This window comes from Paraburkholderia fungorum (assembly GCF_902833645.1).
GTDB classification, from domain to species: Bacteria; Pseudomonadota; Gammaproteobacteria; order Burkholderiales; family Burkholderiaceae; genus Paraburkholderia; species Paraburkholderia fungorum.
Genome location: NZ_CADFGE010000002.1, coordinates 838609 through 896279, shown reverse-complemented (window position 1 = coordinate 896279; position 57671 = coordinate 838609). Strand labels below are relative to the sequence as shown.

The following is a 57671-nucleotide window of genomic DNA, read 5'->3' as shown; positions in this document are numbered from 1 at the left end:
CGACCGTGTTGTCCGTCTCGCATCGCACGACCTATCACTATTCCACCTATGTGGAGACCGCGCAGCATCTCGCGACGATCCGGCCGATTGCCTGTGCGTGGCAGCGTGTGGTCTCGCACAGCGAAAAGATCGACCCCGAACCGTCGTATCGGACCAGCCGTATCGATGCATTCGGCAACGACGTGCTGTACTTCGCGCTGGACGCCCCCCACGAACGCTTGCAGCTCGTGAGCGAAACCACCGTGGCGCTCATGCCGCGCTGGACCGACCTCGACCCCGAAGAGACGCCGGAATGGGAAGAAGTGGCGGATGCGCTGCGTTTTTGTGTCGGCGGCGAATTCCGGCCTGAGGTGGAGTTCTGCTTTGCGTCGCCGAATATCGTGCCGCGGCCGTCGTTGCGTGCTTATGCGTTGCCGAGCTTTCCGCCCGGCATGCCGATCGTGGCGGGTGCGATCGATCTGATGCACCGGATTCACGAAGATTTCGACTATAAGCCTTCGGCGACCATGTTCGATACGCCGGCCGAGCGCGCTTTCGAATTGAAGAGCGGGGTGTGCCAGGACTTCGCGCAGGTGATGATCGGCTGCCTGCGCTCGCTGGGTTTGCCGGCGCGCTACGTGAGCGGTTATCTGCGCAACGATCCGCCGCCTGGGCAACCCCGCCTGATTGGCGCGGATGCCTCGCATGCGTGGGTGTCGGTATATTGCCCGGGAAGCGGCTGGGTCGATCTCGATCCCACCAATGACGTGCTCGCCGATATGGACCATGTGACGCTCGCGATCGGGCGCGATTACAGCGACGTGTCCTTGCTGCGCGGGATGATTCTGGGCGGCGGGGCGCATCGGGTGGAAGTGGGGGTGACGGTGTTGGCGCTTTGAGCAGCTTTTAACCCTTCAGCAAGCCCCTTTCCCGTCAGACAGATTCGCTTCACGTGCCCCGCGCGCGCTTCGGCACGCCTCTTTTATCCCGCTTTCGGGGAAAACCCTCGCCTGTCTTTCCCATTCAGTGGGAATCCGTTTTTTGAAATCCGAGAATGTTCTGGCATTCTGAATCCGTTATTCATTGTGGATAGTTTTCATCGTGAACGCGGAACAGGGTGTGACGGGAGCCGAACGCGTGCTGCTGGTGCTGGCGGCACTCGCCAGTCACGGCAAGGCCATGTCGGTCAGGGATTTGCTCGCGGTCACCGGTCTCGCGCAAAGCACGCTGTACCGGCAGATCGCGTTGCTCAAGCGCTGGGGTTTTGTCGCTGAAAACGCAGGCCATTACGCGCCTGGGCCGATCAGCTTGCAACTTGCGCTTGGCTTCGATGTGAATTCGCTGCTCGTCGAAGCGAGCCGTAGCGAAATGCAGCAACTGGCGCGCGCCTCGCAAGAGAGCATTGGGTTGGTGGTGGCGGTCAAGCATCAGGTGATGTGCCTGGAAATGGTCGATAGCCAGCACTCGTTGCGCTGTTCGTTCGAAAAGGGCCGCGCCGTGCCGCTGAAAGCCGGTGCTTCCGCGAAATCGCTGCTGGCGTTCATGGCCGACAAGGCGCGCACCGAAGTGCTCGATAGCGTATTCGACAACGACCCCGCCGGCCGCGCCGCGATCGAAACCGAACTCGAACAGATTCGCGCTCAAGGCTACGCCGTCAGCGACAGCGAGGTCGATCCGGGCGTGTGGGGCGTGAGCGCCCCGATCTTTCATCGCAGCGGACGCGGCGCGGGCAGCAGCGCGTCGATCACGCTGATGGCGCCGTCCACGCGTGCCATCGGCCGCGAAAACCAATTCATCGACGGGACGCTACGTACGGCCCGCGCTATTTCCGAGCATATGCAAACCGATTGATCGGGTAAGGCCGCCCGCGGCCGGCATTCGATCTGGATAACGAACGAACTTAACGAACTGAACGAACCACCAGGAGCCCTCCCATGAAACTGAATCGACTGTTGTCCCTCGCATGCGTCACCTTTGCGGTGACGTTCGCCGGCTTTTCCGGCGCGGCATCCGCACAAACGGCGGATGTGCTGAGCGTCGCCACCGACGCGACCTTCCCGCCGATGGAATTCACCGAAAACGGCGCGCGCACCGGCTTCGACGTCGACATGATGAACGCGCTCGCGAAAGTCATGGGCAAGCGCGTGCAATGGACTGATATCGACTTCAAGGGCCTGGTTCCGGGCTTGATCGCGCATCGTTTCGACGCGGCGATTTCCGGCATCTATATCACCGACGAGCGCGCGAAAGTGATCGACTTCACCGATTCGTACTACGCAGGTGGTCTCGTGGCGCTGGTGAAAGCCGATTCGCCGATCAAGTCCATCGCCGACCTGAACGGCAAGAAAGTGTCGGTCCAGGTGGGCACGAAGTCGGTCGGCTTCCTGCGTGACAACTACCCGCAGATCAACCGCGTCGAGGTCGAGAAGAATCAGGAAATGTTCGACCTGGTGGGTATCGGCCGCGCCGATGCCGCCGTGACCGGCAAGCCCGCCGCCTATCAATTCGTGAAGACGCGCAGCGGTTTTCGCGTGCTCGACAAACAGCTGACTACCGAAGCCTACGGCATTGCCGTGCGCAAGGACGAGCCGCAACTGAAGGCGGAATTCAACACGGCGCTGGCGAAGATCAAGGCAGACGGCACTTACGCGGCAATCGTCAAGAAGTGGTTCGGCGCCACCGCGCAATAACCGGCTGAGCAGACATAATGGAACTCGATTTTTCGCCGGTGATCGCCGGCTGGCCGGACATCATGCATGGCGCGCTGGTGACGGTCGAAGTGACCGCCGCCGCGCTCGGCCTGAGCTGCGTGCTGGGCCTGTTGATCGGTATCGGCCGGCTCACGCCGCAGCGGCGCATCGTGTACGGCTTCTGTACCGCGTACCTCACGTTTTTCCGCGGCACGCCGCTGCTCGTGCAACTCTTCCTGCTGTTCTTCGGCTTGCCGCAATTCGGCATTCTGTTGCCGGCTTTCGTGTGCGGAATGCTGGGGCTCGGCCTGTACTCGGCGGCCTACGTATCGGAGATCGTACGCGGTGCGATTCAGTCGGTGGATCGCGGCCAGATGGAAGCGGCGCGTTCGATCGGCATGTCGTCCGGGCAGGCCATGCGCGCGATCATTCTGCCGCAGGCGATCGTGCGGATGATCCCGCCGCTCGGCAACGAGTTCATCGCACTGATCAAGAATTCAGCGCTGGTGTCGCTGCTGACTATCGACGATCTGATGCATGAAGGCCAGAAGATCATTAGCGTGTCGTACCGTTCGCTCGAGGTGTATCTGGCCATCGCACTGGTGTATCTGGTGTTGACGCAGGCGACCAATTACGCGCTGCATCGTGTGGAGCGCCGCTTGCGTGCAGGAGGAATGGTGCAATGAATACCGTGGCCAAAGTGGATCAACCTATCGTCAGCATTCGTGGGCTCACCAAATCGTTCGGCTCGCACACCGTGCTCAACGGTATCGATTTCGACATTCAGCCGCAGCAGGTGGTGGTCGTGATCGGTCCGAGCGGCTCGGGCAAGAGTACTTTTCTGCGCTGCTGCAATGGGCTCGAACAGGCGGAAGGCGGCACGATCGATATCTGCGGGCATCGTCTCGTGGACCATGGGACGATGCTCAAGGAGCGCTCGCTGAATGCGCTGCGCACCGAAGTGGGCATGGTGTTTCAGTCGTTCAATCTGTTTCCGCATCTGTCGGTGCTGCACAACATCACGGTGGGCCCGCGGATGCTGCGTGGCGCCAGTAAGGCCGAAGCTGAAGCGACTGCAACCGCTTTGCTGGAAAAGGTCGGCCTTGCCCACAAGGCGCATGTGATGCCGGCGAGTCTGTCGGGCGGTCAGAAACAACGCGTTGCCATTGCTCGCGCGCTGGCGATGCAGCCGCGCGTGATGTTGTTCGACGAGCCGACTTCCGCACTCGATCCCGAACTGGTCGGCGAAGTGCTGCAGGTCATGAAGCTGCTCGCGAGCGAAGGCATGACGATGGTGGTCGTCACGCACGAAATGGGTTTCGCGAAAGAAGTCGCCGACGTGGTGGTGGTGATGGACGGCGGCGTAATCGTCGAAGCTGGACCGCCTGCCGAGATTTTCTCGGCGCCGTCGCAGCCGCGCACGCGGGCTTTCTTGCAGGCGGTGTTGTCGCGCGCATGAGAGTTCCATTCGACGACAAGGTGTGGATCGGCCGTTCCGACGACGGTGAGCCTGGCGACACCCGGCGTATTTTCAATCAGGTGGTGGCGTTTGGCGGCGCGCCGGCGCATGAAGTTAAGCTTCACGGCGCACTGCAAGTTGAAAACGATGCGCCGGTGATTATCGGTTTTGGCTCCGACGAAGGCGTGCGGCGCAATCAGGGACGTACCGGCGCGGCACATGCGCCGAAGGAATTGCGCCGGGTGCTGGCCGGCCTGCCGGCGAAGACCTCGATGGCGACGCTTGCCGATGCGGGCGATGTGATCTGCGACGACGGCGACCTCGAAGGCGCGCAGGCGGAACTCGCGAGCGCGATAAGCGACGTGCTCGCGGCCGGCGCCCGGCCTTTGGTGTTCGGCGGCGGTCATGAGGTTGCGTGGGGGACGTATAGCGGTTTGCGCCTGCATCAGGCTCGCGTGGCCGCTGCGTCGGTCACTTCGGCGGCAACCCGCAAGCTGCTTATCATCAACTTCGATGCGCACTTCGATCTGCGCCAGAAGCGGCCCGCCAATTCGGGCACGCCGTTCGATCAGATCGCGAACGATTGCGCCGAGCGCGGCGTGCCGTTCAACTACGCGTGCTTCGGTATCAGCGATCTGGGCAATACCGCTTCGCTGTTTGCCCATGCAGAAGAACTTGGCGTGCACTACGTGCTCGACAGCGACATGCAGGAACCGCAATTGCCGCAGCGTCTGCATGAGCTCCAGCAGTTGCTGGATGCAGCGGACGATGTCTATCTGACAATCGACCTCGACGTGCTCCCGGCTGCTACCGCCCCTGGCGTCTCGGCACCTGCGGCGTTAGGCGTGCCGCTGTCGGTAGTCGAAGCGATGGTGCTGCGCGTGCGTACGTCGGGCAAGCTGCGCGCGGCGGATATCGCGGAATACAACCCGTCGCTCGATCAGGACAAGCGCACGGCGAGGGCGGCGGCACGATTGGCGTATCGGTTGCTTTAACACACAGCACCGCGCAGCAATGCGCGGGGGCGAAGCAGGTCGCTAAAACAGAACGGCTCACGGATTACTCCGGTGAGCCGTTTTCCGTTTCAGCAGCGCGTACCTACTGCACAAACGCCCCAATCGAAAGAAACGGATTCACCTTGCCGGCATAGTTTGCCGGATCGTAGGTCAAGCTGGGCTGATTGACCCCGTTCATCAGCAGACCGTACACCGGGCCCACCCTCACCATCACGCCGGTGTCCCCCGCCTTGTAGATAGCCGTGCCGCCGGACATCAGGTCCTTGTTCGCGGTCACCTTGACGAGACCCGGCTGGGTCTGGGTGAAGTCGAGCGAGAAGTTGCTCGACAACGCCGAGGTGAACGGATTCAGCAACGCGGCCGACGGACTCTGGAACAACGTGGCGCCGTAGTTCACCCCGGCATTGAACGAGGCGCTGCCGTCGCCGCACGTGCCCACGGCCACATAGACCAACTGCCCGTTGAAGTAGATCGCGGTGGAACCCTGGCCGATGCTGGTCACCACGCCGCATGCCGAAGCGCTGTTGGCGCCGATGTATCCGCCGCTCAGCGCCGTTTGGTCGATCTTCGTGGCGGGCGCCAGCAGCGAGATGCCGAGCTGATCGTCGAGCGCGTTGTTCGTGATATTGAGCGGATTCGCATCGGTATGGGCATAGCCGACGCGAATCACGACCGGCACGAGCTGGTTGTTCACCTTGCCGACGATCATGATGCCGTGCGCCTGGCTTTGCGAGAAGAGCAGTTGCAGCACGCCCACGCCGACGGCGGGATAACTCAGGGACAGCGGCGAACTCGCGCTGACGAACACGTTGTCCGGCGTGCCATCGGCATTGGTGCGCAGCGTCCACGGCGTGCCGGTCATCGCGCACGAGTACAGCGACGAATCGGCTGTACAGGAGCCGTCCGCGTTGAGGGTCTCGCTGGCCTGAATCGCGGTCGGCGACCAGCCGGTCATCGATTGGCCGTCGGCGCTCTGCGCGAAGCTGCCTTCCGGGTTGACGCGGAATCCCAGTTCGTTATATGCGCCGGCCACCTGCTTGAAGTCGGTGACGGTTTCGCTGAAGCCGAGGAACGGATACGAGTCGAACGTGCGCGAGGGCACGGCACCAATCAGAAATCCGGGGAAGGGTTCGAGTCCGTCGAACTGAATCGTCGCTCCTGGAATCCCGCCGCCGATGATCCCCTGGCCGACGAACAGCATCGGCGGGTCCTGCGGATTGATCGTGACGCTGTAGCTGCCGTCGGCGGTCTTGCCGTTCTTCAGCATGATCGCGCAGCGGTTCTGTTCGGCGGTCGGCAGCGCAAATGCACCGCCCGGGTTGTCGTAGTCGCCGGTGATCGTCATGCCGGCCCGCGTGCTGTTGACCTGGCCCGCCGAAGTCGGCACGGCCGATTCGATGAAGGTCATCTGGTATTGCTTCTTCGTCGAATCGAATTTCATCTTGATGTATTCGCCGCTGCCCGAGCCGCCGGTATAGGTCGTCGAATAGTCGAGCGTGTCGGGGCACAGCTTGGCGCCGACAACCGGGGTGCCGGCCGGCTGACCTTGCGGCGGGCAGGAACTGCCCGAGCATTGCGGTACCGCTACGGCTGCCGGGTCGTCGGATTTGCCGCCGCCACAGGCGGCGAGCACCACAGGCAGTACGAGCGTGGCGACGCGTGTCGCGACGGATGAACCGCCGCGCTGTTTGAATGCCATTTTGTTTGTCTCCTCATGAATCGCCGTTCGTTATTAATTCGTCTGCTGCAATGACCCCGATCAGGCGGCTCGATTAGCCGGGATTCTGCTTGCCGTCTGAATGGCTGAAGCCACGTATCGGCTTGCTTTTTACCTCGCCAGACGAGTAATGCGACTCGGTGCGGTCATGCCCGTCCAATATCGGACGCCCTTAGCCGGATCGCCGCCATGGGCCGATTTAAATACGCGTAAACAGGCTCGCAAGCCATCTCCGACGCATGCCTGCACCAGCGGCCGAGGCGTAGGCCGTTTTATCAGGTCAGGCAAGCTGGATAAGCCGTAGCGGCAATGGAATTAATGCAGATAATCGATACGGCGTATGCAATCCGGATTGCGAATCTCGCCGGAGTTGTTATGGATGACATTAATGTCTCCTTGGCCTGTTATTAGATTTAATGTTTGCGGGTGAACATTAAGCCGCTGCTGCGAACTTGTATATAGTGGCAGTAATCCAAACTCGAGCCATGGATTTTATCGCCGTGCCATGGGCCTTACATCGGGATTTCAAACGGACGTATGTATGAACCTTCGCTACGGACCTGCGCGCTGAGCAGATTTCGCAACACAGTGTTCAACGCGAGCAAACTTGACTCTGTGCGTATGCACATATAGACTGCCTACCATGAACCGTCCTCTCTCTTACGACGAATGCAATTGTTTCGCGCTGCGCCAGGCGGCCCGGCACGTCACGCAGATTTACGAGCGCCATCTTGGCCAGGTCGGGCTGACGGCGGCGCAGTTCACGATTCTCGCGAGGCTCGCGCGAACGCCGAACCTGACGATGCTGGATCTCGCCGATGCCATGGTCATGGAGCGCACCACGCTGGTCCGTGCCATGAAGCCATTGCAACGCGACGGGCTGGTGGTCGCGGAAGCCGCGGAGCATGACGGCCGCACGTTTCTGTTCAGTCTCACGAAGCAGGGCGAAGCCACCTTCGATCAGGCGGCCATTGCATGGCGTGCTGCGCAGGACGAGTTCGAGGAAAAGTTCGGCCACGCGCGTGCAAAAGCGCTGCGCGCCGAGTTGTTCAGCATCACCGGATAGACAGAATGGATCGGCTCGTTTCAACGAGCGTTGGTCTGCCTGATTGTGTGCATACGCACTCACGAATGGGACGTGCAACGATGGATGGGCTCTTCGACGACGACTGTTTTGCGATTCGCCAGGCCGCACGCTATGTGTCGCAGATATACGACCGGCATCTGGCGAATGTCGGATTGACCATCACACAGTTTTCACTGCTGGGGCGGCTCAAGCGCACCGGACCGATGACGATGAAACAGATGGCCGAAGCCATGCGCATGGAGCGCACCACGCTGGTCCGCACGATCCAGCCGCTACGCCGCAATGGTCTGGTGTCGAGCGAGGCACTCGGTGCCGACGCGCGGGCGCTGACGATCGCGCTGACTGCAGCAGGCGAGCAGCGTCTCCAGGCAGGACGTGAACATTGGCATGCCGCCCAGGCCGAATTCGAGCACCGGTTCGGCGAAAGGCGCGCGGCGGCGCTGCGAGGCGAATTGTTCGCCATCACACGGGATTCAATCTAGCCGTCGCAAGTACGGCGACTCACGGGCGGCGCGCTGTCACGCGCTGTTTTTTCAACGCAACGAGTGCATACACACAGACGACAATCATGTCCACTACACCTTCGACAATTGCGCCGCCCAGCGCGGCCAACGCCGCCAAACCGGCGCGGCGCATTCCATGGATGCTGCTCGCGATCATCGCGGTGCTTGCCGTGCTCGCGCTGGCTGCGTCGTACTGGTTCTTCGTCGGCCGTTTTGTCGAAACGACGGACGATGCCTACGTCGGTGGCGATGTGACCGTGATGTCGCCGAAAGTGAACGGCTTCGTGACGGATGTACTGGTGCGCGACAACCAGTTTGTCCACGCGAATCAGGTGTTGATCCGCCTCGATGCGCGCGATTACGACGCTCGGCTCGCGCAGGCCAGCGCGGAAGTGGAGAGCGCACAGGCGGCCGTCACCGAATTGCAGGCGAAGAAATCCTTGCAGCTTGCCACCATCAACGAGCAGGCCGCCGAGGTTCGCGCGTCCGGCGCCGAGTTGACGCGCAGCGCCGCCGATCAGTTGCGCTACCGCGAACTGGTGAAGGACGACGCCGTATCGAACCAGGTCGTGGAGCGTGCGGACGCCGATCTGTCCAAGGCGCATGCCGCGGTCGACCGCAGCAGCGCGGCGCTGATTGCAGCGCAGCGGCAGATCGCCGTACTCGACGCGCAGATCGGCGACGCCGAGGCGCGCATCGCCACCGCACAGGCGGCGCAACGGGTTGCGGCATTGAATGTGGAGTACACGACGATCCGCTCGCCGATCGACGGTTACGTCGGCAATCGCACCGCGCGCGTCGGCCTGCTGGCGAACACGGGCGTATCGCTGCTGACCGTGGTGCCGTCGAGCGGACTGTGGGTCGACGCCAACTTCAAGGAAGACCAGCTGAAGAAGATGCATGTGGGGGACCGTGTGGATGTCGATCTGGATGCATCGAGCCAACGGTTTCACGGCGTGGTTGAGAGCCTTGCACCCGCGACCGGCGCGACTTTTAGCGTGCTGCCGGCCGAGAACGCCACCGGCAACTTTACGAAGATCGTGCAGCGCGTGCCGGTGCGCGTGCGTCTCGATGTGCCGAAGGACATGCAAGGCGTGCTGCGGCCTGGACTCTCGGCGACGGTGAAGGTGCATGTCGATGCCGGCAACACGCCGGCGCGTGGATGAACCTGTCATGACTCAAGTTCTCGCCAATCCCGCCGACCTGCCGACGCGAACCAAAGTCCTTGCGTTCACGCTGATGTGCATCGGGTTTTTCATGGCGACGCTCGATATTCAGATCGTTGCGTCGTCGCTCAAGGATATCGGCGGCGGTTTGTCCGCGAGCCAGGACGAGCTCTCGTGGGTACAGACCTCGTATCTGATCGCTGAGATTCTGGTGATTCCGATGTCCGGCTGGCTCACCCGCGTATTCTCGACGCGTTGGGTGTTCGCGTTCTCCGCGCTCGGCTTCACGGTGACCAGCATGCTATGCGGTCTCGCGTGGGACATCAACTCGATGATTCTGTTCCGCGGTTTGCAGGGCGCGCTCGGCGCCGCGATGATCCCGACGGTGTTCACCACGGCGTTCGTGCTGTTCCCCGGCAAGCAGCGCCTGATTGCGTCCACTACCATCAGCGCGCTTGCCACGCTCGCACCGACCGTCGGCCCGGTGATCGGCGGCTGGATCACGTCGCAATGGTCATGGCACTGGTTGTTCTATCTGAACCTGGTGCCGGGCCTGGCCGTGACGCTGATGGTGCCGAAGTACGTGCACTTCGACAACGTCGATCTGTCTCTGCTGAAGAAGGGCGACTACCTCGGCATCCTTCTGATGTCCGGTTTTCTCGGCTGCCTTGAATATGTGCTGGAAGAGGGACCACGCAAGAACTGGTTCGGCGACGACGTGATCGTGACGTGCACATGGATCGCCGCGATCAGCGGGTTCCTGTTCATCGTGCATGCGTTTACCGCGAAGGAGCCGATCGTCGATTTGCGTGCATTGGCGATCCGCAACTTCGGCATTGGCAGCCTGCTGTCGTTCATCACCGGCATCGGGATCTTCTGCGCGGTGTTTCTTACGCCCTTGTTCCTGTCGCGTGTGCGCGGGTTCGATTCGTTGCAGATCGGCGTGGCGTTGCTGTCGGTCGGCTGTTTTCAGCTGGTCGCGATGGTTGCCTATTCGGTGGTCGCGCGCTTCGTCGACATGCGGATCCTGCTGGTGTTCGGCCTCGTGCTGTTCGGCGTCGGCTGTTATCTGTATGTGCCGCTGACCAATCAATGGGGCTGGCAGGAGTTGCTGATCCCGCAGGCGTTGCGTGGCATCGGCCAGCAGTTCTGCATTCCACCCATCGTCACGATGGCGCTCGGTTCGTTGCCGATGTCGAGACTGCGGTCCGCCAGCGGGCTGTTCAATCTGATGCGCAATCTGGGCGGTGCAATCGGCATTGCAGTGAGCAGCACCATGCTCAACGACCGCTTGAATCTCCACTACGAGCGGCTCGACGAACATCTGAGCGCGGGCCGTCCGGTCGTCGAATCGATCTTGCAGCGGCAAAGCGCGCATTTTGCGCAAGTCGGCGGGGATGCGCTGAATGCGGCCAATGCGGGCCTCGGGCAGTTGCATGCACTGCTAATGCGCGAAGCGCTCGTACTTACGTTCTCCGATACGTTTTTTGCGCTGTCGCTCTGTTTTGTCGTCGGCTTGCTAAGCGTGCTGCTCTCTCGCCCATTCGGCAACACCGCGCCGCCGCCCGACGCTCATTGAGGAATCCAGCATGAAACCATTTGTTCTCAAAGTACTCGCGAGCGCGGCGTTGCTGACACTCGCGGCATGCGCGGTGCAACCGGAAACGCATGCGGACCTGAAACAGTCGGTTCAGACCATCGCGCCGGCCGCGTGGAATGTCGATGCGCCTCAAGACAGCGTCAATGCGGACGCGTGGTGGACGCAATTCGGCGATCCTGTCATGCATCAACTGGTGGACTCCGTGCTGACGGGCAATCTCGATGTGCAAGCCGCAGTGGAACGCGTCAAGCAGGCGCAGGATATCGCGACGCAAAATCGCGCGGCGTTGCTGCCCGAACTGGATGCGAGCGCGAATGCAGCGGACTCCCGGCAGAATACGCCGCCACCGCTCGGCTATGTGCGTCAGGCCGGCATCGGCGTGACGGCGAGCTGGACACCGGACGTGTTTGGCGGCGAACGTCTTGCCGTTCTCGCGGCACAGGCGCAAGTGTCGGGGCGGCAAGCGGCCTTGAATCAACTGCGTCTGGCACTCGCGGCGAATACAGCGGCGGCATATATCGATCTGCGCTGGGCGCAGGCGCAATTGCAGATTCTCAGCGACAACGAACAGATTCGCGCCCGCGCGTTGAAACTTACGCAGCAGCGTTTGCGTTATGGACTTTCGACGCAACTCGACGTCGCGCGTGCGCAGAATCAGTTACAGGATCTGCAGGCGCAGATTCCGCGCGTGCAGTCGACCGTGCAGCATCAACTGAGTCTGATCGCGGTCTATTCGGGACGCACGCCGGAGAGCGTCGACGGTTTGATGCTGGCCGATCCGCATCAGGCGCGCGACATCCCGGTGCCGGCGCAAAGCGTACCGCAGACGCTGCCGTCCGAGGCGCTGTTGCAGCGGCCCGACGTACGCAATGCCTACGCCACGGTTGAACAGCGCGCGGCGGAAGTGGGTGTGTCGAAAGCGCAGCGCTATCCGCAGTTCAAGCTCAATCTCGCCGACGGCTTGTTGGCCTCGTCCTATCTCGGCTTGCCGACGCTGACCGACAACCTCTTCAGCGCCGCGTTGAACGCGACGAGTCCGATCTTCAATGCCGGCCGTATCACCGCGAATATCGACGCGAGCGAGAGCCGGATGCGCGAGTCGCAACTCGGTTTGCAGCAAACCATGTTGCAGGCGCTCAAGGAGATCGAGGACAACCGCAGCGAGCTGGTGAGCGGCGCGGTGCAGGTGCAACGGCTGGGTGGCGCGCTCGATGCATCGAACCAGGCGCTGCATTTGTCGAGCGAACTCTACAAGGGCGGCGCGACGGATTTTCTCGACGTGCTTGCCGCGCAGGAGGCGCATCTGCGCGACGCGGAGTCCCTGAATCAGGCCAAACGCGAACATGCGCTCGCGGCGGTCGCGCTGTACCGCTCGCTCGGCGGGGGCTGGGATGTTCCCGAAACGGTCACGGCGGCATCGTCGAATTGATGCGCGCGGACGTGGCGGTGGAATGGATGAAATGGGCGGAGTGGGTGGCGTAGGTGAATCAGGCAGGCCAACTGGAGATGAATCATGAGTACACGGGAAGTGGTGATCTGCAATCCGGTGAGAACGCCGATTGGCGCGTTCGGCGGATCGCTGAAAGAAGTGCCCGCAACCGAACTGGGCGCGGTGGCGGTGCGTGAGACGCTGCGGCGCAGCGGTCTTGATCCGGCCGCGTTGGCCTCGGTGGTGATGGGCAACGTGATTCAGGCCGGCAACAGGATGAATCCGGCGCGCCAGGCGTCGATCGGCGGCGGCGTGCCGGTCGCTGTGCCTGCATTGACGGTCAATCGTGTGTGCGGTTCGGGCGCGCAGGCAATTGCGTCCGCGGCCCAGGAAGTCTGGCTTGGCCTGGGCGACGCAAGCGTGGCCGGCGGTATGGAAAACATGGACCGCGCGCCCTATCTGCTCGACGGCGGCCGCTGGGGGTATCGGATGGGTAACGCGCAAGTCCATGACAGCCTGCTGCGCGACGGCCTGAACGACGCCTTCTCCGGCGAGCATTCGGGCTGGCATACCGAAGACCTCGTCGCGCAGTTCGACCTCACGCGCGAAACGCAGGACCGTTGGGCCGCGCGTTCTCAGCAGCGCTTTGCCGAGGCGCAGGCGCGCGGCGATTTCAATGCTGAACTGGTGGCGGTGGAAATTCCGGGGCGTAAAGGTCCGCAGCATTTTGCGAGCGACGAGCAGCCGCGCCCGGACACCACGGTCGAAACGCTCGCCAGATTGCGTCCGGCATTTCGTCCGGACGGCACGATTACCGCGGGCAACGCGCCGGGATTAAACAGCGGAGCGGCCGCCATGCTGGTCGCTGAGCGCGGGTTCGCCGAGGCGCGCGGCATCGAGCCATTCGCGCGGCTGGTGGCGTATGGCGTCGCGGCCGTCGAGCCGGGCATGTTCGGCCTCGGTCCGGTGCCCGCCGTGCAAATGGCGCTGGCGCGCGCAGGTTGGGAGCTCGGCGACGTCGAACGCTTCGAGATCAATGAAGCCTTCGCTGCCGTGCCGATCGCGGTAGCGCGCAAACTCGGCATCGCGGATGAGCTGATCAACGTGCAAGGCGGTGCGATCGCGCACGGCCATCCGATCGGCGCGACCGGTGCGGTATTGACGACACGCCTGCTGCATTCGATGCGCCGCGACGGCTTGAAGCGAGGCATCGTTACGTTGTGTATTGGTGGCGGCCAGGGGATTGCGCTGGCGCTGGAAGCGCTGTGAGACCGGCTAATGAAAGATCGGTAGCGCCAGAAATCCCTTGATGACGATTGCGTTGGCAATGTCGATAAAGAAGGCGCCCACCATCGGCACCACCAGAAAGGCGAGATGCGAATGGCCGAAACGGGCCGTGACCGCTTGCATATTCGCAATGGCGGTGGGTGTGGCGCCGAGTCCGAAACCGCAGTGACCCGAGGCGAGCACGACGGCATCGTAGTTGCGGCCCATCACGCGGAACGTGACGAAGATCGCGTAGAGCGCCATCAAGACGGTCTGCGCGACGAGAATCGTAACGACTGGCAACGCCAGTGAGGCGAGATCCCAGAGCTTGAGCGTCATCAGCGCCATGGCGAGGAACAGCGCAAGGCTCACGTTGCCGAGCAGGGCGACGGCATGATCGAGAACGGGTTTGCCTACCAGCCCAAGCACATTGCTGAGCACCACGCCGACGAATAGCACGCAGACAAAAGTCGGCAGTTCGATCGCAGTGCCGGCGAGGAGTTGTGAGAGCGCCTCGCCGGCGGTGAGACTGATCGCGATCAGCGCCAGCGTCTCGATGAAGGCGCCAGGGGTGGTGGCCTGTTCCGCCTTCGGCTCTTCGAAGGCGAGCGGCGCTTCGGCGCGGTTCGCAGCGAGCTTGTCCGCGTGCGCATTGGCGCGATCCTCGGGATGGCCTGCGCTGCGCGCCTGGTTCTTGCCGGCGACCTGCCGCAGCAGCACGCGCGCCACCGGGCCGCCGAGAATGCCGCCCATCACGAGGCCGAAAGTTGCGCAGGCGATCGCGGCCTCCGTGGCGGACTGGAGCCCGTGGTGTTCGGCGAATACCTTGCTCCATGCCGCACCGGTGCCATGGCCGCCGGACAGCGTGATCGAGCCGACCAGCAAGCCGTACAGCGGATCAATGCCTAATAGATAAGTGAGGGCGATGCCCACTGAATTTTGCAGAACCAGCAGGCCGATCACGAGGCCGAGAAAACGCATCAGCAGCGGACCGCCGGATTTGAGGCTGGCGAGGTTGGCATTGAGGCCGATGGTCGCGAAGAAGGCAAGCATCAGCGGTGCTTGCATGGCGGTATCGAAGCGCACTTCAATGTGGCTCGCGGTGCGCAGGATCAGTAGGACGATTGCCACCAGAAGGCCGCCGGCAACGGGTTCGGGAATCGTATAGCTGCGCAGCAGGGGGATCCATCCGACCAGCCTGTTGCCCAGCAACAAGACCAGTGAAGCCGTGACGAGCGTTCCGTAGATGCCGACGTTCATAGGCGACCTCGTTGAGTAAGAAAGATAGCCACAGTGCAACGAGGCGTCCGACCGTGCGCGGAGCACCCAGGCTGCGGGAAGGCCGGGAGCGGAGCGGGAAACACCTTTGGCGTGAGCGTACCTGAACGGCGTTGATCCAACAATGACCGCCTCGATGAATGACTTTGAGGAGCATGAACCGGTCAGATGCGGGCAGCGCAACGTTTAGAGTTTTTTCCGGCACCGGTTTCGTTTAGCATCACTGCCACTTTCACGAGAACATCAAGAGATATGGCACTGATCGCACGAAACGTCCTTGGGATTGCCGTACTGTTGCTCATCGCTTTCATCTTTTCGACCAACCGGCGCGCCATCCGCTTGCGGACTGTCATCCCGGCGCTGCTCGCACAGATCGGTATCGGCGCTTTCATACTCTTCGTGCCGCTCGGCAAGACGGTTCTCTCGGCCGCTGCGTCGGGCGTCAATCACGTGCTCGACTATGGCAACGCGGGCATCGAGTTCCTGTTTGGCGGCCTCGTGCAGTCGAAGATGTTCCAGATCTTCGGCGACGGCGGCTTTGTGTTCGCGGTGCGGGTGCTGCCGGCCATCATCTTCGTTACCGCGCTCATTTCGGTGCTTTACTACATCGGCGTGATGCGCTGGATCGTGCTCGTGCTCGGTACGATATTCCAGAAACTGCTCGGCGTATCGAAGCTCGAATCGTTCTCGGCTGTGACCACGATCTTCCTGGGGCAGAGCGAAATGCCTGCCGTGGTCAAGCCGTTCACGCGCGACATGACCGGCGCCGAACTGTTCGCGGTGATGTCGAGCGGCATGGCGGCGATTGCCGGATCGGTGCTGGCGGGCTATGCGGGTCTCGGTGTGCGGGTGGATTATCTGTTGGCCGCGTCGTTCATGGCGGTACCCGGCGGCTTGCTGTTTGCCAAGATCATTCACCCGAGCACCGAACCGAGCCGCGTGCATCTCGAGCACCTCAGCTTTGACGAAAAGCGTCCCGCGAATGTGATTGAAGCCGCGAGTTCCGGCGCGACCGTGGGCCTCAAAATCGCGGTGATGGTCGGCGCAATGCTGATTGCGTTCGTCGGCCTGATCGCGTTGCTCAACGGTATTGTCGGCGGCATAGGCGGCTGGTTCGGTCATCCGCAACTGTCGATGCAGTCGGTGCTCGGAACGGTATTCGCGCCGCTTGCGTACCTGATCGGCGTGCCGTGGAGCGAAGCCAGCATCGCCGGCAATTTCCTTGGCCAGAAGATCATTCTGAACGAGTTCGTGGCTTATGCATCGCTGTCGCCGTATCTGAAAGATGCCGCGAGCGTGAGCGCCGCCGGCCTGCACGCGCTCGATCCGCGTACCCTTGCTATTCTGTCGTTTGCGTTGTGCGGCTTCGCGAACTTTGCGTCGATCGCGGTGCTGACGGGCGGTTTTAGCGCCGTCGCGCCGGAACGCCGCGCCGAAGTCGCGCGCTATGGCTTGCGTGTGGTGCTCGCCGCGACGCTCTCGAACCTGATGAGCGCCACGATTGCGGGCATGTTCCTGACGCTGAATTGAATCGAGGATATCGCATGAACATGGAACAACTGCTGGAACGCGCGGCTGCGGCGCGAGAAAAGGCCTATGCGCCCTATTCGAAGTTCAAGGTCGGCGCGGCGTTGCTGACCAGAGACGGCTCGGTGTTCGACGGCTGCAACGTCGAGAACGCTTCGTACGGGTTGTGTAATTGCGCCGAACGTACGGCGTTTTTCAGTGCGATTGCCGCGGGCTATCAACGCGACCAGTTCGCCGCGCTCGCCGTAATCGGCGATACGGATGGCCCGATCGCACCGTGCGGCGCGTGCCGCCAGGTGATCATCGAACTGGGCGGCCCCGAATTGCCGATCCGGCTCGGCAATCTGCATGGCGCGACGCGCGACACCACCGCTCGTGAACAATTGCCGGATGCGTTCTATCTATGAGCAGGCACAAGGTTATCTACGACACCGATCCCGGCGTGGACGATGCGATGGCGCTGGTTTTTCAGGCGCTGCATCCGGACATCGATTTGCTGGGGCTCACGAGCGTATTCGGCAACGCCACGATCGAGACCACCACGCGTAACGCGCGTTTTCTCGCCGGGCGGTTCGCGCCGGGCGTGCCCGTAGCGCAGGGCGCCGCCGCACCGCTCAGGCGCGCCGCGCCCGAACCGCTCGCGTGGATTCATGGCGATAACGGCCTCGGCAACATCACGATCGAAGCCGGCGTTGAAGCCCCGCTCGACGCGCGCCCCGCGCACCGCTTCATCATCGACACCGTGCGCGCGCATCCCGGCGAAGTCACCTTGATTGCCGTCGGACCGCTGACGAACCTGGCATTGGCGCTGACCGACGATCCGCGGATCGCTTCGCTCGTCAAACAGGTGGTCGTGATGGGTGGCGCGTTCGGCACGGATGGCGTGCTCGGCAACGTAACGCCCGCCGCCGAGGCGAACCTCCTCGGCGATCCCGATGCGGCCGATATCGTGTTCGGCGCGCCGTGGCCGGTGGTGATCGTGGGCCTCGACGTCACGCAGCGCACCATCATGAGCGAGGGCTATCTGGCGTCGCTGCGCGATCGCGGCGGTGCGGCCGGGCAATTCGTGTGGGACGTGTCGCGGCACTACCAGGCCTTTCATGAGCAAAGCGCGCAACTCAAGGGTATTTACGTACACGATTCTTCGGCGGTCGCCTATGTGCTGGCGCCGGATCTCTATACGGTTCGCAGTGGGCCGGTACGGGTGCTGACGGACGGTATCGCGGTGGGCCAAAGCATCCAGAAACCTTCCACGATGCCGGTGCCCGCGCCGGACTGGGACAGCCGGCCCGAGGCCGTGGTTTGTCTCGACGTGGATGTGCCCGGCATGCTCGCGCTTTACGAGGGCACCGTCCGCGGCACGCTGTAGAACCAGCCGGGAGCGATCTGGCGGCGCGCCGATTGATCTGACGTAACGCACAGTGGGTTGCAGCAAACCGGTCCGCCACGCTGGCCGATGCGCATCGTCAATCTTTGCTACATTTCTGCAGACGTGCTGCGTACGCGGTTCTCAAAGCGCTGGCTGATCGACCCGGTGCGCGTGACCCAAATCTATCGAGAGGCAAAAGATGCGAATTCTAGTAGTGGGGGCGGGTGCCGTAGGCGGCTATTTCGGCGGACGTCTTGCGGCGGCGGGTCAGGACGTGACCTTTCTCGTGCGCGCTGGCCGGGCGGAAAAACTCGCCCGTGACGGGCTTGTCATCAACAGCCCGCGTGGCAATCTCACCCTGCTGGACGTCAAGACGATACTCGCCGGTGTTGTCGCGGAGCCGTTCGATCTGGTGCTGCTCAGCTGCAAAGCCTACAGTCTTGACGACGCGATCGATTCCTTCGCACCGCTGGTCGGCGAATCGACGCTGATTCTGCCCATGCTCAACGGCATGCGCCATATCGACGTGCTCAAGGAAAAGTTCGGTGCGTCACGTGTGCTGGGCGGTCAATGCGTGATCGCGGCGACGCTCAACGCGGATCAGCACATCGTGCATCTGAACGAAACGCACGCGATCACATTTGGCGAACTGGAGGGCGGCGCGTCCGAGCGTGTCCAGGCGATCGCGGAGGCAATGGCCGGCGCGAACTTCGACGCGGTGGTCAGCGACAACATCCTGCTGCGCATGTGGGAAAAGTGGGTGTTCCTCGCCACACTGGCGGCCAGTACGTGCTTGATGCGCGGTTCGGTCGGCGATATTCTGGCGGCGCCGGATGGCAAGCGCATCATCGAAAACCTGCTCGGCGAGTGCCGCGGAGTCGCGGAACACAACGGCTTCACGATGGGCCCCGATTTCGACGCGAGAGCCACCCAAACGCTGTTTACGCCGTCGCCGCTGACCGCTTCGATGTTGCGCGACGTCGAGAACCACTCGCACACCGAGGCCGATCACATTCTCGGCGATCTGATTTCGCGCGGCGGCGACGCGCAGAAGGGCGAGCACGGCTTGTCGCTGCTGCGTATCGCCTATAGTCATCTGAAGACGTATGAAGCGAGGCAGACCCGTACCTCCTGAATGACCGGTGCGCGGGCGATCAGGGTGGCCACTGCAGCCTAAACGTTCGGAGGTAAAGCCATGCCGAGTCCAACTGGATCCGTACCCGCGCTCAGTGCCGCTTCGGCGACGATCTTCTCGATCGGCATTGTTTTTCTCGGCTACTGGGGCCTGTACGATCAGACGAAATGGCAAACGTCCGACGTCTTCGTGTTCCTGTTCGCGATGATCGGCTTCGGCTGTCTCGGCCTTGTGCCGTGGGTCGCGACCAGCCCGGTCGAACCGGAAACCAGCGACGCCCGCATCCGTATTGCACGGCACATGTTTCTTGCGGGCGTTCTGTCGATCTGGCTGGGCGTGGCGATTTCGGTGATCTTCTGATTAACGCTCGATCTGCCTGTTCCAGCGCGTATCCCACTGCGCGCGGTGCGCATTGATCGTGTCCCAATCCACCACGGTCACTTTCTTCACCAGGTCGTCGACGCTGCCGAGGCTTTGCTGCATCGGCGGCGTCATCTTCGCGAGGCGGTTGGTCGGAATCTGCTTGCCGGCCTCGGCGGCTTTTGTCTGAGCCGGCGCGGATAGCAGGAACTGCGCGAGTTTCTGCGCCAGTTGCGGATCGGGGTTGTTGTTGACCACGCACAGGTCGACCAGCAGCAACACCGGTCCTTCCTTGGGATTCACATAGCCGACCGGAATGCCCTTGTCCTGCAGATCGCTGACGGCAGTCGGCGTCAACGGGAACAGGCCCGCTTCGCCGGTCTGGACCATTTCGGAAATTTTCGCCGAGTTCGGCACGTACTCCACGACGTTCGGGCCGACGGTGCTCGCCCATTTCGTGAAGCCCGGTTCGACGTTCTGCTCGCTGCCGCCCATCAAACGGTTGATCGCGAGGAAGCCGTGCAAGCCGAAGGTGCTGCTCGAAGCGGACTGGAATACCACTTTGCCCTTGTACTTCGGATCGGCAAAGTCCATCCACGAAGTCGGCGGCGCCCAGCCTTTTTCAGCGAACAGCTTCTTGTTGTACGCGATGCCGGTCATACCGAGTTGCACGCCCGCGCCCATGTCGTCCTTCATACGCGCGAACGGGTAGAGCTCCTTGAGCACCGGCGAGTCGTCGAGCTTCTTGCACACGCCCATGCTGACGGCGCGTGCCATCACGCCGTCGTCGAGAAACACCACATGGATCTGCGGATTGGCCTTGTTGGCAAGCAGCTTGGCGAGAATGTCCGACGAAGTGCCGGGCACCACCACCACTTTGACATTGTTGGCTTTCTCGAAGTCGGGCAGGACCTGGCTCGTATAAGCCTTCTCCATCGGACCGCCGTTCATGCCGATGTAGATCGTTTTGGTCTCCGACCATGCCGGCGCAGCGGCACTGAATGCGCACAGTGCGGCGAGCGCCGCGATCGTCTTCAACAGTTTCATTGTGAGGCTCCTGAGTTTCACTAAACGATAACGGGGCGATGACCGGGCAACAAACCACGCAGTAACTAGGCGACGGACGACGCAGCAACAGCCGTGAAGCGATCGATCGAAAAAGCGTCGAGCGGAGTGGCCGTGGCGCCGTCGATCACGAGATCCGCGAGGATTTCGCCGACCCCTGGCGCCAGCAAAAATCCACCGCCCGAAAAACCGAACGCATGCAACAGACGCGGTACTGTGCGGCTTGCTCCGATGATCGGATTGCCGTCGGGCGTTTCGCCTTCCACGCCGCTCCATGTGCGGATCAGCAGCGCCTCGCGCAGTCCGGGCAGCAGGGCGCACGCGTCGCGCATCACGGCGCGGGTCGTTTCCGTCGACGGTTGACCGTATTCGCCGTCGCCGTGTCCGCGGCCGCCGCCGATCACGCAATTGCCGCGCGCCACCTGCCGTGCGTAGATGCCGCCGCCGTACACGCCGAGGTTGTGCGTGATGAAAAGCGGCAGCGGTTCGGTGACCCACATGTTCGGGTAGATCGGTTTCATCGGCGCGGTTTCGCCGAAATAGCCGGCCACCGTATTCGCCCATGCGCCGGCGGAATTGATGAGCCAGTCGGCGCTAATACGCATATCGCCTGCGCGTAACTGGAAGCGCGTGCCGTCATGACTGATTTCGGTCAGTTCGGTTTGCTCGCGCACGTCCGCGCCAGCGGCTCGTGCCGCGCGTGCGAATGCCGGCGACACCAGGCGCGGATTGGCATGACCGTCGGTCGCACACAGCGAGCCGCCGATCGCCACAGCGCCCAGCCATGGATAGCGTTGCCGGAAGGCGGTGCCGCTGATCAACTGCGCCTGCAGTCCGTGGCCGCGCGCCATCTCCGCCCAGGCTTCGAGCGCGGCAAGATCGGCTTCGCTGCGCGCCAGCCGCAAATGTCCCGACACGGTGAATTCGCCGTCGATGCCGATCAGTTCCGGCAAACGATTCCAGATGCGCCGCGCCCGCATGGCGAGCGGCATCTGTTCGGCCGACCGTCCCTGGACGCGCACGCCACCGTAGTTCACGCCGCTTGCCTGCGCGCCGCAATAACGCCGCTCGAACAGGCCCACGCGCAGACCGCGCCGCGCCAGCGCCAGCGCCGCCGATGAGCCGACCAGGCCACCGCCCGCGATCGCGACGTCGTAGTGCAAGGACTCACTCATCGCGCGCCTCCTCCGGAATGTCGACGACGCCCTCGGCATACAGGGCAGGCGAGAGCGGAATCGGTTTGACCGGGGGCTGGCTGCGCAAGCGGCCCACGGCGTCAAGCGGTTTGCCGGTTTCCTGCGCCAGCAGCGTCAAGGCCGCCTCGCCGCACATGCGCCCCTGGCAGCGGCCCATGCCGACTCGCGTGAGCGCTTTCAGGCGATTGATCTCGTTCGCTTCGTCACCGCGGATGCAGCGCCGCAACGTGCCCGCATCGATTTCTTCGCAGCGGCATACGGCCATGTCGTCGGGCCATTGCGCCGCGCATTGCGTGGGTAGGGCAAACGCGGCTTCGATGCCCTGGCGAAACACCGCGATACGTTGCAGGCTGCGCTCGAGGGCGGCCGCGCTATGCATGCCCTGGCCACGTGGATGGGCGATGCCGAGATCGTCGAGCAGCGCCAGCGCCGTGCGGCGGCCGGCGAGTTCAGCCGCATCGGCACCGGCAATGCCCGCACCGTCGCCCGCCAGATAGATGCCGCGCACGGTGCTGCGGCCGGCAGGGTCGAGTTCGGGCAGCCAGCAACGATTGTGCGTATCGAAACGGAAGCGGCATCCGGCGAGATCGGCGAGTTGGGTTTCAGGCTTCAGGCCGAAACTGATGCCGACGGCATCGCACGGCATGATTTCGGCCGTCGGGTGGCCGCTTGAGGCACGCCATTCAATGGCGCTCACACCGTGTTCACCGCGAATCCCGATGAGGCTGACGTCGCGTTCGATCCGCACGCCGCGCAGTTTCAGCCAGGCGACGTAATAAAGTCCTTTGGCGAACGTAGCGGGCTGCCGTGCGAGCTTCGGCGTCGCGGCAACCTGCTGCGACAGCGGGCTCGTGTCGAGCACGGCGACCACTTGTGCGCCGGCTTTCACGTACTGATAGGCGACCAGATAGAGCAGCGGTCCGGTGCCGGCAAGCACCACGCGCTGTCCGATCGCGCAGCCCTGCGCCTTCAGGGCGACTTGCGCCGCGCCCAGCGTGTAGACCCCGGGAAGGGTCCAGCCCGGTACCGGCAATACGCGATCGGTGGCGCCGCTGGCGATGATCAGATGCGAAAACGGCACGCTGATTTCCCGTCCCGCATGCAGCGTATCGAGCCGGCCCGCTTCACAAGCCCAGGCCAGCGTGTCGGGGCGATAGTCGAGGTGCGGAAGAAGCGCTGCCATCGTCGTATGCAGCGCGTCGGCTTTGCGCGCTTCAAAGCCGTACAGCGTTTTTTTCGAGCGCTGGAACGCGCCGTTCGCCGGAGGCTGACGATAGATCTGGCCGCCCCAACGGGCATTTTCATCGAGCACGATCGGCTTGATGCCGGCGGCAACCAGGGTTTCGGCGGCGCGCACGCCTGCCGGTCCAGCGCCGACGATAACCACGCGGGGATCGTCGCTCATTGCGGGTCTCCGTTCGCGGCCGCTGCCGATGTAGCTGGTGCAGCCGATGCCGTCGCGCAAGCCGTTGCGGCGAGCCGCGTGATAACCCGCAGGCCTTGCGTCACCGGCGTCGAGCACGCGCGCAAACGCATCCCTTGTTCAGTGCGCATCCAGCAGTCCTGGCAAGCGCCGATCAGGCAGAAGCCGGCGCGCGGTGCGCCGCTGAATTCGCTTTCGCGCACACGGCGCTGGTGCATCAGCACGGCGGTCAGCAATGTGTCGCCTTGCAAGGCGGTGACTTCGTGACCGTCGATAAAAAAGCTGAGCGCTTCGCGCTGCGTCTCCGCGACGCGAACGAATTGCGCATCGCGCTTTGGCACGGCAGGTTCGGAAGACGGCAAATTCGACGGCATGGGTGAGAGAGCGGTAGAAGACATCAGTGCTGGCCGATCAGAATCCGGTTGAGCCCATAGACGCGATCGAGCAGCAGCATCGCACCGGCGGTGATGAAGATCACCAGCGCGGAGACGGAGGCCATCATCGGATCGATCGATTCGGTCGCGTACATGTACATGCGCACCGGCAGCGTGACGGTTTGCGGCGAGGTGACGAAGATCGACATGGTCAGTTCATCGAAACTGTTGATGAACGCGAGCAGCCAGCCACCGGTAATGCCTGGCAGAATCATCGGGAAGGTGACGCGGCGGAAGGTGGTCCACGCGTCGGCGCCGAGCGAATGCGCGGCATGTTCGACGCTGCGGTCCAGACCGCTGACCGAGGCCAGTACGAGCCGCATCACGAACGGCGTGATGATGATCATGTGCGCGAGCACGAGCCACGCGAACGAGCCGGTCGCGCCGATCAACGCGAAGAAGCGCAGCAGCGCGATGCCGAGCACGAGGCCGGGTATCACCAGCGGCGACAACAGCAGGCCGTTCAGGAAAGCACGGCCCGGAAAGCGGGCGCGGCCGATCGCGAGCGCCGCGGGCAACGCGACGATCAGCGAAAGCGTCGCCGAGGCGAATGCCAGCTTCAGACTGTTGAAGAACGCCGAGATGAAATCCGGGTAGTCGAGGATGGCGCGGAACCAGCGCAGCGAGAAACCGTGCGTGGGCAGCGTGAGCGTTTCGTCGGGGGTGAAGGCGACCAGCACCACGATCACGAGCGGTGCGAGCACGAACGCAATCACCAGCGTGTGGAAAATCAGCGCAATGGGGCCGTTTTTTCTCATGATGATCTCGCGCGTTTCAGCCCAGGCTTCTGGCGTACTTGCGTTCCAGAACCCGGTAGTAAGTGAGCATCACGATCAGATTCGCGCCCAGCAGCAGGAGCGCGATAGTGGCGCCGAGCGGCCAGTTCAGCGAGCCGAGGAATTCGTCATAGACCGCGGTGGCGGCAACCTTCAGACGCCGTCCGCCGAGCAGGCCGGGAATCGCGAACGCGCTTGCCGAGAGGCCAAACACCATCAGGCTGCCCGACAGAATGCCCGGCGTGAGTTGCGGCAACACGATGCGGCGCAAGGTCGTGGCGGGCGATGCCATCAGCGACAGCGCGGCATTTTCCGTTTGCGGATCGAGCTTCTGCAACGCGGTCCACACAGGAATCACCATGAACGGCAGCATCACGTGCACCAGCGCAATGACAATCGCGAAGGTGGTGTATTCGAGCTTGTACGGACCCAGCCCGACCAGTGCGAATGCCTGATTCACGAGGCCGCCGCTGTTGAGCAGCATGCTCCAGCCAAACGCGCGCACCACGACCGAGACCAGCAACGGCGCGAGAATGATCAGCAGGAACATCGAGCGATACGGATCGCGCATGCGTGACAGCACATAGGCTTCGGGTGTGCCGATCACGATGCACAGCAGGGTGGTCAGAAAGGCGATGCCGAACGTGCGCAGGAAGATCGTGTGGAAATACGAGGATTTCAGTACTTCCGCGTAGTTGCCGAACTGGAATGCGGCGATCGGACCGCTCGACGGATCGAAGCGGTAGAAGGTCAGTACCAGGGTCATCAACAGCGGCACCAGCACGAGCGCCACAAACAGCAGGAACGCCGGCGCGCACATCAGCCACAACGGCAGGAAGGCGTGCCACGGCGCGCGGCGTGCATCCCCGGTCTTCATGCTGTTGTTCTTCGAGGCGGGCAGCGTGCTAGCCATGATGCGCATCCCGTTGAATGAAGCGGATCGCCTCGCTGTTCCAGTCGACCCCGACCGTCGCGCCTTCCGGCAGCGGCTCGGTACCTTCGTTCTGGCAGCACACCAGCACTTCGCCAAGCCGGCTATCCACCCGATACAGCCATTGGCTGCCGAGGAAGAAGCGGCTCGTCACGGTGGCGCTCAAGCGTCCGGTGTTCGGCGCGCACAGGCGCAATTTCTCCGGACGAATGCACAGCGTGATTGCGTCGCCGACGCCGATTGCACGCTCGCGCAGAGGCAGTTGCGCGGTGCGGCCGGTTTCGGCGAGATCGTGGCCGAGGTCGATGCGGATCGAGTCGCCGTCGCACGCCACGACTTTGCCGGCCAGCATGTTCGCCTTGCCGATGAACTGCGAGACGAATCTGTTCTCCGGGCGTTCGTAGGCTTCGTACGGCGTGTCGATCTGCGTAATGCGGCCGGCTTCCATCACCACCACGCGGTCGCTGATCGACAGCGCTTCCGACTGGTCGTGCGTGACCATGATGGTGGTCGTGCCGATCTTGCGCTGGATGGCGCGCAGTTCGAACTGCATGTCTTCGCGCAGCTTGGCGTCGAGATTCGACATCGGTTCGTCGAGCAGCAGAACGGGCGGCGCGATCACGATCGCACGGGCAATCGCCACGCGCTGCCGCTGACCGCCGGACAGTTCGCGCGGAAAGCGGTGCGCGAGCGTATCGAGCCGCACGAGCGCCAGTGCTTCGCGCACGCGTTCCTTGCGCTCGGCCTTGTCGACATTGCGCATTTCGAGTCCGAAGCCGACGTTGTCCGCGACGCTCATATGCGGAAACAGCGCATAGCTCTGGAACACGATGCCGAGGCCGCGCCGGTTCGGTTTCATGTGCGTGATGTCGCGGCCGTCGAGCGTGATGCGCCCGCGCGTCGTTTCCACAAAGCCCGCGATCATCTGCAAGGTGGTGGTCTTGCCGCAGCCGGACGGCCCGAGCAACGAAACGAACTCGCCTTTTTCAACCGACAGGTTCACGTCGGCGACTGCCTGTAGTTCGCCGAACGATTTCGCGACGTCCGTGAGTGTGAGGAACGACATGATCTGGCCTTTGGATGGATCGACACCGGTTCAATTGGCTACTGCCTCGATGGAGCCGACTCTATCCAGCCAAATTACATGACGTCAATTTCAAATTCCGTTTGCCGATATAAGATTGAAAAAAATTCCGTTGTATGGAATGTATTTAATGGAACCGCCTTCAACTGTTCCACTGCGTGATGTCCGGAAAATCCCTATGAATAAAGACGAGGATCGAATGGAGCGGGCGCGCCGGGGAGATTCCATTCAGGAATAAAACCCTCTATAGTGTTCCGGTCAATGAAATAATTCGGAGCGCTGGAGATGAATGCTGCCGCCAAACGAGATGCCGATTCCGCACTGGCTGAAACGGGCAACGCGCCGGGCCCCGGCATGCTGGAGCGTGCCTTTGCGGTGATTCGCGCGTTATCCGAGGCGCAACCCGACGGTGGCCGCGTCACGCGTCTCGCGAAGGCGGTGGGCATGACGCAAGGCACGGTGCATCGCATACTTCATGCGCTGATTGCCGAGGGCATCGTCGAACAGGACGAAAATTCGAAGCTGTACCGGCTGAGCGTCGATTTCTTCGCGCTCGCCGCGCAGGCGGGCAATCCGAGCGGCATGCGCACGCTGTGCCGTCCGGCGTTGCTGCGCTTGTGCGCGAGTCTCGGCGACACGATCTTTCTGCTGGTCAAAAGCAGTTTTGACGCGGTGTGTCTCGACATCTGCGAAGGCCCGTTTCCGATTCGCTCTTTTACCGGCGATATCGGCGGGCGCGTGGCATTGGGTGTCGGTCAGGGGAGTCTGGCGATTCTCGCGTTCCTGCCGGAAGCGGAGCGAGAAGAGATCATTCGTTTTAACGTGCCGCGCATTCGTGGCTATGGCGTGCTTGACGAAGTGTATTTGCGCACCGAGATCGAACGCGTGCGTCAACTGGGTTACGCGGGCCGCAATAGCGGGGTGCTCGACGGCATGGCGGGTGTGGCGGTGCCGATTCTGGACCGTACCGGCGTGGCAGTGGCGGCGTTGAGCGTCGGCACCCTGGCCGCGCGTCTCGGCGACGATCGCCTGCCGATGGTGGTCGAGTTGCTGCGCCGTCAGGCAGAGGCGATCGGCCCGCAGACCAATCCGTTCGATGTTGCGCTGCGCCGGCCGATGCATGGCTTATCGCGCGCCATGACCACCGAGCGTATTGCTGGATAGGGGCGCGGGAACGGTAGCGCAGAGGCGATAACTCGCGCGCGGAGCCATTCCGATTGCGCCGGTACTATTGCGCGTGGACCCCTTCATGAACGTAGTGTGGCGCCAGTCCGCTGCCGCTCACGCGATAGCGCAACGTGTAGAAAACCCATCTTCCGTGAACCCTATGGCCGAACGTCGTCGAGCGTATGCGGTCAGTGCCCGTTGTCGGCGTTCCTCCTGCATCCACCATGTACGAGGAGGGATCGACCACGCTGTCCAGTGTGTGCCCCTGCGTGCCGAACGTCGATTCCAGCAAGCGCGCCTGCATCTTGACCTGCTGTTCCCGTCCTCCTCCTGGACCTCCCGAGGCCCCGGCATTGGCGTGCACGACCATGGCCGTCCCATCGCCGGGTTGCGATCCAACGCCGAACGAACAGCCATCCATGGTGGCGGTAAACACCCATCGCGCCTGCCGGCTCAGGATCGTGCCGCACAGCGAGTTCTGAGCGTAGGGAACGAAATAGATTTTGCGCTTTTCGTCATCCGGGACTGAACTGTCGGCCTTCCGGAGGGAGAAGACTTCGCCTGTGCAACCGGCCACAGTCGCGTTGGCGATTGGCCGAACCGTTGCCTCGATGAGGAAGTCCTTTCCTGGACGTACAACCGACCTGGTGGATGCGTCGTAACTGAAGCTTTTCACATCGCTCGAGCTGAGGTTGACGATCACAACGTTGTCTTGCATGAATCCATGAGGATCATTTCGGAAGTCTTTTGCGTCCATAGGGGTAGGGTCTGCCTCGTCGCTTGATGGGGGGCGTCTGCTACTCGATTGCGGGTCAGGTTGCGTTGCGGCAACCTGTGTCCCTGCTCGCCGAGCTGCCTTGCACGGTAAATGGCGAACGTTTCCCAATCGTTTCCCACCTGTGTTCGCGGGGCGAGCGTCTCAGCACGCTTCAGATGACATCGGCAGCGGATGGCCTTTGCTTGCGGCCTGGCTCGATGGGGGCATGGGCGAATCCAACGGCGCGACGAGGCGCCGCGCCGGGGAATGCGTTTTTGAACTGCCGGGGTAACTTCTTTAGCGAGTTCCCCGAGGGACGTTTTGCGGGGCGTCGTTCACGCGAATGCACGCGACGCGTGTCGCGCTCGCGCCGTGCGTGACAGGCTGTGGAATCTCGCTCGCGCAGGCCTCGATCGCATCCGGGCAGCGCGTGCGAAACGCGCAACCTGAAGGGGGACTGAGCGGCGACGCAATCTCGCCGCGTAGCAGCAGATGACGGCGGGCGCGTTCAACCACCGGATCGGGCACCGGTACCGCCGACAGCAACGCGCGCGTATACGGATGGCGCGGCGCGCCATAGACGTCGCGCTTGTCGCCGAACTCCATCACACGGCCGAGATACATCACCAGCACGCGGTGGCTGATGGCCTTGACGACCGCGAGATCGTGCGCGACGAACAGCAGCGAGAGCGACAGCTCGCGCTGCAGATCGCGCAACAGGTTGACGATCTGCGCCTGGATCGAGACATCGAGCGCCGACACCGGCTCGTCGCAGATCACCAGTTGCGGCTCGCCGATCAACGCCCGCGCAATGCCCACACGCTGACACTGACCGCCGGAAAACTCATGCGGATAGCGGCGCAGATGCTGCGCGTTGAGGCCGACGCGTTCGAGCATGGTCAGCACGCGCCGTTGCACGTCGGCGCGGGCAACGTCCTGGCCATGCGTGAGCAAGGGTTCGGCGACGATCTGTTCGATCGTCATGCGCGGATCGAGCGAGGCGAGCGGGTCCTGGAAAATCATCTGCACATCGCGGCGCAGACGCGACGTATCGCGGCCTGCGCCCGGCAGCACGGTTTCCTTGTCGAGCCAGCGCACGCTGCCGCTCGCCACCGGCGTGAGGCCGATGATGGCGCGGGCGAGGGTAGATTTGCCACAACCCGATTCGCCGACGAGACCCACGGTTTCGCCGCGTCGCACGCTGAACGACACGCCGTCCACCGCGCGCAGCATGGCCTTGCCGGACCACGGAAAGCCGCCGCGCGGCACGCCGAATTGCACCTTGAGATTGTCGACCGACAACAGCGTTGCCTGATCCTGAGCCTGCTTTGCCATGGAAGTAGGATTCATACGTGCTGGACCTCGATGATGTCCCGCACCGGCCGGTGGCAGGCGCGCAGCGCGCCGGCGGCTATTGGCGACGCCGTGAGCGCGGGCCGCGATTCGCGGCACCGGTCGCTGCAATACGTGCAGCGCGGCGCGAATGCGCAACCTTCGCCGACTTCACCGGGCAACGGCGGGTTGCCGGGAATGGTTTGCAGCGGACGGTCATCGTCGTCGGTGAGACGCGGCAGCGCGTTCAGCAGGCCGATGGTGTAAGGATGCGTGGGCGCGGCGAATAGCGTGGCGGCATTCGCCTGTTCGACGGTCTGGCCGGCATACATCACCATCACGTCGTCGCACAAGCCGGCCACCACGCCCATGTCGTGCGTGATCAGAATGATCGCGGTGCCGCGTTCGCGATTCAGTTCGCGCAGCAATTCGATGATCTGCGCCTGCACGGTGACGTCGAGCGCGGTGGTCGGCTCGTCGGCGATCAGGACTTCCGGCTCGGAGAGCAGGGCCATGGCGATCATCACGCGTTGCCGCATGCCGCCGGAAAACTCGTGCGGATACATGTCGATACGCCGCGCGGCATCGGGAATACGCACTGTTTCAAGCGTTTCGATCGCACGGCGGCGTGCTTCGCGGCGCGACATCCCGCGATGCAGTTGCAGCGTCTCGGTCATCTGCCGTTCGATCGTCAGGAACGGGTTGAGCGAGGTCATCGGATCCTGAAAGATCATGCCGATGCGGTCGCCGCGAATTTTATTCAACTCGGCTTCGCTCATCGTCAGCAGGTTTTCGCCGCGATAGGTCGCCGCGCCCGAGACCTTGCCGTTGCCGGCCAGCAGGCCGAGCAGCGCCATCACGGTCTGGCTTTTGCCCGAGCCCGATTCGCCGACGATACCCAGCGTGCGGCCCGCTTCGAGCGAAAACGACACGCGTTGCACCGCGTCGACGGGTGCGCCTTCGCGGCGCGTAAAGCGCACGCTCAGGTCTTTGACTTCGAGTAGCGCCATGTCAGCGGTCCTTCGGATCGAATGCGTCGCGCAGACCGTCGCCGACGAAATTCACGCAATACAAGGTGACGCACAGCATCACCGCCGGGCACAGCAGCAGCCACGGCATCGATTCGAGCTTCTGCGCGCCGTCCTGGATCAGCACGCCCCAGCTCGTCATGGGCTCCTGCACGCCGAGGCCGAGAAACGACAGCACGGATTCGGTCAGCACGATGTTGGGCACGGTCACGCTAGCGTAGACCACCACCACGCCAAGCAGATTCGGCACGATATGGCGCGCGATGATCGAACGCGAACTCACACCGATGGCGCGGGCGGCGTCGATAAATTCGCGCGAGCGTAGCGACAGCGTCTGGCCGCGCACCACGCGCGCCATGTCGAGCCACGAGAACGCGCTGATCGTCAGCACGACCAGATAGAACGCGCGGCCGAACATCGTCATCATCAGGATCGCGATCAGCATGTAGGGGATCGCATACATCATGTCGACGATACGCATCATCACCGCGTCGACGCGGCCGCCCAGATAGCCGGCGGTGGCGCCATACGCCACGCCGATCAACCCCGACACCAGCGTGCCGAGCAGGCCCACTTCGAGCGAGACGCGCCCGCCTTGCAGCGTGCGCGCGAGCAGATCGCGGCCGAGTTCGTCGGTGCCGAACCAGTGCATGTTCTGCAGCGTGGGGGCGAGGCTGATCGCGCTCCAGTCGCTGTCGATCGGATTGTTCGGCAGGAACCACGGACCGGCCACGCAGGCAATCACGATCAGCAGCAGGATGAGGAAGCCGGAAAACGCCGCGCGATTGCGCGCGAAGCGCAGCGCGGCGGTGGCGAGCGGTCCGCGCGAACGCGGCGCTCGGGCAATGGCCGCGAGCGGATCGAGCGCCGCGGCAGTCGATTGAATTGAGCGGGGCATGGATCAGTACCGGATGCGCGGATCGAGCCAGGCATACGCCAGATCGACCAGCAGATTGAACAGGACAGCGACCGCGGTGGTCAGCACGACGAGGCCGAGCACGAGGGTGTAGTCGCGGTTGATCGCGCCGTTGACGACCAGTTGACCAAGGCCGGGCAGCGCGAACACCGACTCGGTGACGACCGCCGCCGTAATCGACGAGATGCAGATCGAACCAAGCAGCGACACCACCGGCATCAGCGCGGGCTTCAGCGCGTGGCGCAACACAATCGTGCGTCCCGGCAGCCCCTTGGCGCGCGCGGTGCGGATAAAGTTGCCCGACAGCACTTCGATCATGCTGCCGCGCATCACGCGAGCGATTGCGGCGACGTTGATGATGGTGAGCAGGACGATCGGCAGCACGCGGTAGCGCCATTCGCCTTCACCCCAGCCGCCGGCCGGCAGCCAGCCTTGCCCCTCGGAGGTCTTCAGCAGGATGGCGAAGATCCACACCAGCACCGGACCCAGCACGAACGGCGGCACCACGTTGCCGATATTGCCGAGCACCATCACCAGGTGATCGATGAAACGATCGCGCCGCACGGCGGCCAGCGTGCCGAGCGTGACGCCGATCACGATCGCGATCGGTACCGATACGCCGCCCACGCCGAGACTCACTGGTAAGGCCTTCCACACCAGATCGTTGACTGACCAGTCGGCGTAGCGGAACGACGGACCGAGGTCGCCGTGCAGCAGCGAGCCGAGGTAGTGGAGGTACTGCAGCCACAGCGGTTCGTCGAGGTGATATTTGGCGTTGAGGTTCGCGAGCACGGCCGCCGACAGGTGCTTCTCGGTGTCGAACGGGCCGCCCGGGGTGAGGTGCAGCAGCAGATAGCACGCGGTGATCACGGCGAGAATCGTCGGAATCGCCCAGAGCGTGCGGCGCAGCGTATAGGCCAGCATGACAGTCCTCCCGCGCTCAGTGCTTGATCAGATACATGTCTTGCGTCGCGCGCTGGTCGAGGTAGTTGGTCGACTTGTAGCCGCCCACATACGGTTTGACGAGGCGGTCGGCCGAATACTGGAAGAGCGATACCACGGGGTAGTCGTTCATCGCCAGATCGTGCGCCTGCGTGAGCAGCGCGGTGCGCTTCGCGTCGTCGAGCTGCTGGTTGCCCTCGTCGATCAGTTTGTCGACTTGCGGGTTGCAGTAGTGTTGATCGTTCTGCACGCTATTGCAGCGGATCAGATCGAAGAACGAGTTGGCGTCGTTGTAGTCGACGAACCAGCCGTCGCGCGAGGCCTGCACCTTGCCGTCGTGGCGTTGCTTGAGCAGCACCTTGTACTCGACGTTTTCGAGCCTGGCGGTGACGCCGAGCTTGGTGCGCCATTCCGAGGTGGCGAACAGCGCGACCTTCTTGTGCAGGTCGTTGGTGTTGTAGGTGAGTGTGAAGCTGAGCGGCTTCGCATCCGAATAGCCGGCCGCCTTCAGCAGGTTGCGCGCGTAGTCGACGCGTTTGGCCATTGGCCAGCTCGCCCAGTCGGGTGTAAACACGGCCGAGCCTTCGGTGCCCTTGGCGACCAGACCGTAGAGCGGTATTTCGCCGTCGGCTGTCAGACGTTTGGTCAGCAGGTCGCGGTCCAGCACCATCGCCAGCGCCTGGCGCACGCGCTTGTCCTTGAAGTCCGGGTCGGCGTTGTTCAGGCTGTAGTAGTACGTGGCGATCTGCAGCCCGGGTTTCAGTTCGGAGCCGAACTGCTTGCTCACCTGCGCAAAGATGCCCGACGGAATCGAGTACGTGTAATCGAACTGGCCGGCCTGATACATGCGCATTGCCGTTTCGTCGTTTTCGATCGGCAGGTAGGTCACTTTCGTGATCACCACCTTGGCGGCGTTCCAGTACGTGGGGCTCTTGCTGGCCACCAAACGGTTGCTCGGTTGCCAGTCGGTCAGCGTATACGGACCATTGCCGACAAAGTTGCCGGGACGCGTCCAGTCGCCGCCGAACTTCGTAATCACCGCGCGATTGACCGGGACCATCGTCGACATGGCGGTCAACTGCGGAAAGAAGGCAGCGGGCACTTCGGTCGTGACTTCGAGCGTATAAGGATCGACGGCGCGCACGCCGAGGCTCGTGAGCGGCGCCTTGCCGGCGAGAATTGCCTTCGCGTTCCTCACGAATTCGACCAGCACGGTGTATTTGGAACCCGTCTTCGGATCGAGCACGCGTTGCCACGAGTAGACGAAGTCTGCTGCCGTGACCGGCTGGCCGTTACTCCAGCGCGCATCGTGGCGCAGCTTGAACACCCACGTAGTCGGCCCGGTGCGCGACCACGATTCGGCGACGCCCGGCACGATCGCGCCGCTCGCATCCATGCGCGTCAGGCCTTCAAACAGGTCGAGTCCGATCGTATTGCCGGTCCACGATTCAATATGCGCGGGGTCGAGCGATTCGGTTTCGGTCGGCACCTGGCGGGTCATCTCCTGGCTGGCCGCGAGTGTGACGCCGGCGGGCACCGTGACGGCGAAAGCGGAGGACTGAAACGCAAGGACGAGCGCGGCCAGCGCCGCTTTATGGACGAACGGGTTTTTCATCGGTTGAGATCGCAGGAAAGGTCGGGGGAAGAACGCGCCGGCGCCGGGGCGCCCGGTTATCCGTGGTACCCGGACCGGGGCGGCCCTTGTTGCTCGTGCTGGTTGCGGGACATACAGGATTCCTTACGTTTAGTAATGCAGGCAGGCCCCGACCGGATCAACCGGAGAAGGTGCCTGCTTTTTAAAACAGTCTTGGTGTACCCACCCAGACGACCACCGTCTCGATACGCGCGGTATTCGCCCAGCTATGCGGCACCGTCGATTCGTAATGCGCGCTGTCTCCCGCGTGCAGCACGAACGTCTTGCCTTCCAGCGTCAGCGATACTTCGCCGCTGATCACATACATAAATTCTTCCCCGGCGTGCGTGGTGACTTCGGAGCGCTTCTGCCCGGGCGGCATCCTCACGAGGATCGCTTCGAGCTGACGGCCCCCCGTCAGGTTGGTCAACCGTGCAAACAGATTGGCCGAGTCCGCGAAACCGAAAAACTTCAACTGATCGCCGCGGCACACCGAGCGTTCTTCGCTTGGTGTGTCGACGAAATACTGCACCGTTACCCCGAGCGCGTGGGCAATGCCGGCCAGCGATGTGATGGACGGCGATGCCAGACCGCGTTCGACTTGCGACAGAAACGGTTTGGAAATCCCCGCCGCTGTTGCCGTTTCATCCAGGGTGCGCTTCAGCCGTTGCCGCAGCGCGCGGATCTTGCTCCCAAGTTCGAGTGCCGGGTTGTTCTTTTGAATTGTCGTGACCATAGCAGGAGGAAATTAGCCCGTCAAAATTTGTTTGATATAAGTAAATATGGTTTGATTGCGGCTCAAGCCGGGTGGGCGGGCTGTTCAGCACCCGGTCATGCAAGGGGCCGCGTTTTCGAGACAGCGCTCTATGTTGCCAGAACTGAAATTCGCCTCAGCCGTTTTGACTGCAATTCGGCGAGAAACGGGCAGCGCAGGCGGTAAAGATTGCGGCATGCACAAGGTACGCGCATGGTTGCGCATTGATGCAGGTTGAGTACCCGGCTAGTTAAAGGCATGACATCAAAGCCTATTTTCAGGCAGATAGGACTTCGTAATGTAGCGGACTGCTTGTAAGAACCGGTAATTGGCGTGGCACTAGTGAATTCCCTGAGTGACGAATCGTGTTTCTATTTGCAGAATCTGGCCGCCTGGCGGTCGAGGGCGCGTCTTTGTATCAGACGCGATGCCGGCCGCTGTTTTTCATTCCACGTGCAGCGATCCTGCGCAACGGAGCATTGTCCAGCACGTTCTATCCGAACGCCGGCTGGCATGAGGACTTGACTATCATTGCCGATTTTTCCCGCCGCGAGCGTAGCGTTCGCCGCCAGACGCGGCCGCCGTCATGCTGCCGCTGGTTCGCCGGCCGCCGGAGCCCCATGTTCCGCGATGCTTTATCATTGAGCCCGTTCCGCCTGCCGGAGCCAGTGCCCAATGTGGCGCAGCGCCCCCTAAACCCCCAAAAGGACTTCCTGCGGGGCACAGGTGTTCCATCGGGGCGCACCGCGTGGCGGGCCTCTATCCCATCCCCTGGTTTTTCTGCTGGTTTTGGCGTCTCGCTTTGCAGTCAGTCTGCAAATGAGCGCACCGCTCAGTTTCCAGACGAACGTGTAGATGAACGCGCCACTGATTGCGCACGCGTATGCCAATGCGCGTAGCGCTCGGCGTCCGGCCGGCTGAACGTTTTCCAGAATCCGTTTTTCGCGCCGCATGGCCAGTCCATGCGCCGTCGCAACCGTAAGTACAAGAGGTACATGATGAATTCGTCCAACCCCGCGGAGCGCGCACCGGTCTCGCAGACCCGTTCGTTTTCGACGGTCTTTCTGATCGAGATGTGGGAGCGCTTTGGTTACTACGGGATGGCCGCGCTGCTGGTCCTGTTCATGATCGACAAGCTGAACTTCATCGACAGCCACGCCACCCTCACATGGGGCGCGTTCACAGCGCTGGTGTACGCATCGCCGTCGATCGGCGGCTGGATCGGCGACAAGATTCTCGGCGCGCGCCGCACGATGATCTTCGGCGCGGTCGTGCTGGCGGCCGGTTATTTCATGCTGGCGCTGCCCAACGAGCAATTGAACTACATGTACGCGTCGCTTGGCGTGATCGTGGTGGGTAATGGGCTTTTCAAGGCGAACGCCGCGAATCTCGTGCGCCGCATCTATGAAGGCGACGACGCGCGCATCGACAGTGCATTTACGATCTACTACATGGCGGTCAACATCGGCTCCACGTTCTCGATGCTCGCGACGCCGTGGATCAAGGACCATTGGGGCTGGCACACGGCCTTCGCGGTCTGCTGCGCGGGCATGCTGCTATCGGTGCTGAACTACTTCATCATGTTCCGCACGCTCGCGCATATCGGCTCCGCGCCGGACGCCGAACCGATCCGCTGGAAACGCGTCGGCGCGGTCGCGCTGGGCGGTGTCCTGCTCGGCACGGCCACGATGTTCGTGCTGCAGCACAAGGCGATTGCGGTGGCTTGCGTGTACACGGCGGGCGTCGCGATTCTGGCGATCTTCGGCTATATGCTGATGAAGTGCGAGCGCTCGGAGCGCTCGGGTCTGATCGCCGCGCTGGTCCTGACCGCGCAGGTGATCCTGTTTTTCGTGTTCTACGTGCAGATGTCGACCTCGCTCACGCTGTTCGCGCTGCGCAACGTCGATCCGCGCTTCGTCCTGTTCGGCGAGACGCTGTTCACATGGAGCGCCGCGCAATTCCAGGCGCTCAATCCGATCTGGATCATGCTGCTGAGCCCGGTGCTCGCGCTGCTTTATACGAAGCTCGCGAAGAACGGCAAAGACGTGCCGGTGGCCGTCAAATACGCATGCGGCTTCGCGGTGGTGGCGGCCGGTTTCTTCGTGTATGCGGCGAGCGGCAGCTACGCGGTGAATGGACGGGTGTCGTCGTGGTTCATGGTCGGCGGCTACGGCTTGTACTCGCTCGGCGAATTGCTGGTGAGCGGGCTGGGTCTCGCCATGATCGCGCGCTACGTGCCGGTGCGGATGAGCGGTTTCATGATGGGCGCTTACTTCGTGGCAACCGGTGTGTCGCAATACCTGGGCAGCGTGGTGGCGAATTTCGCGCAGATGCCGAAGGGCGACATGGACCCGCTCGAATCGCTGCCGTTGTACATCAAGCTGTTTACGGGCCTCGGCTGGCTCGCGGCAGTGGGTGCGCTGATTGCCGTGCTGCTGTTGCCGCTGATGCGCAAGCTTTCGCGTGAGCATCAGCGTTGTGGCGACGAAACGCGTGAAAATGCGCGGCGAGAGGCGGCGTTGCGGGACGCGGTGGCGGAGTAAGCCGCTGCCGCGTCGGAGAGCGGCGCCACGCTGCCGCTTTCCACTTTCCACTTTCCACTTTCCACTCGTCACGCTCGATCAACTCCGACGTTTACTCCGGCAATTTGCGGAATGAAACCGCAATCCGGTTCCAGCCGTTGATCGCAATGATCAGCAAGGTCAGGTCGCTAATCTCCTGCTCGGTGAAATGCGGCTTCACCGCTTCCCACACTTCATCCGGTACCCGCGTTTGAGCGATCAGTGTGACCGACTCGGTCCACTCGAGCGCGGCGCGTTCGCGCTCGGTGAAGAACGGCGCTTCGCGCCACGCTGCGATGGTTGCCAGACGCCGCTCGGTTTCACCGTGCTTGCGAGCGTCGGCCACGTGCATATCGAGGCAGAACGCGCAGCCGTTCAACTGCGACGCGCGAATCCGCACCAGTTCCGCGAGCGATTTGTCGATCGTGCTTTTGCCGACGGTTTCTTCGAGCGCGATCATCGCGCGAGTGCCGCTCGGGCTGGCCTTGTAGAAGTCGAGACGAGATTGCATGAGCTGTTCCTTATCGTAAATGTCCGCTCCGAAGGCGGTGACGGAGGTAAGCTTACGGTCGGCATTGGTATTTCGGAATAACCATTTCCCGGATATTTGAGGTAACCACTGGATGGAGATCCATATCGCGGTAGAAGGGCGTCACGATCTGTCTGGACAGATCTACCGGCAATTGCGTGCCGGCATACTCGAAGGGCGGCTCGCCGGCGGCACGCGCCTGCCGTCCACGCGCGATCTCGCCACGCAACTGGGCGTGTCGCGCAAGACCACGCTCGACGTATTCGAACGGCTCCTTTCTGAAGGCTATCTGAACGCCCGCGCCGGTTCCGGCACGTTCGTCGCCGATGGACTGGAACGTCTGCCGGTGCAGCGCTCGTCGCATGCGCTGGCTGCCGAGTCGGCGCGCGAGCGCGCGAAGGCGAAACAGAAAACCGCGGCGCGTGCGCAGCCGCTGTGGGAGCAGATGCCCGAGACCTTTTCGTTGCCGATGCCCACGGTGGCGTCGCCGCACGATTTCGTCGGCGGCGCGACCGACAAGTCGCTGTTCCCCTTCGATGTCTGGCGCCGTTGCGTGAACCACGCGTTGCGTGTGCAGGCGCGCAGTCCGGGTTCATATCGCGAAGTGGCCGGCGAGCAGGAACTGCGCCTCGCGATCTCGCGCTACCTGGCGTTCAACCGCGCGGTCACGAGCAACTGGGACGACGTGATCGTCACGCAAGGCGCGCAGCACGCACTCGATCTGATCGCGCGCATCACGTTGCGGCCCGGCGAAATCGCGGCGCTCGAAGACCCCGGCTATCCGCCGGTGCAGGCGTGCTTCACGGCCGCGGGCGCACGCGTGGTGCCGGTGCCGGTGGATAGCGAAGGCCTGATCGTACGCAAGCTGCCGGACAAGGCGCGGGTGGTCTATGTGACGCCCTCGCATCAATTCCCGCTCGGTATGCCGATGAGCCTGGAGCGGCGCATCGAGCTGCTCGAATGGGCGCAGGAACGCGGCGCCGTGATCATCGAGGACGACTACGACTGCGAGTACCGCTTCGAAGGCCGGGCGATGGAGCCGCTGAAAAGTCTCGACCGCGCGGGTCTCGTCGCGTATGTGGGCACGTTCTCGAAAACGATTTTCCCGGAGCTGCGCGTGGGTTACGTGGTGCCGCCCGCGTCGCTTTACGGGCCGCTTCTGAAGGCTCGCCAGATCGCCGATTGTCACGGCTGCGCACTTACGCAAATCGCGCTTGCGCGCTTCATGCTGAACGGCGATTTCGCCAAGCATCTGCGGCGCATGCACAAGACTTATGCGGCCCGCCGCGCGATGCTGCTCGAGCATCTGCGAGGCGATCTCGCGCCGTGGTTCGAGCCGATCGTGCCGAGTGCGGGAATTCATATGACGGCGCGGCTAAAGGCGCCGTTGAGCGAAGAAAGACTCGTGAGTGCGGCGCGTGAAGCGTCGATCGGTGTGTATGGACTTGCCGCCTTCCATCTGCGCGTGAAGCCGCAGCCGAGCGTGCTGTTCGGCTACGGCAACATCGCTGTCGAGCATATCGACGCGGCGCTCGGCAAGCTTGCCGGCATCCTGCCGCGCCTTGCGCGCTGATGACCCTAAGCTCACGCAAATATTACTTAAACCTATCTGAAGCCATACAAATCATTGTCATAAAGCAGCCGTAACCTTGCGCTTCTGTAATTGTTTGTAATGCAACGCCGCTCCCGGATGGAGCAGCGCGATAAGACAACAACCGGAGGATAGTAGGGATGCGACTGACGTTTATGGAAGCAAAGAGGATGCGTGCGTTGCGCATGGCCGGCGCCCTGGGCGCCTTAGGTGCGGTGAGCGCGATCGGCATCACGGCATGCAGCAGCGACGTTGACACGGCGCAATCCCAGCCGCAGGTGGCGAGCGGCACCAAGGCGACGCTCGCGCTGCTGGAAACCACCGACATCCACACCAATATCCTCAGCTACGACTATTACAAGCTGGCCGAAGACAAGTCGCTCGGTCTGGAGCGCACGGCGACGCTGATCGCGGCGGCGCGCAAGGAATTCCCGAACACGCTGTTGCTCGACGACGGCGATACGATTCAGGGCACGGCGCTCGCCGACTATCAGGCGCAGGTCGCACCGATCGACTGCAAGACCACGCTCGGCGTCTACAAGGTGATGAACCTGCTGAAGTACGACGCGGGCACGATCGGCAACCACGAATTCAACTACGGCCTGCCGTTCCTCGCCCAGGTGACCGGCAGCGCGTTCGACGTGCCGAACATGAGCCCGGTCGCATCGCAACCGGCCTGCGCGGGACCGAACTTTCCGCTGGTGCTCTCCAACGTGCTCGGCGCGAAATCGCAGCAGCCGATTTTCAAGCCGTACACCATCCTTGAGCGCACGCTGACCGCCACGACGCCCGACGGCAAGACCGTCAGCGCGCCGGTGAAGATCGGGGTTATCGGCTTCACGCCGCCCGCGATCATGGCGTGGGACAAACGCTGGCTCGACGGCAACGTCTATACGCAAGGGCTGGTGGAAAGCGCCTCGAAGTACGTGCCGGAAATGAAGGCGAAGGGCGCGCAGATCATCGTCGGGATGTCGCACGGCGGGCTCGACAATTCGACCTATTCGCCGTCGATGGAGAACGGCAGCTACTATCTTTCGAAGGTGCCCGGCATCGACGCGATGCTGATCGGCCACTCCCACCAGGTGTTCCCCGACAGGAACAGCACGGTTTCGCAATTCAATCTGCCGGGCGTGGACAAGGTGAAGGGCACCGTGAACGGCGTGCCGACCGTCATGGCGAATTTCTGGGGCAAGCATCTTGGCGTAATCAAGCTCGCGCTGAACTATGCGAACGGCACGTGGACGGTGGACCGCAGTTCGAGCACGGCGGAAGCACGCTCGATCCAGAACGCGGATAACAGCTACGTGGCGGTCGATCCGACGATCTCGCAGGCGATCGCGGCCGAACACAGCGCGACCATCAACTATGTGAAAACGCCGATCGGCACGACCGATTTCCGCATGACCAGCTACTTCGCCGACGTGGGCGACGTCTCGGCCATCGAGATCGTCAATCAGGCGCAGGCGGCGTACGTGCAGGATTACGTCAACGCGAATCTGCCGCAGTATGCGGGCATCCCGGTTTTGTCGGTGAGCGCGCCGTTCAAGAGCGGTTTTGGCGGCGGCAGCGATTTCACCGACGTCGCGCAGGGCAATGTCGCGATCAACAATGCCGCCGACCTCTACCTCTACCCGAACACGATTTACGCGGTGAAGGTGACGGGCGCCGATCTGAAGGCCTGGCTCGAAACCGCGGCGAAGCGTTTCAACAAGATCGATCCGGCCAACACGGCGGCGCAGGCACTCGTCAGTACCTATCCGGGCTATAACTTCGACATGATCACGTCGAAGGATTTCAGCTACGAAATCGACGTAACGCAGGCCGTGGGCAGCCGGATCCGCAACCTGAAATATCAGGGCGCGGCGATCTCGGATACGCAGCAGTTCATCGTCGCGACCAACAACTATCGCGCGAGCGGCGGCGGCAGTTTTCCGGGGCTGGACGGCAGCAAGACGATTTATGCCTCGCCGGATGCGAACCGCGACGTCCTGATTGCGTACATCAAGAAGCTGCAGTCCATCAAGGTGGCGAACAACGGCAGCGATCGTAGCTGGCGCTTCACGAAGGTGGCGACGGCCGGGCAGGTGACTTTCAAGGCGCCGCCGAATCTGACGCCGCTTGCGCAGACCTACGGCATCACCAACGTCACCCAGCTTCAGGCCGACGACGGCACCGGCAAGGGTCTCGGAGTCTACGCAGTGAACCTGAACCAATGATGGCGCGTTTCTCTTTGAGACCGGCGGTCGCGGCGGCGACGCTTGGCGTGGCTGTCGCGATCGCTGGCGGAACCCTCGCCACGGTCGTGGGCACGCAGGTTTCCAATGTGCAGATCGACGATTGGCAGATGCAGGGGACCGCGACGCACGCTGCCTGGCCAGTGTGGCGGCTGCGCATTGCCGCGGCATTCGGCAATGTGGCGGCGCGCGAGGCATTGGCCGACGTGCTGGTGAGTTCGGCACAACTCGACGAGCGGCGCGAAGGCGTCGAGTTGTATCGCCGACTTGCGCTCGACGGCGTGCCGGCCGCGCAAGGCACGCTCGGACATCTGCTGCTGCGCGGGCTGCCCGGCATCGCGCCGGATTATGTGCAAAGCCGCCGCTGGCTGAGCGTAGCCGCGTCGCGTGATGCGCAGGCGGCTTACGATCTGTCGGCGCTTTATCGCAACGGCTATGGCGTCGCGCGGAATCCTCAACTGGCGATTCGCTGGCTGGAGCAGGCGGCGCAAGCCGGGCTGCCGCTCGCGCAATTCCAGCTCGCCAACGAGTATCGCTTCGGCGCCACGCTGCCGCACGACGACGCGCTTGCACTGCAATGGCTGACGCGCGCGGCCAATGCGGAGTTACCCGAGGCCAATCTGGCGCTGGCGATTGCCTATCGCAACGGCGAGCTCGGCATGGCACGCGACGAGGACGAGTACTGGGCTCACGTGAAGGAGACCGAGCACGATCTGAAGCACGTCAGCCGACCATGATCGCGCATTGAAACGGCCCGCGATTGTCTGTCGCGGAGTCATCCTGGACGCCCCATGCAGAGATTTTCGCTGCAGGGGGCGTGTTTTTTCTGTCGCGTGAACGGGCATCGCGGGCACTTCGGCGAGTGACGAGTGAGTTATCGAGTCGCTATCCATCGGCGACGGGCAACCGCAGCGGACCGTCGGCGATCATCGTCCGGCGCTGAAAGTGCCTCTATTTACGCACTGAAATGACTTGTAACGCCCGTTACGTGTCTGTGTTGCGAGCGTGGCCGTCGCGCGCGGACACAGGTTTACCCGCTAAAACAAGCCTCAAAATGCATTGCGCAGTCTGCGCCGCGCAACAAACCTTCGCTGTTATACACAAAAGATTCGCGCAAATCGTATTAGCGCTTGTAGAATCCGGCGTTGAAGCGTGCACATACCGTGTGCGCTTCGTGCAATTCACTGACCACTACAGGTAGGAGAAACATGCCGACTTCCGCAAAAAAGGTGGCCAAGAAGGCTGCTGCCCCGGTACCGACCAAGAAGGTTGCTGCAAAGAAAGTCCCTGCGAAGAAAGCCGTCGCAGCTAAGAAGGTCGCCGTGAAGGCTTCCAGCGCTCCGTCGCCGATCAAGGACACCTTCACGAAGGCCTCGCTGGCTGCACACGTCGCTGAACGCGCTGCTGTGGAACCGAAGGCAGCCAAGGCTGTTCTGGCCGCGCTCGAAGACACGATCCTCGGCGCCGTGCACAAGAAGGGCGCTGGCGAATTCACGCTGTCGGGTCTTCTGAAGATCGTCGTGCAAGCTGTGCCGGCGAAGAAGAAGCGCTTCGGCAAAGACCCGTTCTCGGGCGAAGAGCGTTGGTTCCCGGCCAAGCCGGCTAGCGTGCGCATCAAGGCACGTCCGCTGAAGAAGCTGAAAGACGCTGCAGCAGGCTAATCGCGTTTCATGCGTCGGCGCGGTTTTTAGCGTGCTTTTTTAACGGTTGGTTTTTGACCGTGCGCTTTTAACCGTGCTTAACGTTTGAGCCGATCCGTAGTGCAAGTTGTATGAATCCCCGTGGATGCGAATCCGCGGGGATTTTTTTATGCGCGCCCGCTGTGCTTGCGAATTCGCCGCCGCCCGCCACGGTGTCCCTTATGCACCGTACTAGCGCATCGTGAGCCGTCGCAGTACGATGGCAGCGAGGCATGCCGGTCGGGATGCGCTTTTAGCGTGCATGCACCGTGTCTGGCGCGCGAAAAGCTCAATGGCATAGCGCTTGCTTGAACGATTGTCGAACACCGAATGCGCAGCGCATTCGCCTTCTATCCGACAACAAGAGCGGGGCGTGACATGCGATGCTATGACGAGATGCGTCATCATGACGATGCCGTGCGGCCACACTACGCGCGCTTTGAGCGGTGGCTGGTGAAGCAGGGCAACGAAGCGATCGCACGCAAGCGTGCGGAAGCCGACCTGCTGTTTCGCCGGGTCGGTATCACCTTTGCGGTGAACGGCGATCTGTCCGGCACCGAGCGGCTGATTCCCTTCGACCTGATTCCGCGCATCATTCCGCGCAGCGAATGGCAGACGCTCGAGGCCGGTTTGCGCCAGCGGGTCCAGGCGCTCAATCTGTTTATTCACGACGTCTATCACGATCGCAACATCGTGCGCGCCGGCATCGTGCCGGCCGAACAGGTCTATACCAACGCGCAGTACCGGCCCGAAATGCAGGGCGTCAACGTGCCGCTCGGTGTTTACGCGCATATCGCCGGGGTCGACGTGGTGCGCGCGGGCGACGAGGGCGAGTTCTACGTGCTCGAAGACAACCTGCGGGTGCCGTCGGGCGTGTCCTATATGCTGGAAAACCGCAAGATGATGATGCGGTTGTTCCCCGAACTGTTCGTGCAGAACCGCATTGCGCCGGTCGCGCATTATCCCGATCTGCTGCTCGACACACTGCGCTCGGTGGCGCCTGAAGGCGTCGACGATCCGGTCGTGGTGGTGCTCACGCCGGGCATGTACAACTCCGCGTATTTCGAGCACACGTTCCTCGCACAGCAGATGGGCGTCGAGCTGGTGGAAGGCAAAGACCTGTTCGTCGACGACAACTACGTGTTCATGCGCACCACGCAGGGGCCGAAGCGCGTGGATGTGATCTACCGCCGCGTCGACGACGATTTTCTCGATCCGCTCGCTTTCCGCAACGATTCGGCGCTCGGCGTGCCGGGTCTGTTGACCGCGTACCGCGCCGGACGTGTGGCGCTCGCGAACGCCATGGGCACCGGCATCGCCGACGACAAATCGATCTACCCGTACGTGCCGGAAATGATCGAGTTCTACCTCGGCGAGAAGCCGATCCTCAACAACGTGCCCACGTTCCAGTGCCGCAAGCCCGACGATCTGGCCTACACGCTCGCGCATCTGCCGGAGCTGGTGGTGAAGGAAGTGCACGGCGCGGGCGGTTACGGAATGCTGGTGGGACCGGCTTCGACGAAAGCCGAAATCGAGTCGTTCCGCGAGCGCCTGATCGCGCGGCCCGCGGGTTATATCGCGCAGCCCACGCTGGCGCTTTCCGCGTGTCCGACTTTTGTCGAAACGGGCATCGCGCCGCGCCATATCGACCTGCGGCCCTTCGTGCTGTCCGGCAAGGGCGTGACGATGTGCGCGGGCGGTCTCACGCGCGTGGCGTTGCAGGAGGGCTCGCTGGTCGTCAATTCGTCGCAGGGAGGCGGGACTAAAGATACGTGGATGGTCGACTGACGCGGTTGCATCAGCGGTTGCCATGCAGTTGCCACGCAGTTGGCATGCAGCAACGCCTGTCACCCGGCAGGCAGCCGCGCCCGCAACCTGACGCGCCGGCAGATCGCTCAGACTGCCGCCGGCGCACACGGATAACCCGCGCGGACCCTTACTTTTTGCCCAGGTCTTGCGTCATCAGATACGGAACGCCGTCATGCTAAGCCGAACCGCCGATCACCTCTTCTGGATGGCCCGCTACATGGAGCGCGCGGAGAACACCGCCCGCATGCTCGATATCAACCTGAAGGCGCTGCTATTGCCGCAGACGCCCGAACAGGAGGCGCGCGCGCAACGCTCGGTGCTGCGCATTTCCGAACTCGAAGCCGCTTTCGCACAGCGCTACGACGAACCGACTCGCGAACACGTGCTCGATTTCATGGTGGCCGACGCGACCAATCCGTCGAGCATTCACTCGTGTTTACAGGCCGCGCGTGAGAATGCCCGCGCCGTGCGCGGCACCTTGACGACCGAATGGTGGGAAACCATCAACGACACCTGGCTCGAGTTCAATGAACGTTCCCTGGCCGGCCAGGCGGCCAGCAATCCGGGCGCGCTATTCGAGTGGGTGAAGTTCCGCTCGCATCTGTCGCGCGGCGTGACGATCGGCACCGCGTTGCAGGACGACGCGTTCTTCTTCACGCAGCTCGGCACCTTCCTCGAACGCGCCGACAACACCGCGCGGATTCTCGACGTGCGCTTTGCCGACGTCGAACCGAATTCACGCGACGCCGCACGCCAGCTCGAAGACTTCTATTACTGGACCTCGATTCTCAGTTCGGTGTCGGCGCTGGAAATTTATCGCAAGGTGTATCGCGACGTCGTCACGCCGGCGCGGGTCGTCGAACTGATGATCCTGAACCAGCAGATGCCGCGTTCGCTGCTCGCTTCGCTCGAAGGCGTCTGTTCGAATCTGGCGATGCTGCGCACGCCGGGCTCGAACCAGTGCGAACGGTTCGCCGGCAAGCTGCGCGCCGAGTTGCTGTACTCCGACATCCGGCAGATTTTCGAAGCCGGCCTGCACGCCTATCTGACGCAGTTCCTTGCTCGCGTGTTCGAGCTCGGCAATCTGGTTGCGCGTACCTATCTGATGCTGCCAGTCGCCTGACGGAGTTTTCTTATGTACCTGACGATCCGCCACGACACGTCCTATCGCTACGAAGCGACTGTCCATTATTCGATCCAGCAATTGCGCCTGACCCCTTCGAGCGGCGCCTCGCAGGTGGTGCGGCGCTGGAGTATCGATGCGCCCGGCAAGCTCGACGCCACCTTCGATGCGTACGGCAATGTGCTGCACACGCTCGTCATCAACAAGCCGCATGGCGAGATTCGTCTGCATGTGGCGGGCGAAGTGGACACCATTGCACTGAAAGACGGCCTGTTGCCTGACGCGGTCGGCCCGATCCCGCTCGAGCATTTCACCTGCTCGACACGTCTTACGGAGGCCGACGCGGCGGTTCGCGAACTGGCTGCATCGGTGCCGAGCCTCGCGAGTTCGGGCAATCTGATCGAGCTGTCCGAACAGATCGTGCAGCGCGTGAAGTACAACCCCGGCGTCACCGAAGTCACCAGCACGGCCGCCGAGGCGCTCGCGCTCGGCAACGGCGTGTGCCAGGACCATGCGCATCTGATGCTGGCCTGTTGCCGCGTGCGCGGCATCCCGGCGCGTTATGTGAGCGGCTACATCGAACCCGGCGACGTCGAGCACGGCGCGAGTCATGCCTGGGTCGACGTCTGGCTCGATGGCCAGGGCTGGATTTCCGTCGACGTCACGCATGCCGCGTTTGCCAGCGAGATCTACTGCCGGCTCGCCGTGGCGCGCGACTACGAAGCTGCCGCGCCGGTGCGCGGCCGGCGTATCGGCGGTCTGGAAGAGCAGCTCAAGGTGTCTGTCACGGTCAGTGGACAGACGCCGCAATAGCGGCGGCAGGCGGGCGGCGCATGCGCGCGGCATTACAATAGCGCCGTTCTGTCGTTTTTTGCGGGTACTTTCCCTATGACCTACTGTGTGGCCATGTCCGTCGACGACGGGCTCGTGTTCCTGTCGGACACGCGCACCAATGCGGGCGTCGATCACATCAGCACGGCGCGCAAGATGTCGGTGTTCGAGCAGCCGGGCGAGCGCATGCTCGTGCTGCTGGGCGCCGGCAACCTGTCGCTTACGCAAGCGGTGCTGCACGAGTTGTCCGAGCCCACCGATCCCTCCCAGCCCACGCTCTGGAACGCAGCGACCATGGCCGACGCGGCCCGCGTGATCGGCCGCGCAGTGCGCGGTGTGCATCAGCGCGAAGCCGAGGCGTTGCAGGAATTCGGCGTCGACTTCAACTGCAGTTTCATTCTCGGCGGCCAGATCGCGGGCAATCGGCCGCGCCTGTTCATGATCTACGCGGCGGGAAATTTCATTGAAGCGTCGGCCGTGAACCCGTATTTCCAGATCGGCGAGGCCAAGTACGGCAAGCCGATCATCGACCGCGTGCTGACACCGTCCACGCCGCTCGACGAAGCGGCCAAGTGTGCGCTGATCTCAATGGATTCGACGCTGCGCTCGAATCTGTCGGTGGGTCTGCCGCTCGATCTTCTGGTCTACGAGAAAGATTCGCTGCGCGTCACGCGCTTCGTTTCGATCGATCACGACAATGCCTACTTCGAGATGATTCATCGCACGTGGGGCGAGCGGTTGCGTCAGGTATTCGGTGAGATTCCCGATCCGGACTGGCAGGATTCGCCCAACGTGCCGCTGCTGCAACGCGATCGTGCACTGGTGCTGCATCGTGCGCCGGTGGGGGCGGACGGCGTGGAGCACGAATTCGATGCAAAACCGGCGCAGACTTTGGCGCAGGCGGAGAAGGCTAGAGCGCAACGCTAAGCCACGGTGGGCGCGTCTGCGTCCGTTTTCTTCGGCGCCATGTGCTGCGCCACGCTGTAGCCTTGCCCACGGCTGATTCAGGCGTCGGCAACGTGCTGCACTGAGCCGCCTTCACAGCCAGAACCATCAGGCGAAAAAAAACAGCCACGGGTTTGCACCCGTGGCTGCTTTTCAACTGCGTATTGCTTCAGCAGTCCGTCAAGTTCGATTAGAACTTGTGGCGGATGCCCAAGCTAACCAGTTCTTGCGAGCTGCTTGCCGAGTTGTAGCCGTACGAACCGATTGCTGCGCCGGCGTCGACGACGACCGTGCCAGTCGAGCCCGGAATCGGGTTTGCAATGCGCTGGCTGCCGCTTGCGTGCTGATACGCGCCGACCAGGTAGATGTCCGTGCGCTTCGACAGGTTGTAGTCGCCGCCCAGCGAAACTTGATGGTACGTTGCGTCCGTGTCGCCGCTAGCCTTCGTATAGACGTAGCCCAGACCGACCAGCATTGCCGGCGTTGCCTGGTAACCCAGGTATGCGCCACCAACGTTGTACTTCTCGGTCGAACCGAAGCCCGATTGTGCGTCCGGCTTGTATTGCGCGTTGCTGTAGCGCAGGTTGGCTGTGAACGGGCCTGCAACGTACTGCACTGCCACCTGAGCGATGCCGATCGACTTGGCCGTACCGTAGATGTTGCTGATCTGGTTGTCGAACGTACCATCCGACGTGCCGCCCCATGCAGCGCGCGGCGTGGCCGAGCTCGGATTGTCGGCACGGAAGTAACCTGCTGCCACGCTGAACGGACCCGTCGAGTATGTTGCTGCGCCCGACCACGTTTGACCCGAACCCGTTGCGCCGGCCACACCGCCGAATGCGTACATGCCTTCGAACTGGAAGCCGCTCCACACCGGCGACGTGTACTTGACAGCGTTGCTCGTACGCGAGGTGTTGTCGTTGTTGTCAACGTCGCCCGGCGTTGCGAAGGTGGAACCGAAGTAGTTGTCACCCGTCAGCGGTTGAACCAGGTCGACCACCGGATCGTACTGACGACCCAGCGTGAACGTACCCCACTGATCGCCCGTCAGGCCGACGTAGGCTTGACGACCGAACATCTTGTTGCCTTGACCGAGCTTACCGGTGTTGATGTCAAAGCCGTTTTCCAACTGGAAAATCGCCTTCAGGCCACCGCCGAGGTCTTCCGTGCCCTTCAGGCCAAAACGGTTGCCTTGCAGGTTGCCGCCGACCAGACCGACTTGATTGGCGTTCTTGCCCGAAGCATCGACAGTATTGTGAGCGTACTGGATCGACTCATCGATCAAACCGTACAGGGTGACGCTGCTTTGAGCATGCGCGATGCCGGTGACGCCCAGAAGCGCCAGCGAGAGGGTAGACAGTGCGACTCGTTTCATCCATTTCTCCACGCAGATGATTAGTTTGTTGTTGCGGAAAGGAGAATAGCTCACTGCCTCAGGCGTTAAGAACTGGAAAAAAAAGAGTGTCGCCAAAAACTGACAAACGACGCAAAGCCTTGTATTTAAAGCCTGTTAACAATTATTGCTGTTTCCGCAATATTGCATCGTGAAATGCGCATTATTGTTGTTTCCTTGATAGTGAAGGCTTCGGTACTGGTAATTTGGACGCTTGTTTGAATGGTCGTTGTAATGTAGTCGTCTAGCCGTTCCGGCTGTTTTTCGGCGCCCATGTAAAAAGCGACCGGCATTGTGCTTGACGGGCGCGCTGGACAGCATTTACGCGTTGTGATCCATCTGAGCGGACTGCGGTCGCGGTCACGTACGGGTCACGACCGGCCTGCTTCAGAACGCTTCGGGCCTCATCTGCCGCTGCCGCTATCGTCTCCGTTGCGGCGCGCTACGGTTGCTGCCGCCAGTCCGGCTGCCGCCGCGAACAGCACCGAGGTCCACGGATGCCGCCGGACATAGCGGTCGGCCGCGACGGCCGTGCGGCCCGCGCTGGTCAGTGTGACGGCGGCGGCGCGTGTCGCGTGGGCTTCGGCCAGCACGACCGAGCGGCCGATCTTCACCGCGGCCGCTCGCGCGGAAGCTCGCTTGCGCGTTCGATTTCGCGGCGAAGCCGAGGCTGACGCGGCGTCGGCAGAGGCTGACGCCACCGCTGCTACCGCCGCCGAGGCCGTGGGAACCTTGCTGCTCTTTGCATGCGGCACGGCATCGGCGGATACGGTCGATGCCGCCAGTACCGAAGCGAGCTTGGCGCGGCTTCCGGGCGGCGACTCGTCCTGCATGCCCCAGCCGCCGCGCGGATCGTGCATGCGCCCGCGCGCCGCCGAAAACTCGGCGCCGAGCAGCAGCACGGCGGCCGAGAAGTACAACCACATCAGCAGCACCGCCAGCGACCCCGCCGCGCCGAACGAACTCGCCATCCCGGCGTGTGCGATATACAGCGCAAAAAGCTTCTTGCCGGCCGAGAACAGCACGGCGGCTACGACTCCGCCGACGAACGCATCGCGCCAGCGCACCTTGGCGTCGGGTAGAAACTTCAGCAGGCCGGCGAAGGCGAAGGCCAGCACCAGCAGGCCGACACCGAGTTGCAGCAGATTGCCGATCACCACATACGGCGAGTCGCCCCATAACCATTTGCCGATGAACGTGATGACTGTGTCGAGCACCAGCGAGACGATCAGCAGGAACGCGACGCCGAGCACGAGGCCGAACGAAATCAGGCGCACGCGCACTAGTGCGATCACGCTCGACGAGCGGGGCCCGGTATAGGGCCACACCAGATTGAGTGCGCTATTGAGCGACGAGAAGGTTGCCGAGGCGCCGATCGCGAGCATCGTGAACGAAATGATCGCCGCGATGCCGCCGGCGCTGCCACTGTGATGAGCGTTCTCGACGATGGTCTGTACGCCCGCCGCGGCCTGGTCGCCGAGCAGACCATGAATATGGTTGAACAACTCACCGCGCGCGGCTTCGGCGCCGAAGAACCAGCCCGCCACGGCGATCACCATGACCAGCGTGGGCGCGAGCGAGAACGCCGCATAGAAGGCGATGCTGGCGGCCATGGCCGCGCAGCGGTCCTCGGCAAACTGTTTGAATGCGCCGATTGCCCAGTTGGCCTGCTTGCGGGCCACCGACTGGAGGTTCTCGGCGGAAAGCGTGTCGATGTCCATGGTCGTTTTTCTCAATGGGATGCAGGCGCCGGATACGCCATGTACTTGCCGCGAATTTACCGTGAGGTGGCATCGACGCCGCCCTCGCCGTATCGACGCGTCCCGCAAACCGTGTGCCTGTGACTAACTATAACAAGCACCGGATGCACCTGGGCGTGACACGCCGCAAGCACGCATGCCATTAGAATGCCGATGAACCTTCACACCTTCTTATCACCATGCACTCGCACGAACTCGTCAAACAGCTGGACGTCATTGCCGCAGAACACTTGAGCGCGCATTTGCCCGCGCATGTCGTCGAAAATCTCCCGCCCGAGGGCGTGACCGTATTTGCCGTGAGCGACGACGCGTCGGACACAGCCGAATTCAGCGCGCGCTACGGCTTTGGTCTGGAAGATTGCGCCAACACGATCGTGGTCCGCTACAAGAAGGAGGGCGCCGAACATTATGCGGCGCTGGTTTCGCTCGGTTCGCTGCGCCTCGACATCAACGGGGCGGTGAAGGCGGCACTCGGCGCGCAACGCCTTTCGTTCGCCAAAAGGGAAGCCGCCGTGGAGCATAGCGGGATGGAATTCGGCGGCATTACCGCGTTCGGCTTGCCGGACGACTGGCGCATTCTCGTCGACGCCGCTGTCATGGAGCGCGCCCAGATCGTGATGGGAGCAGGGGTCCGGGCAGCCAAGCTGCTGCTGGCGCCCGACGTGCTGCGGCAATGGCCACGGTGCGAAGTCGCCGCGCTGACGCTGCCCGCCGAGTGAACAAACGCTGAAGTTTTCCGCCGCCGGGCCGTTATTCCAAAGACTGACATAAATAGTTGAAGTGCCTGCTCTCACGCGGCGCCTCGAATACAAGTACAAGTCCAAAGGAATACGGAGATGGAACGCTTTCGCCTGAAAGTGCGGCTGTGGCTTGCGCTGGCGGTAATGTGCACGGGAATTCTGGCGATTGGCCTGTGGGGTGCTTTCAAAACGCACGATACGATGATCGCCGACCGCCAGGCCGAACTGAAAAGCGTCGTGAGCGTCGCTTACAGCGTGCTGGATCGTTATAACGGCCTCGTCGCGGCCGGCACGATGCCGCTTGCCGACGCGCAACGCGCGGCCATGGCCGATCTGCGCGCCATGCGCTACGACGGTGCCGGCGGCTACCTGGTGATCGAGGACCCGCATGCCAGGGTGCTGATGCACGGTGTGCGGGCCGATCTCGAAGGCAAGGACATGAGCGGTTTCACGGACCCGAAAGGACGCCATGTTTTCAAGGACGGCTCCGATCTCGCCGAACGCGAGGGCGAGGGCTTTATCCATCTGGAGTTTCTGAAGCCGGGCTCCAATCAGATGGCGCCGAAAATCAATTACGTGCGGCTCTACAAGCCGTGGGACTGGACGATCGTGACCGGCGTGTTCACCGACGATATCGACGCGGCGTTCTACACCGCGCTCGCGCAGTATGTCGGCGCGTCGCTGATTTTGTGCCTGCTGGTGTCGCTGGTGATCGGCGTGATCCTGCGCAGCATCTTGCGGCAACTCGGCGGTGAACCGGCCTACGCGGCGCAGATTGCTTCGCGTATCGCCGATGGCGAGCTCGACGTGGTCGTCGAAACGAAACCCGGTGACGACGTCAGCCTGCTCGCCGCGATGCAGCGCATGCAGCATCGTCTGGCACAAGCGATCACGCAGATTCGCAGCGGCGCGACCTTGATCTCAACTGTTTCCAACGAGATCGCGGCGGGCAACGCGGACCTGTCGCGTCGCACGGAGCAGCAGGCGAGCGCGCTCGGCGAGACCGCTTCGAGCATGGAGCAGATCACGGCGACTGTGAAGCAGAACGCCGACAACGCGAAGCAGGCCAGTCAGCTTGCAAACAATGCTTCCGAGACAGCGGCACGTGGTGGCGAAGTGGTCGGCCAGGTGGTCGAGACGATGCGGGGGATTTCGCAGTCGTCGCACCGGATTGGCGACATTATCGGCGTGATCGAGGGGATCGCTTTTCAGACCAATATTCTTGCTTTGAACGCGGCTGTCGAAGCGGCTCGCGCCGGCGAAGAGGGGCGCGGCTTCGCCGTGGTGGCGGGCGAAGTGCGCAGCCTCGCGCAGCGCAGCGCGGCGGCGGCCAAGGAGATCAAGACCCTGATCGAGGAGTCGGCGGCGCAGATCGAAGGCGGCTCGCAGTACGTGGATCGCGCGGGTGAAACGATGCAGGAAGTGGTGCACGCGGTGCGCCGGGTGACCGACATCATGGGTGAGATCAGCGCGGCATCGGTCGAACAAAGTTCGGGCATCGAGCAGGTCAATATCGCGGTGGCGAGCATGGATCAGACGACCCAGCAGAACGCGGCGCTAGTGGAAGAAGCGAGTGCTTCGGCCGATGTGCTGAAGGCGCAGACCGGTCAACTGACGGCAGCGATTGCGGTATTCACGCTGCCGGAAGGGCGCTGATCGAGGCGTCACGCGGGCGCTTGCACGGCCGCGTGACGGTGCCTGATTGTGGTTGGCACGCTGTGTTTAACAAGCGCGCCTAGCTCAGATGATCAGACGCGAGACCTTGGTGCCTTCGAGCGACACGCCGGCCATCAGGCCACCGTTCGTCAGCACAAAAGCTTCGACCGGGCTGGTGGCGGTTGAGGTATCGACCGCGCCGTTAGCGCCGATTTTCAGCACCGCGACGGTTGCGTCAGCGCCTGCCGCCCATCCCTGGCTGCTGAGGAATTTGTCGAGCGCTTCTTGCGTCATGAACAGGAAGATGAGCGCCTTGGACTGCGCGCCGATCTGCAAACCGAACGAACCCGCGACGGTGCTGTAGTAGCCAGTGGTGCGGCCGCCTACGCGTAGCGCGCCTTCTCCGTACTGAGCGCCAATCCAGAAGCCAGCCGAAATCACTGACGGAAACACGAGCACGCCGCGCGCTTTGGCGACCAGTTCGCGCGAGCCGGCGGCGTTCGCGTAGAGACGCGACAAGGTGGAGTCGACCCCTGCGTTGATCGTGTCGCGCTTGGCGGCATTGGCCGAAGGCGATCCACTCGCGGATGACGAGGTGGTCGTGCAGCCGGCGAGGCCAAAGCCCGCTGTAGCCAAAGCGGCGCTCGTGGTCATAATGAATTGTCGTCTGCGCATGATCGTTCTCCTTGTGCGTGATGAAAGGGGCGGTTTTTAATTTAAATAGCGAGTGCCGCGATGCCGACTGTCCGCCGGATGCCCGGACGCCCGCCCGCCGGACGCCGACAGCCCCGATGCCGGTCACCCGTATGCCCGCTGAACAGCATTTTGCGTGCCTGACCTCCACGACTTGGGTATCAGACAGCAGTGATGCGCCGACGTTCACCTTGGGATTCACTTCGCCTGACGCCGCTCTCTCTTTCTCTTTCTTTCTCGATCCTCACGCCGACGGACGGATATTCTGATTGTGGCGGAACAGGTTCTGCGGGTCGTAGCGGTGCTTCACTGCGACGAGGCGTTCGTAGTTCGGCCCGTACGCATCAGCCACCCGTCCGCCTTCCTCCTGCGTCATGAAGTTGACGTACACGCTGCCTAACGCGAAGGGTGCGGCCGCGTCGAAGAAGGCCCTTGCCCAGGCAATACAGCGCTCGTCATCGCTCGCGTTGTCCCAGCGGCCGTGTACGTTCATGGCGTACTGCGTATCGCGGCTCGAATAAGCCGTGGCTTCGACCGGTACCCGGCTCGTCTGCGCGCCGATCTGCCCGAAAAAAATTTCGCATTGAGGCGAAGGCAGCGTGCTGATCGCCTCGAGCAGCGCGTCGACGAGACCGTCCGGTATGCCGTCGAGATTGTGCGACTTCCAGTAGTTGCGAGCGCCCGGTGTGAGCAGCGGATCGAACGCCTGCTGCCACATGGCGTACGGCATCGGCCCAAGGTGTTCTCCCACCGGTGTGCCGAAGCCACGCACGTTCTCCACCACGGACGGGCCGTTTTCAACCGGGCCGGTGTAGCACATTGCGAATACGATGACCGGCTTGCCGTGCACCTCGGGCGGCAGGAATGGCAGCGGCGGCGCGAGCCGCAGAACGGCCCACACACTCAATTCGTCTGGCATCTGCTCCGCAGCGGCTCGGTACTGTTGCAGGGCAGACTTCGCCTGATCGAGCGGCAGCACGACGAGGCCGCCATATACAAGTGGCCCGACCGGATGAAGTGCGAACTCGAAGCGTGTTACGACGCCGAAATTGCCGCCACCACCGCGAATCGCCCAGAACAGATCTTCATTCGAATCGGCGCTCGCATGCCGCAGCTCGCCGTCGGCAGTCACCACGTCCGCGGAAATCAGATTGTCGACGGTCATGCCATATCGACGGCTTAGCCAGCCGAAACCGCCGCCGAGCGTCAGACCTGCCACCCCCGTGGTCGAGTTGATGCCAAGTGGCGTGGCGAGCCCGAAGGCCTGAGCCTCGTGGTCGAAATCGCGCAGCGTCGCGCCGGGTTCCACATACGCGCGTTTTGCCACTGGATCGATCTGGACGGATTTCATCGGCGACAGGTCGATGACGAGACCGTCGTCGCACAGCGCGGTTCCGGCGATGTTGTGGCCGCCGCTGTGCACCGCGAGCGGCAGGCCGTGGTCGCGCGCGAACGTCACGCCGCGGCGCACGTCGGCTACGCCCGCGCAGCGCAGGATCATTGCAGGATGCCGGTCGATCATTGCATTCCAGATGCTGCGGGCCGCGTCGAAACCCGCGTCGCCGGGTAATAACAGTTCGCCTCGGATTGCGGCTTTGAGCTCGTCGGCGGCGCTGCTGGACACGCTAACCATGACACACCTCCACACTTAGTAGGGGACGCACACCCGCAACACAATTCAGCTGAACAAAGCAAATCGAAAGCGTCTGGACAGGTTCGGGTTACGTCCAGTAAACGGCCTTGCTCCCGTATATCAAACAAAGGTAAACCCGCGTTTGCGCTCTGCGTCGCGCGAAAGCACGCGTGGTAAGTGTTCGCGCATTGCGGTGCGATTTACGCCAGCCGGCGCTGCGGCGGATGGTGCAAACGCTTCGGGAAAAGGTGGTGTGAGGCGAGGCGATTGGGCACCGTGGCTTGTGACCGCGCGTGGTCCAAGGCGACGGAAAGGCCAGCACGTTGCCGGCGAACTTTTCAGGCGTTGTGACGCGCCGCAGTGCATTGAACTGGCGCTCAGGTTGAAGACATGCGGGCGTGGCCGCGCTCGCGTCTGATTTGTGGTGTCTGTGTGATTGCCCGCATTTTTGTCTTTGCCGATCCTTCTTTCTGTCCGGACAAACGCTTATTCGTTTGCGTGATGCGCTGCCTGGCTATCTGGAAAACTCCGCCGTATTCATCTGAAGAAGGGATTCTTTTTGTTAAATTGAAAATAATAATCTGGACTACGTATTTTTAAAAAATACGGCGCGGCGGATGAGAGTTAACGATCTTTGACAGTGGCGAGACGCAATTAATCAGAAACGGGTCATCTATATCGCATTGCGTGGTCTAGCGCACGGTCACGGCGAGGTGCTGCGCATAACTTCAACGTCCATCGGGCCCTGCTGTGCCTTTTCAAGGAATTGTTCGCGCACAGCGTGTCGTTTTCCCCGGATGAGTCAAATCTCGCCGGGATTTTCCGTGGGAGAGATGCCGGGCGTCAGGGTTTTCTGGGGCGACGCGCGGCAATGTTGACCGGGCTTTGAAGTTTCATTGTTTAACAGCGAACAGAGATTCAATCGTTATCCGGATCTGTATTTCCAAATAGATGTTTAGGAGACTGAAATGAAAAAGCAAAACGGGGAAACACGGGCGTTGGGGACAGGCAAAGCGGTGTTGGCGGTCGCGGTGAGCCTTTATGCGGCGATGGCGGGTGCTCAAACGAATCCGGCGACATCTGTGGCGCCGTCGGCCGATTCTACGAAGCTGCTGATTGCGCAAGCGTTGCCAATCAGTTGTTCGTTATTTGACGCGGCAGGCTGCAAACAGGAGGAGGGCGGGTCGCGCGCAGCCGGTGGGTCCGGCGTGGCAGCGGCAGGAGGTTTGGGGGCGACGTCGTCTTCGGGTTCACAGAACAGCAATGGCAGCGGAACTTCGGCGACTGGTGTGGGCGCAGGCGGTTCCTCGAGCGGGTCGACGTCGAACTCGGCCGGACTGGGGGCTGGGAGTGTGGGAAGCGGTGGAGATGGCGGGAAGGGGGGCGCGGGTGGTGGCGGGGCGGGTGGTGGCGGGACGGGTGGTGGCGGGACGGGTGGTGGCGGGGCGGGTGGTGGTGGGACGGGTGGTGGCGGG

50 protein-coding genes and 1 pseudogene (1 of these 51 running past the window's edge) are annotated in these 57671 nt (G+C 62.6%); 30 read left to right on the top strand and 21 right to left on the bottom strand.

Annotated elements, in window-relative coordinates; translation table 11 throughout:
- The 6 genes from HWX91_RS10735 to hutG form a co-directional block, all read left to right on the top strand.
- Positions 1–878, top strand: partial view of a transglutaminase family protein gene (locus tag HWX91_RS10735; RefSeq protein ID WP_028198377.1) — the 3' portion only. Its footprint begins 13 nt before the window's first position; 878 of the gene's 891 nt are visible here — the last part of the coding sequence; its start codon lies beyond the left edge, outside the window; its stop codon occupies positions 876–878.
- A 202-nt stretch (positions 879–1080) separates the two neighbouring features.
- On the top strand, positions 1081–1830 hold the full coding sequence (locus tag HWX91_RS10730) for an IclR family transcriptional regulator (RefSeq protein WP_028198376.1): 750 nt from the start codon (positions 1081–1083) through the stop codon (positions 1828–1830).
- Positions 1831–1913: 83 nt separating this feature from the next.
- Positions 1914–2669, top strand: a complete 756-nt coding sequence (locus tag HWX91_RS10725; protein WP_028198375.1) for a transporter substrate-binding domain-containing protein — start codon at positions 1914–1916, stop codon at positions 2667–2669.
- Positions 2670–2686: 17 nt separating this feature from the next.
- Positions 2687–3355 carry an amino acid ABC transporter permease gene (locus HWX91_RS10720; protein ID WP_028198374.1) on the top strand — a complete coding sequence of 223 codons (669 nt, stop codon included), beginning with the start codon at positions 2687–2689 and terminating at the stop codon, positions 3353–3355.
- Positions 3352–4128, top strand: coding sequence for an amino acid ABC transporter ATP-binding protein (locus tag HWX91_RS10715; protein ID WP_028198373.1), 777 nt, complete (start codon positions 3352–3354; stop codon positions 4126–4128). The genes HWX91_RS10720 and HWX91_RS10715 overlap by 4 nt, the downstream gene beginning before the upstream one ends.
- A complete protein-coding gene (gene hutG / locus HWX91_RS10710) occupies positions 4125–5123 on the top strand; it encodes a formimidoylglutamase (RefSeq protein ID WP_028198372.1) in 999 nt (332 codons plus the stop codon). Before HWX91_RS10715 ends, hutG begins: the two co-directional genes overlap by 4 nt.
- Before the next feature lie 103 nt (positions 5124–5226).
- Here the strand turns inward: hutG and HWX91_RS10705 are convergent, their stop codons facing one another.
- The gene (locus HWX91_RS10705; protein WP_028198371.1) at positions 5227–6843 is read right to left on the bottom strand and encodes a DUF2957 domain-containing protein; all 1617 of its coding nucleotides are present in this window, start codon (positions 6841–6843) and stop codon (positions 5227–5229) included.
- Between the two features lie 661 nt (positions 6844–7504).
- Between HWX91_RS10705 and HWX91_RS10700 the strand changes: the two genes are divergently transcribed.
- The 6 genes from HWX91_RS10700 to HWX91_RS10675 all read left to right on the top strand — a co-directional run bounded on the left by HWX91_RS10700 (position 7505) and on the right by HWX91_RS10675 (position 13915).
- A complete protein-coding gene (locus HWX91_RS10700) occupies positions 7505–7927 on the top strand; it encodes a MarR family winged helix-turn-helix transcriptional regulator (protein WP_028198370.1) in 423 nt (140 codons plus the stop codon).
- 80 nt (positions 7928–8007) lie between these two features.
- Positions 8008–8430 (top strand): MarR family winged helix-turn-helix transcriptional regulator, encoded by a 423-nt coding sequence (locus HWX91_RS10695; protein ID WP_028198369.1) that lies wholly within the window; start codon positions 8008–8010, stop codon positions 8428–8430.
- A gap of 86 nt (positions 8431–8516) precedes the next feature.
- Entirely contained in the window at positions 8517–9617 is a 1101-nt protein-coding gene (locus tag HWX91_RS10690) for an HlyD family secretion protein (RefSeq protein ID WP_028198368.1), read from the top strand.
- Between the two features lie 7 nt (positions 9618–9624).
- The gene (locus tag HWX91_RS10685) at positions 9625–11196 is read left to right on the top strand and encodes a DHA2 family efflux MFS transporter permease subunit (protein ID WP_028198367.1); all 1572 of its coding nucleotides are present in this window, start codon (positions 9625–9627) and stop codon (positions 11194–11196) included.
- Positions 11197–11206: 10 nt separating this feature from the next.
- Positions 11207–12646, top strand: a complete 1440-nt coding sequence (locus HWX91_RS10680; RefSeq protein WP_028198366.1) for an efflux transporter outer membrane subunit — start codon at positions 11207–11209, stop codon at positions 12644–12646.
- 84 nt (positions 12647–12730) lie between these two features.
- Positions 12731–13915 carry a thiolase family protein gene (locus HWX91_RS10675; protein WP_028198365.1) on the top strand — a complete coding sequence of 395 codons (1185 nt, stop codon included), beginning with the start codon at positions 12731–12733 and terminating at the stop codon, positions 13913–13915.
- A gap of 6 nt (positions 13916–13921) precedes the next feature.
- Here the strand turns inward: HWX91_RS10675 and gltS are convergent, their stop codons facing one another.
- A complete protein-coding gene (gene gltS / locus HWX91_RS10670) occupies positions 13922–15172 on the bottom strand; it encodes a sodium/glutamate symporter (RefSeq protein ID WP_028198364.1) in 1251 nt (416 codons plus the stop codon).
- A 270-nt stretch (positions 15173–15442) separates the two neighbouring features.
- Here gltS and HWX91_RS10665 point away from each other — a divergent pair, with 270 nt between their 5' ends.
- From HWX91_RS10665 to HWX91_RS10645, 5 genes are all read left to right on the top strand, one after another.
- A complete protein-coding gene (locus HWX91_RS10665) occupies positions 15443–16720 on the top strand; it encodes a NupC/NupG family nucleoside CNT transporter (RefSeq protein WP_028198363.1) in 1278 nt (425 codons plus the stop codon).
- A 14-nt stretch (positions 16721–16734) separates the two neighbouring features.
- A complete protein-coding gene (locus HWX91_RS10660) occupies positions 16735–17124 on the top strand; it encodes a cytidine deaminase (protein ID WP_028198362.1) in 390 nt (129 codons plus the stop codon).
- Positions 17121–18086, top strand: coding sequence for a nucleoside hydrolase (locus tag HWX91_RS10655; protein WP_028198361.1), 966 nt, complete (start codon positions 17121–17123; stop codon positions 18084–18086). The genes HWX91_RS10660 and HWX91_RS10655 overlap by 4 nt, the downstream gene beginning before the upstream one ends.
- A 199-nt stretch (positions 18087–18285) precedes the next feature.
- Positions 18286–19221, top strand: a complete 936-nt coding sequence (gene panE / locus HWX91_RS10650; protein WP_028198360.1) for a 2-dehydropantoate 2-reductase — start codon at positions 18286–18288, stop codon at positions 19219–19221.
- A gap of 60 nt (positions 19222–19281) precedes the next feature.
- Positions 19282–19581, top strand: a complete 300-nt coding sequence (locus HWX91_RS10645) for a hypothetical protein (RefSeq protein ID WP_028198359.1) — start codon at positions 19282–19284, stop codon at positions 19579–19581.
- Here the strand turns inward: HWX91_RS10645 and HWX91_RS10640 are convergent, their stop codons facing one another.
- The 7 genes from HWX91_RS10640 to HWX91_RS10610 form a co-directional block, all read right to left on the bottom strand.
- Complete coding sequence (locus HWX91_RS10640) at positions 19582–20628, bottom strand: ABC transporter substrate-binding protein (protein WP_028198358.1); 1047 nt, start codon at positions 20626–20628, stop codon at positions 19582–19584.
- Positions 20629–20693: 65 nt separating this feature from the next.
- Positions 20694–21821: an NAD(P)/FAD-dependent oxidoreductase gene (locus HWX91_RS10635; protein ID WP_028198357.1), complete on the bottom strand. Its 1128-nt coding sequence runs from the start codon at positions 21819–21821 to the stop codon at positions 20694–20696.
- On the bottom strand, positions 21814–23247 hold the full coding sequence (locus tag HWX91_RS10630; protein WP_028198356.1) for an FAD/NAD(P)-dependent oxidoreductase: 1434 nt from the start codon (positions 23245–23247) through the stop codon (positions 21814–21816). Before HWX91_RS10630 ends, HWX91_RS10635 begins: the two co-directional genes overlap by 8 nt.
- Positions 23244–23639, bottom strand: a complete 396-nt coding sequence (locus HWX91_RS10625; RefSeq protein WP_028198355.1) for a (2Fe-2S)-binding protein — start codon at positions 23637–23639, stop codon at positions 23244–23246. The genes HWX91_RS10630 and HWX91_RS10625 overlap by 4 nt, the downstream gene beginning before the upstream one ends.
- Before the next feature lie 23 nt (positions 23640–23662).
- On the bottom strand, positions 23663–24457 hold the full coding sequence (locus HWX91_RS10620) for an ABC transporter permease (protein WP_028198354.1): 795 nt from the start codon (positions 24455–24457) through the stop codon (positions 23663–23665).
- A 16-nt stretch (positions 24458–24473) separates the two neighbouring features.
- Entirely contained in the window at positions 24474–25388 is a 915-nt protein-coding gene (locus tag HWX91_RS10615; RefSeq protein ID WP_028198353.1) for an ABC transporter permease, read from the bottom strand.
- On the bottom strand, positions 25381–26472 hold the full coding sequence (locus HWX91_RS10610; RefSeq protein WP_028198352.1) for an ABC transporter ATP-binding protein: 1092 nt from the start codon (positions 26470–26472) through the stop codon (positions 25381–25383). Before HWX91_RS10610 ends, HWX91_RS10615 begins: the two co-directional genes overlap by 8 nt.
- Before the next feature lie 303 nt (positions 26473–26775).
- Here HWX91_RS10610 and HWX91_RS10605 point away from each other — a divergent pair, with 303 nt between their 5' ends.
- Positions 26776–27654 carry an IclR family transcriptional regulator gene (locus tag HWX91_RS10605; protein WP_028198351.1) on the top strand — a complete coding sequence of 293 codons (879 nt, stop codon included), beginning with the start codon at positions 26776–26778 and terminating at the stop codon, positions 27652–27654.
- Between the two features lie 64 nt (positions 27655–27718).
- Here HWX91_RS10605 and HWX91_RS10600 read toward each other — a convergent pair whose 3' ends face one another.
- The 7 genes from HWX91_RS10600 to HWX91_RS10570 form a co-directional block, all read right to left on the bottom strand.
- A complete protein-coding gene (locus HWX91_RS10600) occupies positions 27719–28414 on the bottom strand; it encodes a hypothetical protein (protein ID WP_028198350.1) in 696 nt (231 codons plus the stop codon).
- 297 nt (positions 28415–28711) lie between these two features.
- Positions 28712–29764: an ABC transporter ATP-binding protein gene (locus HWX91_RS10595; RefSeq protein ID WP_028198349.1), complete on the bottom strand. Its 1053-nt coding sequence runs from the start codon at positions 29762–29764 to the stop codon at positions 28712–28714.
- Complete coding sequence (locus tag HWX91_RS10590; protein ID WP_028198348.1) at positions 29761–30756, bottom strand: ABC transporter ATP-binding protein; 996 nt, start codon at positions 30754–30756, stop codon at positions 29761–29763. The genes HWX91_RS10595 and HWX91_RS10590 overlap by 4 nt, the downstream gene beginning before the upstream one ends.
- Position 30757: 1 nt before the next feature.
- Positions 30758–31672 (bottom strand): ABC transporter permease, encoded by a 915-nt coding sequence (locus HWX91_RS10585; RefSeq protein ID WP_028198347.1) that lies wholly within the window; start codon positions 31670–31672, stop codon positions 30758–30760.
- Between the two features lie 3 nt (positions 31673–31675).
- Positions 31676–32614: an ABC transporter permease subunit gene (locus tag HWX91_RS10580; RefSeq protein ID WP_028198346.1), complete on the bottom strand. Its 939-nt coding sequence runs from the start codon at positions 32612–32614 to the stop codon at positions 31676–31678.
- 16 nt (positions 32615–32630) lie between these two features.
- A complete protein-coding gene (locus HWX91_RS10575) occupies positions 32631–34247 on the bottom strand; it encodes a peptide ABC transporter substrate-binding protein (RefSeq protein ID WP_028198345.1) in 1617 nt (538 codons plus the stop codon).
- A gap of 181 nt (positions 34248–34428) precedes the next feature.
- On the bottom strand, positions 34429–35001 hold the full coding sequence (locus tag HWX91_RS10570) for a cupin domain-containing protein (RefSeq protein WP_028198344.1): 573 nt from the start codon (positions 34999–35001) through the stop codon (positions 34429–34431).
- Between the two features lie 1016 nt (positions 35002–36017).
- On the opposite strand from HWX91_RS10570, the gene HWX91_RS10565 reads away from it, so the two are divergent.
- The gene (locus HWX91_RS10565; RefSeq protein ID WP_028198343.1) at positions 36018–37562 is read left to right on the top strand and encodes a peptide MFS transporter; all 1545 of its coding nucleotides are present in this window, start codon (positions 36018–36020) and stop codon (positions 37560–37562) included.
- 91 nt (positions 37563–37653) lie between these two features.
- On the opposite strand, the gene HWX91_RS10560 is transcribed toward HWX91_RS10565, so the two are convergent.
- On the bottom strand, positions 37654–38091 hold the full coding sequence (locus HWX91_RS10560) for a carboxymuconolactone decarboxylase family protein (protein WP_028198342.1): 438 nt from the start codon (positions 38089–38091) through the stop codon (positions 37654–37656).
- Between the two features lie 112 nt (positions 38092–38203).
- Here HWX91_RS10560 and pdxR point away from each other — a divergent pair, with 112 nt between their 5' ends.
- From pdxR to HWX91_RS10520, 8 genes are all read left to right on the top strand, one after another.
- The gene (gene pdxR / locus HWX91_RS10555) at positions 38204–39682 is read left to right on the top strand and encodes a MocR-like pyridoxine biosynthesis transcription factor PdxR (protein WP_028198341.1); all 1479 of its coding nucleotides are present in this window, start codon (positions 38204–38206) and stop codon (positions 39680–39682) included.
- A gap of 188 nt (positions 39683–39870) precedes the next feature.
- On the top strand, positions 39871–41916 hold the full coding sequence (locus tag HWX91_RS10550; protein WP_102857543.1) for a bifunctional 2',3'-cyclic-nucleotide 2'-phosphodiesterase/3'-nucleotidase: 2046 nt from the start codon (positions 39871–39873) through the stop codon (positions 41914–41916).
- Positions 41913–42671 (top strand): tetratricopeptide repeat protein, encoded by a 759-nt coding sequence (locus tag HWX91_RS10545; protein WP_081833180.1) that lies wholly within the window; start codon positions 41913–41915, stop codon positions 42669–42671. Before HWX91_RS10550 ends, HWX91_RS10545 begins: the two co-directional genes overlap by 4 nt.
- Positions 42672–43142: 471 nt before the next feature.
- Positions 43143–43595, top strand: a complete 453-nt coding sequence (locus HWX91_RS10540; protein ID WP_028198339.1) for an HU family DNA-binding protein — start codon at positions 43143–43145, stop codon at positions 43593–43595.
- 396 nt (positions 43596–43991) lie between these two features.
- Positions 43992–45401 (top strand): circularly permuted type 2 ATP-grasp protein, encoded by a 1410-nt coding sequence (locus HWX91_RS10535; RefSeq protein WP_028198338.1) that lies wholly within the window; start codon positions 43992–43994, stop codon positions 45399–45401.
- 193 nt (positions 45402–45594) lie between these two features.
- A complete protein-coding gene (locus HWX91_RS10530; protein ID WP_028198337.1) occupies positions 45595–46545 on the top strand; it encodes an alpha-E domain-containing protein in 951 nt (316 codons plus the stop codon).
- 12 nt (positions 46546–46557) lie between these two features.
- Complete coding sequence (locus tag HWX91_RS10525) at positions 46558–47358, top strand: transglutaminase family protein (protein WP_028198336.1); 801 nt, start codon at positions 46558–46560, stop codon at positions 47356–47358.
- 75 nt (positions 47359–47433) lie between these two features.
- Positions 47434–48303: a proteasome-type protease gene (locus HWX91_RS10520; RefSeq protein WP_028198335.1), complete on the top strand. Its 870-nt coding sequence runs from the start codon at positions 47434–47436 to the stop codon at positions 48301–48303.
- Between the two features lie 208 nt (positions 48304–48511).
- Here HWX91_RS10520 and HWX91_RS10515 read toward each other — a convergent pair whose 3' ends face one another.
- Positions 48512–49696: a porin gene (locus HWX91_RS10515; protein ID WP_028198334.1), complete on the bottom strand. Its 1185-nt coding sequence runs from the start codon at positions 49694–49696 to the stop codon at positions 48512–48514.
- 422 nt (positions 49697–50118) lie between these two features.
- On the bottom strand, positions 50119–51435 hold the full coding sequence (locus HWX91_RS10510; protein WP_028198333.1) for a YihY/virulence factor BrkB family protein: 1317 nt from the start codon (positions 51433–51435) through the stop codon (positions 50119–50121).
- A 218-nt stretch (positions 51436–51653) separates the two neighbouring features.
- Here HWX91_RS10510 and HWX91_RS10505 point away from each other — a divergent pair, with 218 nt between their 5' ends.
- Both HWX91_RS10505 and HWX91_RS10500 read left to right on the top strand, forming a co-directional pair.
- Positions 51654–52193, top strand: coding sequence for a YbaK/EbsC family protein (locus HWX91_RS10505; protein ID WP_028198332.1), 540 nt, complete (start codon positions 51654–51656; stop codon positions 52191–52193).
- Between the two features lie 117 nt (positions 52194–52310).
- The gene (locus HWX91_RS10500; protein WP_028198331.1) at positions 52311–53870 is read left to right on the top strand and encodes a methyl-accepting chemotaxis protein; all 1560 of its coding nucleotides are present in this window, start codon (positions 52311–52313) and stop codon (positions 53868–53870) included.
- 84 nt (positions 53871–53954) lie between these two features.
- Here the strand turns inward: HWX91_RS10500 and HWX91_RS10495 are convergent, their stop codons facing one another.
- Together HWX91_RS10495 and HWX91_RS10490 are read right to left on the bottom strand one after the other, a co-directional pair.
- Positions 53955–54545, bottom strand: coding sequence for a BPSL1445 family SYLF domain-containing lipoprotein (locus HWX91_RS10495; RefSeq protein WP_028198330.1), 591 nt, complete (start codon positions 54543–54545; stop codon positions 53955–53957).
- Between the two features lie 262 nt (positions 54546–54807).
- Entirely contained in the window at positions 54808–56196 is a 1389-nt protein-coding gene (locus tag HWX91_RS10490; RefSeq protein WP_028198329.1) for an FAD-binding oxidoreductase, read from the bottom strand.
- A 968-nt stretch (positions 56197–57164) separates the two neighbouring features.
- On the opposite strand from HWX91_RS10490, the pseudogene HWX91_RS40490 reads away from it, so the two are divergent.
- A pseudogene (locus HWX91_RS40490) lies at positions 57165–57671 on the top strand (hypothetical protein); the annotation flags it as partial.

Bases quoted from the DNA above. Each gene is read 5' to 3' on its own strand.
- HWX91_RS10725 (WP_028198375.1), top strand. From the start codon at position 1,914: ATGAAACTGAATCGACTGTTGTCCCTCGCATGCGTCACCTTTGCGGTG.
- HWX91_RS10720 (WP_028198374.1), top strand. From the start codon at position 2,687: ATGGAACTCGATTTTTCGCCGGTGATCGCCGGCTGGCCGGACATCATG.
- HWX91_RS10715 (WP_028198373.1), top strand. From the start codon at position 3,352: ATGAATACCGTGGCCAAAGTGGATCAACCTATCGTCAGCATTCGTGGG.
- hutG (WP_028198372.1), top strand. From the start codon at position 4,125: ATGAGAGTTCCATTCGACGACAAGGTGTGGATCGGCCGTTCCGACGAC.
- HWX91_RS10705 (WP_028198371.1), bottom strand. From the start codon at position 6,843: ATGGCATTCAAACAGCGCGGCGGTTCATCCGTCGCGACACGCGTCGCC.
- HWX91_RS10700 (WP_028198370.1), top strand. From the start codon at position 7,505: ATGAACCGTCCTCTCTCTTACGACGAATGCAATTGTTTCGCGCTGCGC.
- HWX91_RS10695 (WP_028198369.1), top strand. From the start codon at position 8,008: ATGGATGGGCTCTTCGACGACGACTGTTTTGCGATTCGCCAGGCCGCA.
- HWX91_RS10690 (WP_028198368.1), top strand. From the start codon at position 8,517: ATGTCCACTACACCTTCGACAATTGCGCCGCCCAGCGCGGCCAACGCC.
- HWX91_RS10685 (WP_028198367.1), top strand. From the start codon at position 9,625: ATGACTCAAGTTCTCGCCAATCCCGCCGACCTGCCGACGCGAACCAAA.
- HWX91_RS10680 (WP_028198366.1), top strand. From the start codon at position 11,207: ATGAAACCATTTGTTCTCAAAGTACTCGCGAGCGCGGCGTTGCTGACA.
- HWX91_RS10675 (WP_028198365.1), top strand. From the start codon at position 12,731: ATGAGTACACGGGAAGTGGTGATCTGCAATCCGGTGAGAACGCCGATT.
- gltS (WP_028198364.1), bottom strand. From the start codon at position 15,172: ATGAACGTCGGCATCTACGGAACGCTCGTCACGGCTTCACTGGTCTTG.
- HWX91_RS10665 (WP_028198363.1), top strand. From the start codon at position 15,443: ATGGCACTGATCGCACGAAACGTCCTTGGGATTGCCGTACTGTTGCTC.
- HWX91_RS10660 (WP_028198362.1), top strand. From the start codon at position 16,735: ATGAACATGGAACAACTGCTGGAACGCGCGGCTGCGGCGCGAGAAAAG.
- HWX91_RS10655 (WP_028198361.1), top strand. From the start codon at position 17,121: ATGAGCAGGCACAAGGTTATCTACGACACCGATCCCGGCGTGGACGAT.
- panE (WP_028198360.1), top strand. From the start codon at position 18,286: ATGCGAATTCTAGTAGTGGGGGCGGGTGCCGTAGGCGGCTATTTCGGC.
- HWX91_RS10645 (WP_028198359.1), top strand. From the start codon at position 19,282: ATGCCGAGTCCAACTGGATCCGTACCCGCGCTCAGTGCCGCTTCGGCG.
- HWX91_RS10640 (WP_028198358.1), bottom strand. From the start codon at position 20,628: ATGAAACTGTTGAAGACGATCGCGGCGCTCGCCGCACTGTGCGCATTC.
- HWX91_RS10635 (WP_028198357.1), bottom strand. From the start codon at position 21,821: ATGAGTGAGTCCTTGCACTACGACGTCGCGATCGCGGGCGGTGGCCTG.
- HWX91_RS10630 (WP_028198356.1), bottom strand. From the start codon at position 23,247: ATGAGCGACGATCCCCGCGTGGTTATCGTCGGCGCTGGACCGGCAGGC.
- HWX91_RS10625 (WP_028198355.1), bottom strand. From the start codon at position 23,639: ATGCCGTCGAATTTGCCGTCTTCCGAACCTGCCGTGCCAAAGCGCGAT.
- HWX91_RS10620 (WP_028198354.1), bottom strand. From the start codon at position 24,457: ATGAGAAAAAACGGCCCCATTGCGCTGATTTTCCACACGCTGGTGATT.
- HWX91_RS10615 (WP_028198353.1), bottom strand. From the start codon at position 25,388: ATGGCTAGCACGCTGCCCGCCTCGAAGAACAACAGCATGAAGACCGGG.
- HWX91_RS10610 (WP_028198352.1), bottom strand. From the start codon at position 26,472: ATGTCGTTCCTCACACTCACGGACGTCGCGAAATCGTTCGGCGAACTA.
- HWX91_RS10605 (WP_028198351.1), top strand. From the start codon at position 26,776: ATGAATGCTGCCGCCAAACGAGATGCCGATTCCGCACTGGCTGAAACG.
- HWX91_RS10600 (WP_028198350.1), bottom strand. From the start codon at position 28,414: ATGGACGCAAAAGACTTCCGAAATGATCCTCATGGATTCATGCAAGAC.
- HWX91_RS10595 (WP_028198349.1), bottom strand. From the start codon at position 29,764: ATGAATCCTACTTCCATGGCAAAGCAGGCTCAGGATCAGGCAACGCTG.
- HWX91_RS10590 (WP_028198348.1), bottom strand. From the start codon at position 30,756: ATGGCGCTACTCGAAGTCAAAGACCTGAGCGTGCGCTTTACGCGCCGC.
- HWX91_RS10585 (WP_028198347.1), bottom strand. From the start codon at position 31,672: ATGCCCCGCTCAATTCAATCGACTGCCGCGGCGCTCGATCCGCTCGCG.
- HWX91_RS10580 (WP_028198346.1), bottom strand. From the start codon at position 32,614: ATGCTGGCCTATACGCTGCGCCGCACGCTCTGGGCGATTCCGACGATT.
- HWX91_RS10575 (WP_028198345.1), bottom strand. From the start codon at position 34,247: ATGAAAAACCCGTTCGTCCATAAAGCGGCGCTGGCCGCGCTCGTCCTT.
- HWX91_RS10570 (WP_028198344.1), bottom strand. From the start codon at position 35,001: ATGGTCACGACAATTCAAAAGAACAACCCGGCACTCGAACTTGGGAGC.
- HWX91_RS10565 (WP_028198343.1), top strand. From the start codon at position 36,018: ATGAATTCGTCCAACCCCGCGGAGCGCGCACCGGTCTCGCAGACCCGT.
- HWX91_RS10560 (WP_028198342.1), bottom strand. From the start codon at position 38,091: ATGCAATCTCGTCTCGACTTCTACAAGGCCAGCCCGAGCGGCACTCGC.
- pdxR (WP_028198341.1), top strand. From the start codon at position 38,204: ATGGAGATCCATATCGCGGTAGAAGGGCGTCACGATCTGTCTGGACAG.
- HWX91_RS10550 (WP_102857543.1), top strand. From the start codon at position 39,871: ATGCGTGCGTTGCGCATGGCCGGCGCCCTGGGCGCCTTAGGTGCGGTG.
- HWX91_RS10545 (WP_081833180.1), top strand. From the start codon at position 41,913: ATGATGGCGCGTTTCTCTTTGAGACCGGCGGTCGCGGCGGCGACGCTT.
- HWX91_RS10540 (WP_028198339.1), top strand. From the start codon at position 43,143: ATGCCGACTTCCGCAAAAAAGGTGGCCAAGAAGGCTGCTGCCCCGGTA.
- HWX91_RS10535 (WP_028198338.1), top strand. From the start codon at position 43,992: ATGCGATGCTATGACGAGATGCGTCATCATGACGATGCCGTGCGGCCA.
- HWX91_RS10530 (WP_028198337.1), top strand. From the start codon at position 45,595: ATGCTAAGCCGAACCGCCGATCACCTCTTCTGGATGGCCCGCTACATG.
- HWX91_RS10525 (WP_028198336.1), top strand. From the start codon at position 46,558: ATGTACCTGACGATCCGCCACGACACGTCCTATCGCTACGAAGCGACT.
- HWX91_RS10520 (WP_028198335.1), top strand. From the start codon at position 47,434: ATGACCTACTGTGTGGCCATGTCCGTCGACGACGGGCTCGTGTTCCTG.
- HWX91_RS10515 (WP_028198334.1), bottom strand. From the start codon at position 49,696: ATGAAACGAGTCGCACTGTCTACCCTCTCGCTGGCGCTTCTGGGCGTC.
- HWX91_RS10510 (WP_028198333.1), bottom strand. From the start codon at position 51,435: ATGGACATCGACACGCTTTCCGCCGAGAACCTCCAGTCGGTGGCCCGC.
- HWX91_RS10505 (WP_028198332.1), top strand. From the start codon at position 51,654: ATGCACTCGCACGAACTCGTCAAACAGCTGGACGTCATTGCCGCAGAA.
- HWX91_RS10500 (WP_028198331.1), top strand. From the start codon at position 52,311: ATGGAACGCTTTCGCCTGAAAGTGCGGCTGTGGCTTGCGCTGGCGGTA.
- HWX91_RS10495 (WP_028198330.1), bottom strand. From the start codon at position 54,545: ATGCGCAGACGACAATTCATTATGACCACGAGCGCCGCTTTGGCTACA.
- HWX91_RS10490 (WP_028198329.1), bottom strand. From the start codon at position 56,196: ATGGTTAGCGTGTCCAGCAGCGCCGCCGACGAGCTCAAAGCCGCAATC.